The sequence below is a fragment of the Amycolatopsis sp. NPDC059657 genome, from assembly GCF_042734395.1.
In the GTDB taxonomy this organism is placed as follows: domain Bacteria; phylum Actinomycetota; class Actinomycetes; order Mycobacteriales; family Pseudonocardiaceae; genus Amycolatopsis.
The window spans coordinates 51,027-94,432 of record NZ_JBHWEB010000027.1; the positions used below are offsets into that span (position 1 = coordinate 51,027).

Sequence of the window (43,406 nt, forward strand, 5' to 3'; positions counted from 1 at the left end):
GAGGTGGTTCTCCAGGGCGTGGGGGGGCGGGATCTTCCTTTTCTGCCGGACCGGCGCGCGGGGGTTGTGGTTGATGGCGCGTTTAACCACCGGCCATACCACTCACGACCTAGGCACACAGCGGCCTCACAGGTAGCGCACATCCGGTCCATACCCGCCGGTCGCAGCATGGAGGGATGAAGAGCAGGCCGCTGCGCGCGAAACTCATCGCGTCGACCGTGGGCCTGCTCGCGCTCGTCTGCCTGATCATCGGGGTGGTCAGCGAACTCGCGCTGCGCGGTTTCCTGCTCGACCAGATCGACCATCAGCTCGACGCCGCCGCGCACCGGGCGCGGGATTTCACGCTTCACGGGCCGCCGGACAAGCTGCCGCTCGACGCGCCGGGGCAGGCGGCGGGGACGCTGAATCTCACCATCCTCGGCGGGCATGTGCTGAACGCCGGGCGGATTTCCGCTTCGGGGCAACAGGAACTGCTCGACCAGGGCGAGCAGGCCGAGCTGGCCGGGCTGCCGGTCGACGGCCGCGCGTACACCCGCACGCTCGGCGACCTCGGCGACTACCGGCTGATCGCGCTGCCGACCGGCGATGGCGTGATGATCACCGGGCTGCCGCTGAAGAACGCTCAGGACACGCTGTGGACGGTCGGGCTCATCCTGTTCGGCGTCGCATTGGCTGGCGTCACCGCCGCCGGGTTCGCGGGCGCCTACGCGATCCGCCGGACGCTGCGGCCGCTAGACCGGGTCGCGGCGACCGCGAGCCGGGTCGCCGAGCTGCCGCTCGAGCGCGGCGACGTCGTGCTGTCCATCCGGGTGCCCGCGATCGACACCGACCCGCGCACCGAGGTCGGGCAGGTCGGCTCCGCGCTGAACCTCATGCTCGGGCACATCGGTCACGCGCTCGCGGCGCGGCAGGCGAGCGAGCAGCGGGTCCGGCAGTTCGTCGCGGACGCCAGCCATGAGCTGCGCACGCCACTCGCCGCGATCCGCGGGTACGCCGAGCTGACGCGCCGCGGCACAGAGCAGGTGCCGCCGTCGGTCGCGCACGCCATGTCCCGTATCGAGTCCGAGGCCGCGAGGATGACCACGCTCGTCGAAGATCTGCTCCTGCTCGCCAGGCTCGACGCGGGCAAGCCGTTGGAGGTCGGCGAGGTCGACCTTTCGCGCTTGGTGGTCGACGCGGTCAGCGACGCGCACGTCGCCGGACCCGAGCACAACTGGCGGCTGCGGCTCACCGACGAGCCGGTGATCGTCTACGGCGATCCGCTGCGGCTGCACCAGATCTTGGCGAACCTGTTGTCCAACGGCCGCGTGCACACCCCACCCGGCACGACCGTCACCACGTCGCTGACCAGGTCCGCCGACGGCAGCGCCGTGCTGACGGTCACCGACGACGGTCCCGGAATCGACCGCGACCTGCTGCCCACGGTGTTCGAACGGTTCGCGCGCGGCGACTCGTCGCGGTCACGGGTGGCCGGCAGCACGGGGCTGGGCATGGCGATCGTGTCGGCCGTGGTGATCGCGCATCACGGCACGGTCGGCGTGACGAGCAGGCCTGGCCGCACGGAATTCGAAGTCCGGCTGCCCACACAGGTTTCACACAGCGTCGCCACAAGGTTGCCCCAGGCGCGTTCGTGACGCTGGGCGCATGACCGCTCTCGCTGAACCCGAAACCGAAATCGCGAGCAAGGCACCCACTCCCCCACGCGACTGGCACCGCCCCGCGTTCTTCGCGCTACTGGCGCTGACCGCCGTGTTGTATCTCTGGGACCTCAGCGCGTCCGGCTGGGCCAACGCGTTCTACTCGGCCGCCTCGCAGGCGGGCGCCGAGAGCTGGAAGGCCTGGTTCTTCGGCTCCAGCGACGCGGCGAACGCGATCACGGTCGACAAGACGCCGGCCGCACTATGGGTGACCGGGCTTTCGGCCCGGCTTTTCGGCGTCAATTCCTTGAGCATGCTCGTTCCGCAGGCGCTCATGGGCGTCGGCTCGGTCGCACTGCTTTACGCGACGGTGAAACGGGTTTCGGGTCCGACAGCGGCGTTGCTCGCGGGTGTGGTGCTCGCGCTGACACCCGCCGCGGCGTTGATGTTCCGCTTCAACAATCCCGACGCGCTGCTGGTTCTGCTGCTCGTCGCGGGCGCATACTGCGTCACGCGTGCACTGGAAAAGGCGAGCCCGCGCTGGCTCGCGCTCGCCGGTGTCGCGGTCGGTTTCGGGTTCCTGGCGAAGATGTTGCAGGCGTTCCTGGTGCTGCCCGCGTTCGGTCTCGCCTACCTGATCGCCGCGCCCGCCACACTCGGCAAGCGGGTACTGCACCTGACCGGCGCGCTGGCCGCGCTGATCGTCTCGGCAGGCTGGTATCTGCTCGTCGTCGCGCTGTGGCCGGTGAACGACCGGCCGTACATCGGCGGCTCTCAGGACAACAGCCTCACCGAACTCGTGCTGGGCTACAACGGTTTGGGCCGGATCACCGGTGACGAGACCGGCAGTGTCGGCCCGAGCAGCTGGGGCACCACCGGCTGGAGCAGGCTCTTCGGTGACGAGATGGCAGGCGGGATCGCGTGGCTGCTGCCCGCCGCGCTGGTCGCGCTCGGCGCCGGGCTGTGGTTCACCCGCCGGGCGCGCCGCACCGATCCCGGCCGGGCCTCGCTCGTGCTCTGGGGTGGTTGGCTGCTGGTCACCGCCGCGACGTTCAGCTACATGAGCGGCATCATCCATCCGTATTACACGATCGCGCTGGCACCGGCGATCGCCGCGCTCGTCGGCATCGGCGCGGCGCAGCTGTGGCGCCGCCGTGACGACGTGCTGTCCTCGGCACTGCTCGCGAGCGGGGTCGCGCTGACCGTGTTGATGACGTATCTCTTGCTTGCAAGGCAGCCGGACTGGCTGCCGTGGCTGGGTCCGGTCGTGCTCTTCGGCGGGCTCGCCGCGGCCGCGCTCATCCTCTTCAGCGGACAGCTTCCCCTTGTGACGCAACGAGGTGTGGCCGTTCTCGCGCTGGTGGTCACGCTGGCCGGAACCGGTGCGTACACCGTCGCGACGGCCGCGTCGACGCACACCGGCGCGATCCCGTCGGCAGGACCGTCCACCGGCCGCGGCCTGCGCGGCGGCCCCGGCGGCCTGCTCGGCACGTCGCTGCCCGGCGAGAGTCTCACCGCGCTGCTCAAAAAGGACGGTGACGGCTACACCTGGGTCGCCGCGACCGTCGGGTCCAACAACGCGGCCGGGTTCCAGCTCGGCTCCGGGCTGCCGGTGATGGCGGTCGGCGGGTTCAACGGCACGGACGCCTATCCCACGCTCGCACAGTTCCAGGAGTACGTCCGAAATGGACAGATCCACTTCTTTCTCGGCGAGGGCATGAGCATGCCGGCGAACAGCGGAAGCGATGTGGCGCAACAGATTTCCGACTGGGTCGCGGCGAGCTTCAGTGCGACGACCGTCGACGGCGTGACCGTCTACGACCTGTCATGAAGCACAGCGAGCACACAGGTCAGGCACACGGTGACCAAAGCGGGACATCCGAAGCTGAAGCCATGACAGCCCTCCCGCAGACCAGCCGCGGCCCCGCACCGGTGCACACTGTCGACACCGTTCTCGACGTCGTGATCCCCGTGCACAACGAGGAAACCGACCTGGAGCCCTGCATCCGCCGCCTGCACGCCCACCTCGACGGCCACTTCCCCTATCCGTTCCGGATCACGATCGCCGACAACGCGAGCACCGACGCGACACTGCGCGTCGCCGAACGCCTCGCCCGCGAGTTCGACGAGGTGGAAGTCCAGCACCTGGACGAGAAAGGCCGCGGCCGCGCGCTGCGTGCCGTCTGGTCCACTTCGGACGCGGCGGTGCTCGCGTACATGGATGTCGACCTGTCGACAGATCTCGCGGCGTTCGGCCCGCTGGTCGCCCCGCTCATCTCCGGGCACTCGGATCTCGCGATCGGCAGCAGGCTCGCACGGGGTGCGCGAGTCGTGCGCGGACCGAAGCGTGAGTTCATTTCCCGGTGCTACAACTTGATTCTGCGTGGCACGCTCGCCGCCAGGTTCAGCGACGCGCAGTGCGGGTTCAAGGCGATCCGCGCCGACGTCGCCGAGCGGCTGCTCCCCCATGTGCAGGACACCGGGTGGTTCTTCGACACCGAACTGCTCGTGCTCGCGCAGCGGTCCGGGCTGCGGATCCACGAGATCCCGGTCGACTGGGTCGACGATCCCGAGTCCTCTGTGGACATCGTGGCGACCGCCAAGGCCGACCTCAAGGGCATCGCCAGGCTCACCAAGGCGACCATGACCGGCCAGGTGCCGATCAGCAGGCTGCGCGAACAGCTCGGAAGGGACCCGATCGACGTGCGCACCCCCGGTGTCGCCCCCAGTCTCGCGAACCAGCTGGTCCGGTTCGCGGCCGTCGGCGTGCTCAGCACGTTGGCCTACCTCGCGCTTTTCCTGCTGCTGCGTACTTTCACCGGCGCGCAGGCCTCGAACTTGGTGGCGCTGCTGGTGACCGCGGTCGGCAACACCGCGCTCAACCGCCGTCTCACCTTCGGAATCCGGGGCAAGCGGGGCGCCGGCAAGCACCAGTTCGAAGGGCTGATCGTGTTCGGCCTCGGGCTCGGCTTGACCAGCGGCTCGCTCGCCCTGCTCCACGCGCTCGCCCAGCCGGGGCTGGCGCTCGAACTCGCCGCGCTGGTGGCGGCGAACCTCGCCGCGACCGTGCTGCGCTTCCTGCTGCTGCGCGGCTGGGTGTTCAACCCCCGCCGCCAAACCGTTTCCGCTGAGGAGAACTGAGATGACCGCCGTACTCGACGTACCGAAGGTCGAACCCGTGCGCCCGACCCCCGCTCCACCCCGCTGGTTACGCCCGGCGGTCTTCGGCCTGCTGGCCGCGACGGCCGCGCTGTATCTGTGGAACCTGACCGCTTCCGGCTACGGCAACAGTTTCTACGCCGCCGCCGTGCAAGCGGGCACGCAAAGCTGGAAGGCATGGCTGTTCGGCTCGCTCGACGCGGGCAACGTGGTCACCGTCGACAAGCCACCCGCCGCGATGTGGGTGACCGTCGCCTTCGCGCGGGTCTTCGGCTTCTCCAGTTTCACCGTGCTGGCACCACAGGCGCTGATGGGCGTCGCGTCGGTCGGCATGCTGTACGCGACCGTGAAACGGACGTCCGGCCCGGTCGCCGGGCTCTTCGCGGGCGCCGGGCTGGCGTTGACTCCGGTGGCGGCGTTGATGTTCCGCTTCAACAACCCGGACGCGTTGCTCACCCTGCTGCTGATCGTCGGCGCGTACTGCGTGGTGCGGTCGCTGGACAAGGCGAGCGCGCGCTGGCTGGCCTTCGCGGGCGTCGCGATCGGGTTCGCCTTCCTGACCAAGATGATGCAGGCGTTCCTGGTGCTACCCGCGTTCGGGCTCGTCTACCTGATCACCGCGCCGACGACACTGCGCAAACGGATACTGCACCTGCTGGGTGCGCTCGGCGCCATGATCGTCTCGGCAGGCTGGTACATCGCGCTGGTCGACCTGTGGCCGGCGTCGAGCCGTCCGTACATCGGCGGGTCGACGAACAACAGCCTGCTCGAACTCGCCTTGGGGTACAACGGACTCAGCCGCATCCTCGGCAACGAGGGCGGCGGGCCGAGTGTGGGCGGCGGGCCTGGTGGCAACGGGAACGTCGGGTTCGGCGGGGCTTCCGGGCTGGGCCGGATGTTCGGCGCCAGCTTCGGCACCGAGGTCTCCTGGCTGCTGCCCGCCGCGGTGATCGGCCTGATCGCGGGCCTGTGGTTCACGCGCCGCGCGCCACGCACCGACCGGACCCGCGCCGCGCTCATCCTGTGGGGCGGCTGGATGCTGGTCACCGGCCTGACGTTCAGCCTGATGAGCGGCATCGTGCACCCGTACTACGCGGTCGCGCTGGCGCCGTCGATCGTCGCCGTGGTCGCGATCTCGGGCCGCGCGCTGTGGCAGGGCCGCAAGAACATGTCGGCCCGCGTGGTGCTGGCCGGCATGGTCGCGGTGACCGCGGTCTGGGACTTCATCCTGCTCGACCGGACCTCGGACTGGCTGCCCGCGCTGCGCTGGGGTCTGCTGGTGCTGGGCCTGCTGGTGTCGACGTTCATCGCGGTCGGCCTGCCGCCCGTGCGCAGGCTCGTGGCGATCATGGCCGCGGCGACCGTGGTGACGCTCAGCTTGGGCACCGCCGCCTACGCCGTGGAAACCGCTTCGCTGGCGCATAGTGGCTCGATTCCGACCGCGGGACCGAGTACCAACACGATGGGCGGCGGTCCTGGCGGCGAACGCGAACAGGCGTCGAGCGAAGTCGCGGCTCTGCTGGCGTCCACGACCACCAAATGGGCCGCGGCGACGAGTGGCGCGCAGTCGGCGGCTTCACTGGAACTGGCCAGCGGCAAGGCCGTGATCGGCATCGGCGGCTGGAGCGGCGGTGACCCGGCGCCCACCCTCGACGAATTCAAGCAGTATGTCGCGAACGGGCAGATCAAGTACTTCGTCATCGACCAGGGCCGGATGGGCGGCGGCCGCGGTTCGACCGAGATCGCGGACTGGGTGGCGGACACCTTCAGCGCCACCACCGTGGGCAACGCCACGGTCTACACCCTGATCGATAACTGATCCACAGCGTGATCTCAGTTTTCGAGCGCATCCTGTAAATAAGCAACCGCGAAGGAGGCTCCCATGAACACTCCGATCTGGCACACCGCGAGCGCACGGGGCCCCCGCACGGTCAACGCCGACGCCGTCGGCGCCTTCGCCAGGCATGGCCACAGCGCCACCTTCGCGTTGGCCGACGGCGTCGGCGACTCACCAGCCGCCGCGCAGGCAGCCCGCGTCGCCGCTTCGGCGGCGGCGCGGAGCCTGGAGGAGAACGGCCCGGTGGCCGCCATCCTCGCCGCCCAGGCCGCGGTCCACGAGCTGGGCGGCAAGGGCGACGCGGTGCTCGTCGTCGCCATCCCGTTCGAAGGCGGCTACCAGGTGGCCTGGGTCGGCGATGTGCGCGCGTACGCGTGGGACGGCGTGCTGCTGCACCAGGCCACCCACGACCACACGCTCGCCCAGTACTTCCGCGACCACGGCCAGGAGCCGGCGCCGCACATGGAGCACGTGGTCACGACCAGTGTCCGCACCACGCGGCCCGACGAGATCGGCACTGCCGTGGTCGGCACCGGCGGCCTGGTGCTGACCAGCGACGGTGTCCACAAGCAACTCAGCCTCACCACCATGCGCGACGTGCTCGCCCAGCCGGAGGCGGGCGCCGCCGGGCTCGTCGAGACCGCGATCGGCGCCGGTGGCCGTGACAACGCGACCGCGCTCGTGGTCGAGCCGACCCGGCTGGCCGACTTACGGACGATTCCCATCGTGACCGCCGCTTAGCACCGGTTCCCGTACCCGCATCGCGGGCGCCAGGAAGAAGACGCACGCGGTGAGCACGACCGCGGACGAAAGCGCCCAGTGGAGCCCGATCCCGTTGGCGAGCGCGCCGACGATCACGGGTTCCACGAGGAAACCCAGGTAGCCACAAGCGGCCACGGCGGCGACGGCCTGTCCAGGCGAGTCGGGCTGCTTGCGGCTCGCGACGCTCCACGCGATCGGCACGATCCCGGCGACTCCGAGCCCGACCACGGCGAACCCGATGATCGTCACGATCGGCGAGGCCGCCATGAGCACCAGCGCGAAACCCAGCACCGCGATCACCGTGACCGCCTGGATGAACCGCACGGTGCCGACGCGCAGCACGATCCGGTCGGCGACCAGCCGGACCGCGATCATCGTGATGGAGAAGGAAAAGTAGCCCAGCGACGCGAGCGCGGGCACGGCGCCGGTGACGTCGGTGAGGTACACGGCGCTCCAGCTGTTGACCGCCCCCTCGGCGACGAACCCGCAGAAGGCGATCACCCCGAGCGGGATCAGCGCCCGGCTCGGCAACGCGAACGCGGCTTCGCCCTGGCCGCGGTCGGCGCCGGTGAGGAACCGGGTCAGCGCGGCCCACAGCACGACCGCCGGCAGCACCGCGCCCGCGACGGAGAAATGCACGGTCACCGGTACATGCCAGGCTTCCATCAGCGCGTCGATGCCCGAACCGGCGAGCCCGCCGATGTTCCAGAAGGCATGGAACCCGGCGAAGATCGGGCGGCCGTAGCCTTCCTCGACCCTGGCGGCGTGCGCGTTCATCGACACGTCGAGCACGCTGTTGCCGACCCCGAGCACCACCAGCGCGGCGACGAAGACGGGCATGTTCGGTGCGAACGCGACCAGCGGCAGCCCGGCGCACAGCACGGCCGCGCCGAGCAGCACCCCGCCCCGGCTGCCGACCTTGGTGATCAGCGCGCCCGCGCCGAGCAGCGCGACCACCGACCCCATCGCGAGCCCGAACAGCCCGACGGCCAGTTGCCCCGTGCTCAGCCCGAGCTGCGCCTGCACGGCGGGCACCCGGGCCAGCCATGTCGCGAACGCGGCCCCGCACACCGCGAAGACGGTCGAAACGGCCCACCGGGCCTGTCGTAGTTCCCCAGTCATGCCGCCAACCTACGGAAAGGGTCGTGCGCGTTCCGGGCGGTTCTAACCGCCCGCAACGCGCACGAGGTCCGTTAAGGCTTGCGGGCGACGCCGGCGAAGCCGCAGGAGGCGTTCGGGGTGAGCACCAGTTCCTCGGTCATCGGGGACTTGTCGTCGAGGCGCCACTCCGGGATCCAGACGACGCCGGGGTCGACGAGGTCGAAGCCGTCGAAGAGCGCCGTGAACTCGGCGCGATCGCGGAAGGCGACCGGCGAGGCCGTGTTCTTGTACTGCTCCATCAGGATCGCCTGCTGCTTCTGGACGTCTTCGGGGACGCCGTCGTTGGTGCCGTGGCTGGCGATGAGGTACGAGCCACTCGGCAGCAGCGTCTTGTAGTACTCGAGCGAGACTTCGGCGCCCATGCCCTGCGGCATGAAGTGCAGCAGGGCGACGGTCAGCAGCGCGATCGGCTGGCGCGGGTCGAGCACGCCGGTGTCCATCGCCTGGTCCCACAGGTTGGCGTGGTCGAGGAAGTCGGCGTTGATGGCCGCGTGCCTGGTCAGGTCGCCGTGCTGCTCGAGCAGGATCTTCGAGTGCGCGACGGCGACCGGCTCGTTGTCGACGTAGACGACCCGGCTCAGCGGGTCGAGCTCCTGGGCGACCTCGTGCACGTTGCCGACCGTGGGAACACCGGAGCCGATGTCGAGGAACTGGTGGATGCCCTGCTCGGAGCAGTACCGCACGGCCCTGCGCAGGAACTCGCGGTTGGTCCTGGCCAGCATGCGGGCCTGCGGGAACACTTTGAGCGCCATCGCGCCGAACTCACGGTCGACCGCCCAGTTCGTGGTGCCGCCGATGAACCAGTCGTAGATCCGCGCGACACTCGGGTGTTCGAGGTCGACGCCCTTAGGAGCGAAGGGCGGATCCGCAATGTCACTCAAGTCGCACTCCCCAACACCGCGCACGTGGATGGCATCCACAGTACCGCTCCGGAAAGTCATTCACTCACCGGAGTGGTCCCGTTTCAGCGTGCCGCCACCAGCGGTGGCGGGGCCGAAGCCGTGCCCCAGCCATTGGGCTCCGGTGTCAGCGTAAACCGGATGGTGCCCGATTGGAGTAGTTCACGGTGATTCATCCACGAGTCTTTCACCTCGGTGCCGCCGGTCCGCACCGAGGCAATGTACTGGAACTTCGACGCGTCCGCGCCCGGCGCCTGGATCGCGAAGCGGCGGCCGCCCTCCGGGGTGATCTCGACCTTGGGGAACATCGGCGCGCTCAGCAGGTACTGCCCGGAACCCGGTGTCGCCTCGAAGAACCCGGCCATCGAGAACACCAGCCACGCGGAGATCGTGCCGAGATCGTCATTGCCCGGCATGCCGTACGGCGTGTCGGTGAACAGCGTCCGCGCCGCGCGCAGCACCGCCGAGGTCTTCCACGGCGCGCCGGTCCAGCCGTACATCCAGGGCGCGTGCAGGTCGGGCTCGTTGTTGGGGTTGAACGCGAAGTTGTTGTGATAGTCGTACGCCCCATGAACCCATGAATCCTTGGCCGCCTTCGCGGGATCGGCCAGCAGCAGCTTCATGTCGAAGAACGTGTCGAGCCGCTTCTCCGCCTCGGCCGGGCCGCCCATCAGGCCGAACAGCTTCGGCGTGTCCTGCTGCGCGAGCCACTGGTACTGCCACGGCGTGCCCTCGTGGAAGCCGGTCGACTTAGCCGGGTCCGCCTCGCCGACCCACGTGCCGTCCACCGCGCGCGAGCGCGGGAAGCCGGTGAAGCCCTTGGACTGGGTGCCGGTGTCCCACAGCTTCGTGAAGTTCGAGCATCGCGAGGCCAGCGTCGCGGCCTTGTCACGTTCGCCGAGTCCTTGTGCCATCAGCGAAAGCGAGCAGTCGGCCAGCGCGTACTCGAGCGTCGCCGAACCCGCCTGCCTGGTGTCGCCGAAGGTGTAGCCCGGCACGTCGCGGTAGCCGATCCAGCCATTCTGGACATAGCTCGGGTTGCCGTCGCGGCCGCGGAACTTCGACTGGTCGGCGGGCACCTCGTTCGCGTTGCGCCACAACGCGTCGAACAAGGCGCGCGCTGTCTTGTCGTCGAGCAGGCCACGCCGGTAGTTGTCGACCACCCACGGTGTCACCGGGTCGCCGCTCATCACGTTCGTCTCGCCGCCGGCCAGCGCCCATCGAGGCACCCAGCCGCCATCCTGGTAAATCTTGAGCACCGATCGCGTCATGTCCGCGGCGCGTTCCGGATGCAGCAGCGCGACGAGCTGGTTCTGCGAGCGATACGTGTCCCACAACGAAAACATCTGATAGTACGGCCGGTCACCGGCATGGACCTTGTCGTCGAAACCGCGGTACTTGCCGTCCACATCGGACCCGACGGACGGGTGCAGCAGTGAGCGGTACAACGCGCTGTAGTACGTCCGCTGGTCGGCGGTGCTGCCACCGGCGACACGCATGCGGTTCAGCTCGTCACGCCACGTCTTCGAAGCCTGCGACTTGGCCTTGTCAAAGGAACCAGCCTCGGCGCCGCGGTTCAGCCGCGCACCGTCCACAGAGGTGTAGGAAAGCCCGACCGAAGCGCCGACCTGCTTGCCCTGTGACTGATCGAAGGTCAGCCAGGCGCCGGTACGGCCACCGCTCAGCGACGAGTCGCGCACACCCGGCTTGAGCACGCCGCCGCTCCACGTGCCGAACGACGCGAACGGCCGGTCGAACTTGGCGCTGAAGAAGACCCGGTACCGCTCCTTTTCGGTCTCCCAGCAGAAGTTCCCGCCCTGCAGCCAGCCTTCGACGGTGTCACCGCCGACGACCTTCACCTCGCCCGCGTAGCTGTAGCCGTTGCTCTCGCCGACCTCGATCAGCACGTTCTCGCTCTGGCCTGCCGGGTAGGTGTAGCGGTGCTTCCCGGTGCGCTCGGTCGCGGTGAGCTCGGCGCGCACGTCGTACTTGTCGAGCTTGACCGCGTACTCGCCGGGCGCCTTGGTCTCGTTGGCGTGGCTGAACTTCGACCCGTACTGCGCCGGGTTCGACGAGGTCACCGGGCCGGTGGTCGGCATGAACCGGATGTTGCCCATGGTCTGGCAGCCGACACCGGACAGATGCGTGTGACTGAAGCCGAGGATGGTGTCCTGCGCGTAGTCGTACGACGCGTACTTCTTGAGCTGCGTGTCCGGGCTCAGCTGCACCATCCCGAACGGCACGGTCGCGCCGGGGAACGTGGTCCCGTCGCCGTTGTTGCCGATCGAGGTGTCGACCAGCTCCGTCGGATCGGCAGGGAACCCGGGCCCCGCCTCGGCGGCGGGCGCCGTGGCGACCCCGAGCGTGACGGCCATCAACCCGGCCAACCAGCGCATGCGAACTCCTCTGACAACGTTGTCACAACCCCTGCCGAAGATCCTCTCCGACCGCCCCGATCGCCGTCAACCGACGATCGTCGCGCTCAGGAGCGGTAGGTGACCCTGCCACCCATGATCGTCGCGCGGATCGGCATCGCGCGCAGATCCGTGCTCTCGGCCGGATCCTCCGCGGTGATCACCAGGTCGGCGACATCGCCGACACGGATCCCTGAGCGCCCACGCGCGGCGGCGCTCAGCGCGTCCGCGAGCTGGATCGCCTGCTCGGGATGCCACGCCGGGCGGTCGTCGTCGGTGCGGCTGACCGCGGACGCGATGCCGTCCCACGGGTCGAGCGGCGCGACCGGCGCGTCGGAGCCGATCTCCAGCCGCGCGCCCGCCGCGAGCAGCGCGCCGTACGGAAACGCCCGCGCGGTACGGGAAGCCCAGTACCGGTCTGCCACGTCACGGTCGTCCGGCTGCTGCGCCGGCTGGACGCTCGCGATCACGCCCAGCTCGGCGAACCTCGCGATGTCCTCGGCACGCAGCAGCTGCGCGTGCTCGATCCGGCCGGGACAGCCGACTTCTGCGAAGGCGTCGAGCGCGATCGTGTTGGCGTGATCCCCGATCGCGTGCACCGCCGGGGAAATCCCGTTCTCCCAAGCCTTTCGCAGCAATGGGACGAGTTCGGAAGGCGGCGTTTCGAGCAGCCCGAACGACGGCGAGCCGGGATACGGGTCGTGGCAGTACGCCGTGCGCGTGTTGAGCGAACCGTCCACGAACACCTTGAGCGGGCCGACGGTGAGCAGCCCGCCCGAGTCCGGTACCACGTCACCGGTGCGCAGGCCCCGCGAGATCGCGAGCTCCAGCGCGAACCGGGCGATCACGCAGTCCACCCGGATGGGCAGTGGCGCGGCCGCGAGCCTGCGCGTCCAGTCGGCGACGGTGTCGGTGTATTCGTAGTCGGCGATCCCGGTGACCCCGCGCGCGGCCGCGGCTTCGAGCGCCTCGGCAACCCAGCGGTCCTGGGTCTCACGGGACGCGACCGGGAGTTCGGCGGTGGCGCTCATGCAGTCGTTCTCCAGCAGCACACCGGTCGGATGCTGTTCGCGGCCGACCAGTTTCAGCGCGGCCGGGCTCAGCCACAGCGTGTGGAGGTCGCCGCTGAACAACGCGACCGGCTGCCCCGGCAGCGCCCGCTCGAGCAGGTCCTTGTGCGGAACGTCGGGCCAGAGCCCGTCGCGGAACCCGGCGCCGGTGACCAGCTCCCCCGGCCCCGCCGGGTGCGCGGCGACGAGGTCGACGGCCTCGGCCGCCGATTTCGCGCTGCCGAGCGGGATCCGCCGCCGGGCGGCCGCCCACTGCACGGTGTGGACGTGCGCGTCGACGAGTCCCGGCAGCAGCGTGCCGCCGTCCGCCTCGAGCACTTCCGCGGCGCCCGCAGGCTCACCCGGCGGGGTGACGGCGACGACCCGATCGCCGGACAGCCGGACGTCGGCCAAGGCGCCACCGATACCCGAACGGACGCCTCGCACTAGCAACTCGCTCATGGGAATACCCTGCCAGACCGCCGACGCTTCGAGTGCATTCGAAGTGCTTGGTTCCGGGCCCCGCCCCGGCGAGACTGGGAGGACGACCTTGGTGACACCTGGGGGCTCCGTGACCATTCGCATCACCGTCGCGTCCCCGCCCGGCCATGATCCGGGCACAACACGGACGGCGGCGGAACGGGGGCCCGCCGCGATCGGCACCAGGGTCGCCGATCAGCGCGGATTCACCCGCAAGCTGCGGCAGGCCATCAGGCGACGCGCCGAGTCGTGAGTGTTGCCAACGGTCAGAACCGTCGGGCGCCGCGCCTTGTCGTTTTTTTTCCAACTGAAAACACCCCACCCCAACCCACACGACTCTATAATTTCGAATGCGTATTCAAAGTCGCATATATCGATTTGATTAACGTTACCTAATAACGGTAACGGACCTTCTCCGGCAATTCCGCAACCCGTTACTCCATTCAGCTCACGCCGAATGGACGAATTGCATCGATCGTTGATACCGGCTTATTGCGGTCTGCCGATTCCGGATATCTACTGCTCGGGCATGTCCATGAACGAGAGGCCGGAACAGTGAATTCACGCTGGAGAAGGCGAGCAGGCATCACCGTGCTCGCCACCGCGTTGAGCGCTTCCACCCTTGGCGCCGCGCCGAGTGCGTTCGCTCAGGAGGCGCCACCGAGCAGCCCGACGGCCGGTGCGTCGAACGGGAGCGAGCTCGACACGCACGACAAGGAACTGGTCGCCGAAGCCGAAAAGGCAGGCAAGCCGGATGTCACGCTGCTGATCGCGGCGGAGCGAGGCAAGTCCGAGGTCGCGGCGAACGAGTTGCGCGCGCTGGGCGGTGTCGTGCAGTCCAACGACACGAAGCTCGACTACCTCAAGGTGACCGTGCCGGTGAAGCAGGCCGAGAAGGCCGCCAAGCTCGGCAGCATCAACGCGGTCGACGTCGACGGCCTGATCAAGCTCGACGACCCGCGCCCGGACGGGACGTCCGACCCGCTCCCGCAGCCGGCGCCGGACAAGAACACCCCCCGCGTGAACCCGTACATGCCGACCGGTGACACCTACGCCGCACAGTTCGGCCAGGTGCTCCCCGCCTGGGACGGCAAGGGCACCACGGTCGCCGTCCTCGACTCCGGCGTCGACCTGGAGAACCCGGCACTGCAGACCACCAGCCACGGCGAGAAGAAGATCGTCGACTGGTACAACGCCAACTCCCCCACTTCCGGCGACGGCACCTGGGTCAAGCAGTCCACCCAGACCTACACCGGCACCTTCACCGCGAACGGCCGCACCTGGACCGCGCCCGCAGGCGGCCCGTACACCCTCGGCTCGCTCGCCGAGACCGCGGGCGACCTGGGTGGCGCCGGCAGCGAGACCGGCGGTGACCTCAACCGCGACGGCGACCGCACCGACTCGTGGGGCATCCTGCTCGACACCGTGACCAAGCAGGTCCGCGTCGACCTGAACCAGAACGGTGACTTCACCGACGACAAGGCGATGGCCGACTACAAGGTCGCGGGCGACTTCGGCTTCTTCGGCACCGACAACCCGGCCACCGGCGTCGTCGAGAAGATGGCGTTCGTCGTGCAGACCGACCACGACGGCTACGTCAACATCGGCATCGCCGGTGCGGCGCACGGCTCGCACGTCGCGGGCATCGCGACCGGGCACGACCTGTTCGGCGGCAAGATGCAGGGCGCGGCGCCCGGTGCGAAGGTGCTGGCCGTCAAGGTCTGCCTGACCACCTCGTCGTGCACCTCGTCCGGCCTGATCGACGGTGTCATCTACGCCGCCAAGAACGGCGCGGACGTCGTCAACATCTCCATCGGCGGCCTGCCCGCGCTCAACGACGGCAACAACGCGCGTGCGGAGCTCTACAACCGCACGATCGCCGAGTACAACATGCAGCTGTTCATCTCGGCGGGCAACAGCGGCCCCGGTGGCAACTCGGTCGGCGACCCGTCCGTGGCCACCGACGCGGTCAGCGTTGGCTCCTACATCACCAAGGAGACCTGGCTGTCGAACTACGGCTCGAAGACCGCGCAGGCCGAGTCGCTGCACCCGTTCTCCTCGCGCGGACCGGCCGAGGACGGTGGCTTCAAGCCCGACATCATCGCGCCGGGTTCGGCCATCTCGACCATCCCGCGCTGGCAGGCGCCCGGCCCGCTGCCCGGCACGTACGCACTGCCCGCCGGCTACGCGATGTTCAACGGCACGTCGATGGCCGCCCCGCAGGCGACCGGCGCCGCCGCACTGCTGGTGAGCGCGTACAAGGCGACGCACAACGGCAAGCGTCCCCCGGTCGCGCAGCTGCGCTCGGCGATCAAGTCGACCGCTCGCTACGTCAACGGGATCGGCGCGTACGCGCAGGGCGCGGGCCTGTTCAACGTGCCTGCGGCGTTCATCGCGCTGCAGCTGAACCCGAAGCCGGACACCGTCGCCACCTCGGTCGAGGTGCACACCGTCCTCAGTGGACTCCTGAAGACGCCGAACACCGGTGTCGGCATCCACGACCGTGAGGCCGTCGTGGCTGGCAAGCCGTTCACGCGCACCTACACGCTGAAGCGGACCACCGGTTCGGCGAACCCGGTGCCGTACTTCGTCAGCTGGGTCGGCAACGACGGCACCTTCTCCTCCGGCAACCACGTTCAGCTGCCGCTGAACACCGAGGTGAAGTTCGACGTCAAGGTCAACCCGAAGACCGCGGGCGTGCACTCGGCGCTGCTGCGCCTGGACAACCCGTTCACCATCGGCATCGACGTGCAGACGATGAACGCGGTGTTCGCGGCACAGGACTTCGAGGCCGCCAAGGGCTACAAGATCGACAACTCCGGCACGGCGGCGCGCAACCAGTCGCAGAGCTTCTTCGTGCGGGTGCCCAAGGGCGCCAGCGCGCTGAAGGTCGACCTCGCCGGTGGCGGTGCCGAGAAGGGCAAGGGCCAGGTCCGCTTCCTGCGCTACGACCCGACCGGTGTGCCGCTCGACGTGACCTCGTCGACGAACTGCTACAACCCCGACGCGGGCGCGGGCTGTGCCGGTGGCACGCCGACCAGCCGCACGGTGGCGAACCCGCTGCCGGGTGTCTGGGAGATCACCGTCGAGGCCAGGCGCACGTCCGATGTGGACAACGCGCCGTTCACCGTCAGCGCTTCGGTGCTGGGCACGGCGATCTCGCCGAACCCTGATGACATCGCGGCGGCCACCATCGGCACGCCGCTGAACCGCAGCTACACGGTGACGAACACGCTCGGCGGGTTCACCGGCAAGCTGACCGGCGGCGCGCTGGGCAGCACCACGATCCAGAAGCCGACCATCGGCAACCTGGAGCAGAAGCAGTTCCCGATCACGGTGACCCCGGGGTCGACGTCGCTCACCGCGACGATCGGCAACACCTCGGACGTCGGCGCCGACCTGGACCTGATCGTGTTCAACTGCACCACGGGCTCGTGCGTGCAGGCCGGTTCCAGCGCCGACGGCGACTCCGAGGAGTCCGTGACCATCGCGAACCCGGCCGCAGGCCAGTGGGTCGTGCTGATCGACGGCTTCGCGGTGCCTTCTGGCTCGACGACGTACGACTACCTCGACACGTTCGTCAACCCGGCGTTCGGTTCCGTCGTGGTGACGGACGCGGACGCGGCGCGTGCCTCCGGCAGCGCCTGGACCGTGCCCGGCGTGGTGACCGTCAACGCGGCCCCGGCCGCCGGTCGCATCCTGCGCGGCGTGCTCTCCGTCCGGACGTCCGAGAACGTCCAGGTCGGAACCGGCACGGTCCTCGTGAGGAGCGTCAGCTAGTCCATTAAGGCAAGGGCTCGTCGCGCTGGATGTCTTCGTCGACCTGAACGTGGGTCACGGACTCCAGCGCGGCGAGCTCTTTTACTTTGGCCGCAGGGATTTCCGCTCGTATCGCGCCGAGCTCAGGCGCTTGGGAAAGCACCTGGCCGCCCATCGCGACGACCACTTCGCTGACGTCTGCCGTCGCCATGATCAGCACTGTCGTCATCGTTCGCTCCTGAGGTAGGCGCCGGGCTCGGCGAGTACCCGGTGGATCACGCGACCGGCGGCGCCGAGCGTCGCGGCCCGCGCGCCGAGCCCGGACGCGGTCAGTGTCGGCACACCGCCCCTGAGCGTGCTGAGCCGGTCTCGCAGAACCCGCTCGATCGGGCCGCCCAGCTGGGGGAACAGCGGCGCGAAGATCCCGCCGAGCACGATCCGGTCGACGTCGAAGAGGTTCACCGCCGACGCCAGCGCTACCCCGAGCGCTTCCCCGGCTCGTTGCTCCTTGCCGAGAAGAACCTCTTGTCCCGCATAGGTTTCCAAGCAACCCCTGCCACCACAGCGGCACTCCGGGCCGTCCGGCGACACGACGACGTGCCCGAGTTCGCCGGCCAGGCCGTTCGGCCCGCGGAACAGCTCACCGTTGACCACCAGCCCGGCGCCGATGCCGATTTCACCTGAGACGTAAAGGAAATCGCGCTCACCGGCGCCGAACCAGAGTTCACCGAGCGCGGCGAGATTGGCCTCGTTGTCGAGTTCGACGGCGACCGGGAGGTCGAGCAGTTCGGCGGCGCGGACGTCTCGCCAGCCGAGGTTGGGCGCGCTGACCAGCAGTCCGTCGCCGACCGGGCCGGACAAGGCGAGCCCGGCGCCCGCGACGGTCAGCCCGAGTTCCTTGGCTTCTCCGAGCACTTCGAGCGCCATGGTCCTGAGTTCGGCGAGCACGGCTTCGGGGCGCTCGCGATTGTCGCGTTCGCGGCGGATGTCCCGGCGAACCTCGCGTGTCAGGTCGACCAGGCACACGGCGAGGTAGTCGACGTTGATCTCCAGCCCGAGCGCGGCGACCCGCGCGCCGCTGAGCACCACGTCCACGCCGGGCCTGCCGCGCTCGCCGGCACGCGCGAGGCCGGACTCGGCGAGTATCCCGGCGTCGATCAGGTCACCGACCAGTTTGGACACCGTGCTCTTGGTCAGGCCGGTCAGCTCGGCGAGCGCGGCGCGGGTCAGCGGACCGCGCCTGCTGACCTCGCCGAGCACGACTTCGAGGTTGCTGGCACGCATCGAGTCGTGTCGGACAGCCTGGGACATGGCACGCACCTTATTGACTCCGACGGGTCTGCGTATTTAGTCTACAACGTGAACTAAATGGAAGGACATCTGATGAACGCCTACGCTCCGACCCCGTCGGACAAGTTCACCTTCGGCCTGTGGACGGTCGGCTGGCAGGCGAGCGACCCCTTCGGCACGGCGACCCGCGCCCCGCTCGACCCGGTCGAGAGCGTCCACCGGCTCGCGGAACTGGGCGCCTACGGCGTGACCTTCCACGACGACGACCTACTCGCCACCGAGCCCGACCGCGACAAAGCCGTCCAGAAGTTCAAGGACGCGCTCGCCGCGACCGGCCTCCAGGTCCCGATGGCGACCACCAACCTGTTCACCCACCCCGTCTTCAAAGACGGCGGCCTCACCAGCAACGACCGCGACATCCGCCGCTTCGCCCTCCGCAAGGTCCGCCGCAACCTCGACCTCGCCGCCGAGCTCGGCGCCCGCACCTACGTCGTCTGGGGCGGCCGCGAAGGCGCGGAATCCGACGCGGCGAAAGACGTCCGCACGGCCTTGGACCGCTACAAGGAAGGCCTCGACCTGCTCGCCGAGTACGTCGTCGAGAAGAACTACGACATCCGCTTCGCCTTGGAGCCCAAGCCGAACGAGCCCCGCGGCGACATCCTCCTGCCGACGATCGGCCACGCGCTGGCGTTCATCTCCCAGCTGGCGCGCCCCTCGATGTTCGGCCTGAACCCTGAGGTCGGCCACGAGCAGATGGCCGGGCTCAACATGGTGCACGGCGTCGCGCAGGCACTGTGGCAGGGCAAGCTGTTCCACATCGACCTCAACGGCCAGCACGGTCCCAAGTACGACCAGGACCTCATCTTCGGCCACGGCGACCTCACCAGCGCGTTCTTCCTGGTCGACCTGCTCGAAAACGGCGGCTACGACGGCCCACGCCACTTCGACTACAAACCCCTGCGCACCGAAGACTCCTCGGACGTCTGGGAATCCGCGGCCGCGAACATGCGCACCTACCTGATCCTCCGAGCGAAAGCCCAAGCCTTCCGCGAAGACCCCGAAGTCGCGGACGCACTGGCCGCCTCTCGGGTCCCGGACCTGTCTACGCCCACCCTCGCACCTGGCGAAACCCTGGACTCCCTGCTGACCGACGACTTCGACGAGGACGCTGCGGCGGCGCGGGGCTATCACTTCACTCGGCTGAACCAGCTCGCGCTGGAGCATCTGCTGGGCACTCGCTGACCCTGCGGAAAAAATCCCAATGCGGCTTTCGTCAGGTTTGAGCTGACGAAAGCCGCATTGGGATTTTTTGGGCCGCCCCGGGTTTGGGTCTGTTGAGGCTGGATCCAGGGCGGTCCCGCATGAACATTTCCGCTGCTTGGGCCGGGTGTCGTGGTGGGTCGCTGCGGAAATATCCATACGGACCGAGGGCAGGCTGTCCACAATCCTTTGTGGCTCACCGAAAACCCCACCCAAGACTTGACGTCCGCCTTGGTGATGGGTCGGCCTGCCCCGAAGTCCGCGTGCCCAAAAACGAGAAACCCGGAATGTCTAGTGGCATATGACTCCGGGCGCAGGTAAGATGGAGTCATGATCAGCACCGACAGTCCTCCCGTCGCAGCACCGCCTGAGTGGTGGCGCTGCGAGAAGGACGCGCTGCTCATGAACTACCTCGCCCACGAACGAGAAAAACGCCGCCTCGACGCCGAGCAAGGCCAGATCCTCGCCGAGATCGAATCCCGTGGCGTGAAAGACGTGACCGGGTATGCGGTGTTGTCGCAGGCGTTGGTCGACTGGGTGCAGATCAAACCCGGCGAAGCCAAAGCCCGGGTCGATCGTGCCCGGGCACTCAACCCACGCCAGGACGGCGGTGCGAGGATTCCGGCGCTGGCCCCGTATGCTGCGGCGGCCGCGCTGGAGGGGGATTTGGGTGCGGCGCAGCTGGATCCGATCATCGCCGGACTCGCCGCCCTGCCCGCCTGGGTATCGGCCGAGGAACGGGAAACCGGGGAGCAGATCCTCGTCGATCTCGCCCGTACTGCCGGGCCCCGCCAGATCTCCGCTGCCGCGACGAGCCTGCGGGACCGGCTCGACCCCGACGGACGTGAACCCAAAGACCCCGACCCCACCGCACCCCGCCATGAACTCGGGTTCGTGACCCACCGCGACGGCACCCACGGCATCAAAATCACAACCGACGCCGAAACCATCGCCCGCCTCAAAGCCGCACTCGACCCCCTCGCCAAACCCCGCCCCGCCACCGAAGAAGAAGGCCGGGACACCCGGTCACAGTGGGAACGGCTCGGGGATGCATTCGCCGAGTTCGTTCAGATCGGCATGGGCAACCCGAAGATTCCGACCCAGGCCGGGGACAGTGTGCACCTGGTGGTCACCGTCGGCCTGGAGGAACTCAAGACGGGGATCGGGAGGGCCTGTCTCGATCTTGTCGGGGATATCAGCGCGACCGAGGCTAGGATCTTGGCGTGTGACTGCAAGATCATCCCCGTCACCTTGAACGCTAAAGGTGCACCGCTGGATGTCGGCCGCACTCAGCGCCTGGCGACCCCAGCACAACGGCTCGCCCTGGCCATCCGAGATGGCGGCTGCGCCTTCCCCGGATGCGATGCGCCACCCCAGCGATGCACCGCTCACCACATCGTTTTCTGGGCACACCACGGGGAAACCCAGATCGACAACCTCGTGCTGCTCTGCGGCCGACACCACCGCCTCATCCACAGCAGCGACTGGGAAGTCCGCATCGCCACCGACGGCTACCCCGAATTCATCCCACCAGCCTTCATCGACCCCGCACGCACACCCCGCCGCAACACCCTCCACACCAGCCGAACCTGACACCGCCGCCACCACGCTGCCTCGGCCGAGGCAGCCCGACCCACCACCCAGGCAACCACCAGAACCCCGGCTGGGGCCCTAGCGACCCGAAACCTGGTCGCGACAACGTGCCCTCGGTCCGTATGGATATTTCCGCAGCGATCCACCACCCAACCCGACCCAGGCAGCGGAAATGTTCATACGGGACCGCCCTGGAGCCAACCCAAACAGACCCCAGACCCGGAGCAAGCACCACAGCCGAGAGCGACCCCACCGGGAGAAATCCCAGCCAAGCCTCGAACCCGAGGCCGCCACTTCGCAGAAAACCAGTCCTAGCAGGAGCTTTCGCCTACCTCATCGCGGTCACTGGAACGTTCTGGTTGGTCTCGAACGATCCAGCCTCGGCCATCCGACGCATCCGGTTCTGACTGGACAACCCAGCCTGCTGGCATCAGCTGCACAGCTTCTACATCAGCAACGGTAGTGCCGGTAAATGACGCGCCAGATTCGAAAGTCGCCCTGTCGAAGTCGACGATCCCGGTGAACGTGGCATTGTCGAATTCAGCATCCTCCGCGAACGACGTCCCATCGAACCTGGCTTCCTTGGCAAACGACGCTCTGGTGAACTTGGGCCCGTCGCCGAACGACGCCTCACCGAACAAGGCGACCCCGGCGAACGATGCCTCAGCGAACCAAGCCATCCCCGTGAACGATGCCTTGTGGAACGCGGCGTCCCCGGCGAACGACGCGTTGCCGAACCAGGAAGTCCCGGCGAACGACGCTCCGCCGAAATCCGTGTCCCGCGCAATCGACATAAACCAAAAGAGCTGCCGCCGTGAAATTTCGCCTTTCGGAAGTCCGCGGAGGTGACGCGGCCGCTTGCCAGATCGCACTCGACCAGCACTGCGTCGCGCAGGTCCAGGCTGATGTTTTCCCAGCAGGTTTCGGGGACGTGTTCGTCCCAGCACAAGTGGCGCTGAAGGATCTGTTGCGCGGTGCGGCGCACGTCGAGTTCCAGGCGGCGGGCCGCGACTTTCTCATTGGTAGCTCCCCGGTCGTTCGGGACCTGGTCGGGTGGCGGCTGACAGAGAGCCCGCAGATAGGCGCAAATGCGATCCACCAGGGTTGCCGCAGATCCGAATGGGCCTGTGCGAGACGCTCCAAGTCCGTGAGACCACCGATCCGCACGGCTGCTTTCTCACTGCCGAACTGCTCGCTGGCCTTCGCGGACAAGTCGGTGGTTGCGCCGCTCGATCAGTGGCCAACTGCCGGTGGTGTTCGCGCTGGCCCAGACGCAGCCGTTCCTCAGTGACCACGGCAACGAGGACTGCGGCGGCGCTTTTCCAGCCGGTGTCAAAGGCATCTCGATGTCCGGCCCGGGTGCCGCCCCACAGCAGGACGGTGCCCCCCGCCCCCACCGCGACACTGAGCACCAGCGTGAGCCACAGCCACGCGAATTCCCGATGCACCGATCGGCAGTCGCCTATTCCAGCACGGCTGAGCCCGTTGCGGTCCGCGTGCCCGCGGCCGCTCAGAAGGTCAGGGTGCCCAAAGCCGAGACCAGCGGGGCCAGCTCGGGCAGGGATTCCGCCTCGGTCAAGGCTTCCGCGAGCGCGGAGTCGTGAGTCGGCCGCGCCGCCTCCAGCAGAACGCGACCCGAAGGCGTGACCTCGGTGTAGATGCCCCGACGGTCCGTCGGGCAGAGATACCGCTGCAGCAGTCCCCGGTCCTCGAGGCGGTTCACCAGCCGGGTCGTCGCGGACTGGCTGAGCACGACCGCGTTCGACAGCTGGTTCATGCGCAGGTGGAAGCCGTCTTGGCGGGCCAGTGCGTCGAGCACGCTGTACTCGCTGACCGACAGCTCGTGTGAGCGTTCCAACGCGCGGCCCAGTTTGTCCTCGATCCGCGCGTGCAACGCGGCGAGCGTGCGCCAGCCCTGTGCTCGGGCTTCGACGGCGTCGTCATCCAGTGACACGGTTCACCACTCTCTTGGTTGCCAAGGCACCCTTGCGTGCGCCACTATCGAGCTTACGCAATAACCGGCGTTTGCAACTATCTCGGGCGCGGGTTATTGCCAACGCTCATACTACCGGGAAGAAGGAACCCTCCATGCCTGCCGCTCTGCTCGCACTGGCGATCAGCGCCTTCGGGATCGGGACGACCGAGTTCGTGATCATGGGCCTGCTGCCCGAGGTCGCGAACGACTTCGGCGTCTCGATCCCGTCCGCCGGCCTGCTCATCTCCGGCTACGCGCTGGGCGTGGTGGTCGGCGCTCCCCTGCTGACCGCGGTCGCGTCGCGGGTACCTCGCAAGACCGTGCTGGTCGGTCTGATGGTGCTGTTCATCGCGGGCAACGTGATCTCGGCGATCGCGCCCGCCTACGGCCTGCTGATGACCGGCCGGATCGTTGCGGCGCTGTCGCATGGCGCGTTCTTCGGGGTCGGCTCGGTGGTCGCGGCCTCGCTGGTCGCGCCCGCGAAACAGGCCAGCGCCATCGCGATGATGTTCACCGGCCTGACCGTGGCCAACGTCCTCGGCGTGCCCGCAGGCACCGCGCTCGGCCAGGCACTGGGCTGGCGCTCGACCTTCTGGGCCGTGAGCGTGCTCGGTGTGATCGGTCTCATCGGCATCCTGACGCTCGTCCCCGCTCAGGCCACGACCGAGAGCAAGGGCCTGCGCAGTGAACTCGCCGTCTTCCGGAACCCGCAGGTCTGGCTGGCACTCGCGATGACCGCGCTCGGTTTCGCGGGCGTGTTCGCCTCGTTCACCTACATCGCGCCGATGATGACCGAGGTCGCGGGCTTCTCGTCCGGCGCGGTCACCTGGCTGCTCGTACTGTTCGGCGGCGGCTTGTTCGTCGGCAACATCCTCGGCGGCAAGGCGGCCGACCGGAAGCTCATGCCGAGCCTGTACGTGATCCTCGCCGCGCTCTCCGCGGTGCTGATCATCTTCGTCTTCACCGCACATGCCCAGCTCCCGGCCGCGATCACCATCGCGATCTTCGGAGCGGCGGGCTTCGCGACCGTCGCGCCGCTGCAGGCGCGCGTCATGCAGAAAGCCGAGGGCGCGCCCGCGCTCGCCTCGGCCGCGAACATCGCCGCCTTCAACCTGGGCAACGCCGCTGGCGCGTGGCTCGGCGGCGCCGCGATCGAGCACGGCCTCGGGTACACCGCACCGAACTGGATCGGCGCGGCACTCGCCGCGGCAGGCCTGTCCGTCGCGGTGATCTCAGGCCTGCTGGACCGCAAGCAATCGGTTACCGTCAATCAGGAAGCACTCACCCGATGAAGGACAGTCACTTGAGCGTTCCGAACATCAAGCTCAACAACGGCGTCGAGATGCCCCAGCTCGGCTTCGGCGTATTCCAGGTACCGGACGAGGAGACGACCGCGGCCGTCAAGTCCGCTTTGGACGCCGGCTACCGCAGCATCGACACCGCGGCCATCTACGGCAACGAAGCGGGTGTCGGCAAGGCGCTGGCCGAAGCAGGCATCGCCCGCGACGAGCTGTTCATCACCACCAAGCTGTGGAACGGCAGGCAGGGTTACGACGAGACGCTGCGCGCGTTCGACGAGAGCCTCGCCAAGCTGGGCCTGGAGCAGCTGGACCTGTACCTCATCCACTGGCCCACCCCGGAGCGCGACCTCTACCTCGACACCTGGAAGGCGTTCGAGAAGCTGTACGCCGACGGCCGCGTCCGCGCGATCGGTGTCTCGAACTTCCACCAGGCGCACCTCGAGCGGGTCTTCGAGGCCAGCGGCATCGTCCCGGCGGTCAACCAGGTCGAGGCGCACCCGTACCTGCAGCAGAAGGACCTTCGCGCGTTCGACGCGAAGCACAACATCGCGACCGAGGCGTGGAGCCCGCTCGCGAAGGGCGGCGGCCTGCTCGCCGAGCCCGCGATCGCCGCGCTGGCCGAGAAGTACGGCAAGACCCCTGCCCAGATCATCATCCGCTGGCACCTCGACCTCGGCAACGTGGTCATCCCGAAGTCGGTCACCCCGTCGCGCATCCGCGAGAACCTCGACGTGTTCGGGTTCTCGCTCACCGAGACGGACATCGAGAGCCTGTCCGGTCTCGACCGCGGCGAGCGCACCGGGCCGGACCCGGACACGTTCAACGTGGCGTGATCATCTGACGAAAACCCCATTTCGCCCCGGCAGGCTGGATTACCATCCCTTCGAGCGAAATGGGGTTTTCTCATGCATGCCTGGGGCGGGCTTTCTTTTCGGTGCTGTTGCTGGTGGCTTTCCCGTTCGTGGTGATCGCCGTCGGCGCGGGCGGTGTCTACGCGGGCGTGCAGGTCGGGCACCGCGCGGGCGGCTACATCATGCTGGCCGGGATCGGCGTGATGCTGGCACTCGGGTTCGGTCTGGTCAGCGCGCTGCGCGCGAAGTTCCCGACCGCCGAAGGCCCTCGGCTGACCCGTGAGGAGCAGCCAGGACTCTGGCGCGTCGTCGACGACCTCGCCGCGCAGGTCAGCACCCGGCCACCGGACGAGATCGTGCTGGTCGGCGAGATCAACGCGGCGGTCTACGAGGAAAGCCGCCTGCTCGGCCTGCGCGCCGGCAGGCGCACGCTGCTCATCGGCTTGCCGCTGCTCGCCGCGATGAACGTCACCGAGCTGCGCGCGATCCTCGCCCACGAACTCGGGCACTACAGCGGCGGGCACACCCGGATGCTCGCGGTGACCTACCGCGGCACCCGCACGCTGGAGCACACCGTCGGCAGACTGGACTCGGGGCTCGCGAAGACACTGCTCGACGGCTATTCGCGGCTGTACCTGCTGGTCGCGCAGTCCGCGAACCGAAGACAGGAACTGCAGGCGGACGAATACATGGTCACCGCCGCTGGCAAACGAGTCGCGGCGAACGCCTTGCGCAAGGTCGCGACGCTCAGTCCACTGTGGAATGCCTACCTCGACCGCTACGTCTCGCTCGGCGCGGTCACGAAGCGCACCCCCGATGTCCTGCTCGGCTTCCGCGCGTTCCTGAAAGATCCCGCCCAACGGGAATGGGTCGCCAAATCCGCCGACGCGATACTCGCGACCGAACCGAGTTCCCGGTTCAACAGCCACCCGTCGACCCGGCACCGCATCGCCGCCATCGCCGGACTCCCCGACGTACGGCCGGAACTCGACGGCCGCCCGGCCTGGACTCTGCTCGACTCGCCGCGCGAGGACATCCCGCACGCGGAGCTCGACGTCCTCATCCGCGACCTCGGGCCACGCGCGTCCTGGGACGAGATCGTCCGCCTCGCCGGCCTCCGCTCCGTCCACAAGGGAGCCGCGATGCTCGCCGAGGCAGGCAAGGAAAGCGGCCTGGCACCAGGCGGCACGATCGGTGAGGTCATCCAAGTGCTGCGGCACGGCGACATCGAGCGTCTCGCAGAGCCGATGCGCAACGAGTCGCTGGCGCCGGACGTCATCGCCGAAGCCAGCGAGCAGATCGTCACCGAGCTGCTGGGCGACGCCATCGTCGCCGCGCTCGCTGACGCCGGGCACGCTCGCCACGAGCTGAACTGGGGCGGCGGCTGGGATCTCAAGGTGTACGGACAGCCATTCGACATCGAAGCGCTGGTCAAGCCCGCGGTCGAGGACCCGCGAGCGGTCGGCGAACTCGTCCATCACCTGCAACGGCTGCGCGTGCCGGCCGCGTTCGTCCGGCCGCCGAGCGCGGAACCCGAGGAAGAGCCGGAACCCGTGGAAACGCGCCTGCTCGCGATCATGAGCGCGCTGCAGGACGGCCGCAAACTGGTCGATCTACTGGTGTGCACCACCGAACTCGTGCTCGTGCGCATGTCGCGCTGGGTTTTGGTGCGCCGTGGTTTCGCCGGGCTGATCGGCGCGGCCGGCATGGTCGACCGCAAGCGGCTGAAAAAGCTCGATCCCAAGACCGTCGACGCCTACCGCAGGATTCCGTTGAGCACGGTCAGCGGTGGTGGTTTCACCCAGCGCAGGCTCACCGAGTATCTCGTGCTTTCGTTGCCGGACGGCGAACTCCGCCTGGCGCTGAGCAATCACGTCTCGGACTTCGGTGACGCCCGCGAACGGCTGGAAGACTTCCTGGCACGCCGGTCAGGCGACTAGCAACCCGCGGGCTCTGGCAAGCGACCATCGAGGAACGCGCCGGGCGGCACGCCCATCGTTTCGCGGAACTCGGCCGTCATATGTGACTGGTCGAAGTAGCCGGCATCGGTGGCGAGCTGGGACCAGGATCGTTCCCGCGCATGGGTGAGCACGGTGCGCACCCGGTTGATGCGCACCAGCCTTTTCGGTGCCACGCCGACGTTTTCGGTGAACAGGTCGCGAAGATGACGCTCGCTGACCTGGAATCGCCGCGCGATCGTGTGCACGGGTGCCGGCAGGTCCTTGATCGCGGCGCGCACGAGGTCGCTCCGCGTCACGTCGCGGGCGGTGCGCACAGCCAGCCGGGCCAGTAGTTCTGCCTCGATCCCGGCGAGCAGCGAAGACGGATCAGGCCCGGAATCCGGTTCAGTGCCCCAAAGTTCACTCAACGGGACAACCTGGTCGACGAGTTCACTCGCGGAAGCACCCAGCAGCAGCTGAGCACGGCCGGGCCGGATGCGGATCCGGAGGCCGAACGGGATCCGCTTGCCCTGGTTGTACCGGGCGTGCGTCCGCGGCCCGGCGACCAGCCACCGCCCCGGCTCGCCGGGTGTCGCGCGGAAGACGAGCGCGGTCGCCGGGTCCGGCGGATGGGTCAGTATCCGCTGATCGGCGTGCATCGCCTGCCGGATGTCCGAGATCCACGGCCGCAGCGCCGCGGGCACCGGTATCCCGTTTCCCCAGATCCCCTTCACCTTTCCCACCCTATGCCGAAACTTCCTATCGACGGCAACACCCTGACTGGCAGTTTCCCGGTCATGATCCTTGTCACCGGCGCGACCGGCACCATCGGCAGTGAAGTAGTCCGTCGTCTCGCGGCGCGCGGCGAAGCGGTACGCGCGCTGACCCGCGATCCGTCCCGTGCCCCCGCAGGCGTCGAAGCCGTCGCGGGTGATCTCGACCGTCCCGAGTCACTCGCACCGGCTGTGGCAGGTGCCGAGACGATCTTCCTGCTGACCCGAGGCGGGCCATCGGCGGCCCGCCATGACCTGGCGATGGTCGAGGCCGCGCGCTCGGCAGGCGTACGCAAGATCGTGAAGCTCTCCTCCATCGGGCTTGATGTCCTAGACGAGTCCGAGGTCGACTGGCATCGCGAAGGTGAGCGGGCGGTGCGGGACAGTGGCTTGGTGTGGACCATGCTGCGCCCGTCCGCGTTCGCTTCGAACACACTGCGCTGGGCGGCGCCGATCCGCGACGGCAAGCCCATCCCGAACCTGACCGCGGACGCGGCGCAAGGCGTCGTCGATCCCCGCGACGTCGCCGAGGTCGCGGCCGACGCACTGGTCTCGCCGAGGCACGAGGGCAAGGTCTACAGCTTGACCGGCCCGGAATTGCTGACCACCGCGGACCAGGCCGCTCAGCTGGGCGCGGCGATCGGGACCGCCCTCACGACCATCGACGTGCCGATCGGCTCGGTACGCGCTCAGCTGCTCGCGTCCGGAATGGACACCGCGTTCGCCGACGCCACGATCACCGGCCTGGAAATCATCCGCTCGGGCCGCAACGCGGTGCTGGCCGACGGGGTGGAACGCGCTTTGGGGCGTCCGCCTGGCAGTTTCAAGACTTGGGCGATCGACCACGCGACCGCATTCTCGGCGCCCGCCGAATAAGCGCGATAACGGCGTTTTCCCTCGTTCGTGATCACTTCTCAGCTTTCAGCGGAGCGACACTCGCGAGTCGTAGATGAATCGCGGATGAACTGGGAGCGAATCGGTTTGGCGGATGCTGTCTGCCTTGCTGCGGTCAAGGAGGTCGCCTGAGTAGCGGGCGACGGACGGGTGCCCGCACGAACGACGAGCGAAAGGGGAGTCCGCGGATGAGCAATGTGTTCAAATACGCGGTGTCCGGCGGTTTTCTGGCGGTGGCGTTCGGGGTGCTCGGCGCGATGCCCGCACAGGCCAAACCGGTGGCGGTCGACGCCGGCGGCAAAGCGCGACCCGCGCCAGTGCAAGCCACGCCCGCGGCGGCCCCGAAGCCGGTGAAACCAACGCAGCCGGCGCCCACCGATGGCAAGGGAAAGGCTCAGCCCACCAAAAGCAGTGCCGTGCAAAATGTGAGTGGGAAAAAGTCTGGCGAGGAAAAGTCGTCTTCGAGCGGACTGGAGAAACTTGGGAAGTCACTGAAGCCGGGCAATAATGACGGGAAGACCAAAAAGGACAAGGACTCGTCCTCGAAGCAGTTCGAGAAGCTCGGGAAGTCACTGAATTCGAGTAACGGCGACGGGAAAGCGAAACAGGGTAAGGACAATACGAAGCTGACCATGGGTGGTGGCGGTACCAATGGGGACAAGTCGGCCTCGAAGGAGTTTGAGAAGCTCGGGAAGTCACTTAAGCTGGGTAACAGTAGCGGAAAAACACAACCGAGCAGGGACGCCGCGAAACTTGCCATAGATGGCAACAGACCCTTCGAGAGCAAGCCGACCTCGAAGGAACTTGAGAAGCTCGGCAAGTCACTGAAGGCGGGTAACGCCGACGGTCGGGGAAAAACGCAGCCGGGCACCCCCAGCAGGCTGTCTTCGAATGAGCTGGAGAAGCTCAAGCTGATGCCTGGAGGCAAGCTCCTCAACTCAGTGGAAGCGGCGAGGAACCTCGCGCAGTCCGCGAAGCCGGGAACGGCACAGCAGGCCAACAAATTCATGGGGCCGAGTCGTGTCGGTTCCGCCGGGGGCAAGCAGCCCGCGGCCGCGCAGCTGGACAACGCCGCGAACGCAGTCCGGGTCATCCCCGGTATCGGCCCCATCACCGGTGAGACGCTCAAGGTCGTGGACCGGGCGGTACGGGTGGGAGCTGGTGCGGAGGCGCAACGGAACCCCGGCGCGGCCAGGCAGCTTCAGAAAGAGAAAGATCTCGCCACACCGCCGGGTGAGCAGAGGGCAGGTAGGGTCACGGCAGGCAACGCGGCCGCCGCGGCCAACGCGAGCCGGGCTGCCTCCCGGATTCTTCCGGTCGCGCCGATCAGTGCGCTCTCCGTTCCAGGGCAGGGCATCAACTGGAACTGGCCGTGGTGCCATGGACATGAATGTGACGGGTTCAATTGGCTTTTCAACCGGAGCTTGAGGTATGCCCCGGATCCCGCAGAACCCAACGGGAAGGTCATCAAGCCGAAAGATGATGATGACTGGACTTTCGGCGCCGAAGGAGAACTGCCGATCCGGAAAGGAAGGATCCTTACCGCTGACGGCCAGGAGCTCGGAAAGGTCAGTTTCGGCGCCGACGGAAAATTCGATGCCGGGCTCATCGACCTCAAGGAAGGCGGCGGGTTCAAGATGGGAGGCGAAGGCTTCTTCGGTGTCCGCACGTCCGGGCCGGAGGCGCCGAACACGGGTGGGCCACTGGTCGTTTCCGGAGTGCCTGAAGCGTCCCTTGGCTTCAAAGCCGGGGGAAACTTGGAGGTCGGCCCGAAGGGTGCCGAGGCCAAGGCTGAAGTCGGAGCCGCCGCGAAGGCCGCGTTGCCTGAGTTCGAGTACACCATCGGGCCGTTCAAGATCAAGGCTCAGCCGGAGGGCATGGTCGGTACCGCAGGCACCGCGGAAGGCAGTTGGAAGCGGGAGGACGACAAGAAAATGCACTTGAAGGGAAAGCTTGGCGTAGCGGCAGGCACAGGCGGATCGCTGGGCCTCGACATCTCCATGGCGGACTGATCCATCCACGACTCGTGAGTGCGGTCCGTAGCAGATGTAGTAGGCGATCTCGGTCGGGTCAGAGATCGAACAGCGAGCGAGAAGCCAGTGCCCCCTCCCCCGAGCTGCTCGCCAGCAATTGCGGATCTCGCCCCTGGCCCAGTCGAACTCGCGGGGGCCGTGCGCGCCGGCACCGACTGATAGCCGCCGCCACGCCTTGGCCGGCATGTCGGCGTGTCGTCCACCCATGCACGCGCGTCGTCCATCCGCGTACGTCACCCCACCCGCCAAGGCGGGTGGGGCCTGGCGGAGGTGGGGTGACGCAAGGAGGATTCAGGCACTTGAAGACGGGATGAACGGGGCGTATGCAACGCTCAACGTTGCATGAGTGGCGTTTGTGCGGTCAGTCGGTCCGGCCACGCCATATTTGGTTTCCTGGCAATAGAACCGCCGGGAATGCTCACGACCCCGGCATGCTTCAGCGAGTGTCCATAGAGGACTCCAGAAATTGATCTTCATGAATGGAAGACTCTGCACGTTGGACGGCCAGGCGTCTCCGTTCACGCCGATCCGAGTCCCGTAATGAAGTGAGGGGCAGTTCTGCCCACCACATCCACGGCCGGACGACTACCCGATCGGACGGCCGAACAGCGCCAGCAAGTCGTGGTACAGCACGGAACCGAAGGTCAGGAACGCGGTCGGCGAGAGCAGCGAAGACAGCACGGTCTTGGTGCTGCATCCGGACGGAGCGGGCTTGCCCGAGAGCCGATCCTTGAGCCAGTTCAACGCGTCCGCGGCCCCGGTCGCGACCAGGATGATGTGCTCGCTCAGGAGGTCACGCTGGTACTTCACGCGAGCGCCGTCCGCGCAGTAGTCCCGCACGATCTGGTCGGTGTCCGCGCTGGGCACCAGCTCGTCGTTCACCGAGTGATAGATGAACAGCGGCGCGGTCGGTGCGGCCTTGCCCATGGTCACGTCGGCGAGCACTTGCTGCGGAACCGGCTGGCTCAGCGGGTCCTGGATCGTGAAGTACTTGTACAGATCCTTGAACGCGAACGTCGTCGCGTTCCCCGAGTTGCACTGCGTCTTGGCCGTGGCCAGCGCGGCCTTGCCCTCGGCAGTCAGGTTCGCGTCCAGGAACTCGGCCAGCTGCGGGTAGGCCTCGCTGAGCCCGGCGATGCCGCTCATCGCGATCCCGGCGAACGGTCCGCCGTTCGCTCCTTTGAGGACATTCGCCGGGTTGACCGGAAGGCCGCCCTCGGCGACACCCTTGATGTTCAGCTCGGGCGCGTAGGACGGCTGCATTTCCGCCGCCCAGCCGGAGGCGAGCGCACCACCCGAGTAACCCCAGAGGCCGACCGAAGTCTGCGCGTTCAGTCCGAGCGGGGTGAAGTTCTGCGCGGCACGAATACCGTCCAAAGTGGCGTGACCGGCCTGATTTCCTGCCACGTAAGCACTCTTGGGCCCCTCGTAGTCCGGCACGCTCACCGCCCAGCCCTGCTGGACCGCGGCGTCGATGAGCAGGATCTCCGCTTGCGCGACGATGTTGTCGTTACCGGCGCCCTGCCGCAGCTGATACGAGATCGCGCACTGCGGCGCGGCGCTGTCCTCGGCGACCTGGTAGCTGAGCAGTGGGCGTGATGAACTCGGCTTCGCGCCCCACGGCAGCAGCACTGTGGTGACCGTCGCTTGTGGATGATCGAGTGCGTCATTCGTGCGATAGAGCAGCTGCCAGGCCTGGACCTTCTGGGGTAGTGTGGCGAACGCCGACACCCCGACTTCACGCGATCGCAGCACGGTGCCGGGCGCGAGAGACTCGTAGCCCTCTGGCGGACTGTAGAACGGATCACTCTGGGGCGGAGGCGGCGCGGCCGCCATCGCCGGGGCGGCCATTGTGGACACTAAGAGCACAGCACACAGCACAGCGAGGAGCCTCTTCATTGAGGAACACCTTCCTGGTAGTCGCGGAGCTTCTGGCGGAGCACTTTCCCGGTCGCGTTGCGCGGCAGTTCGCCGAGGAACACGACGTCACGCGGAACCTTGTAGCGAGCGAGATTTCCCTTGACGTAAGCCTTGACCGTGTCGGCGTCGATCTCCGACGACGGCACCACGAACGCACGCAGCCGCTGGCCGAACTCGCGGTCTGGCACCCCGATGACGGCCGCTTCCAGCAACGCCGGGTGTGACGCGAGCAAGTCCTCGATCTCGGCGGGGAACACGTTCTCGCCGCCGGAGACGATCATGTCGTCGTCGCGGCCGTCGACGAACAGCCTGCCGCCGTCGTCGAAATGGCCGACGTCGCCGCTGGACATGAGCCCGTCGATGATCTCCTTGTTCCCGCCACCCGAGTAGCCGTCGAACGCGAGCCCGCTGCCGACGAAGATCCGGCCACGCGTTCCCGTCTCGGTCACTTCACTGCCTTGGTCGTCGTAGAGCCGGACGAGACAGCCTCGCGGCGGCTTGCCGACCGTGCCGGGCGCGGCGCGCCAGTCCTCGGGCGTGGCGATGGTGGCGACGGCGACTTCCGTTGAGCCGTAAAGGTTGTGGATCACGTCGCCGAACAGCGCGGTCGCGCGGTTGCCCAGATCGGCGCCCAGCGCGGAGCCCGCGCTGAACAGGATTCGCAGGCTGGACGTGTCGTAGTCGCCCAAGCCGCCGAAGTCGACGATCCGCTGCAACATCGTCGGCACCACCACGAGCACGTCGCACCGGTGCTTCGCGATGCCTTCGAGCGTGGCGCGCACGTCGAACCGCCTGCGGAACACCACGGTCATCCCGAGCGCGAAAGCCAGGATGAACTGCGAGAGCCCGGTGCCGTGGAAGGTCGGCGCCGCGACGTACATGGTCTGGCCGCGGCGCAGCGGGATGCGTTCGAGGAACTGCGCGGCGGCCAGCGGCGAGCGGACCCGGCGTGGCGCGCCCTTCGGCGTTCCGGTGGTCCCGCTGGTGAGCAGTACCAGCGCGCCGCACTCACGCGGCAGCTTGAGATCCCGCTCGTCGCCGTGGACGAGTTCCTCCACGATCGACTCGGGATAGCGGCGCACCTCGGCGTCGACGTCAGCGAGCAGGTCCGCGAACTCCTCGTCGTGCACCAGCGCGGAGACCCCCTCGCGCCGTGCGACGCCGGCGAGTTGCGGGCGGGAGAAGCCGGTGTTCATCAGCAGCAGGCGAGCGCCGAGCTTGGCGCACGCGAGCATCGCGTCGACGACGCCGCGATGGTCGCGGCTGAGCACCGCGATGACCGAATCCGCGCCGAACCCGTGCGCGAGCCAGGCCCTGGCGAGCGCGTTGGACCGGCGATCCAGCTCGCCGTAGGTCACCGGACCGAGCTCGTCGATGATCGCGACGGCGTCCGGATCGCGGCGGGCCGACACCTTCGCGGCGCCCGCGATGGGCCCGAGCCCGCGCACCGCCCGCAGCGACGCCAGCGCGAGGTCCGGACGGCTGACCTCCACCATCCCGGCCTTGACCAGCACGGACAGCGAGTGGCACGTGGCGCCGATCCGATCGAGCATCGTCGAGGCTCCCTCCGGTCAGCGCACCGCCGCAGTGACCTACCGCACAGTAGCTTCGAAAATCCTCATCTGACAAGAGCTCTGACCAGTTTTCTAACGAACAGAGATCTCCCACTTCGCACACACTCGTGATAGAAATCGGGAGTGCCGGTAGCCGATCGACTCGACGTCACCCTCCGCCTCGTCCAGGCCGCCGGCCGGATCTCCGTGACCGACCTCGCGGACCGGCTCGGCGTGTCCGAGATGACCGTCCGCCGCGATCTCGACGCGCTCCAAGCCCAAGGCCTGCTCCAGCGGATCCGCGGCGCCGCGACCGCGACCCGCGAGCCCGAATCCGGCTTCGCCGCCCGCGCGAAGTGGCAGGAAGCGACGAAAGCCCGCATCGGCGCGTTCGCCGCCGGACTGATCCGGCCAGGCGAGACCGTGTTGCTCGACGCGGGCACGACGACCGTCCACGTCGCCGCGGCGCTCGCCGAACGCGCGCCGGTCACCGTCGGCGTGCTGAGCCTGCAGGCGGCCACCAGACTGACCGACGTTCCCGGGGTCCGGCTCCTTCTGCTGGGCGGAGAACCGCGGCCCGCGGAAGGTTCTTTGGTCGGACCGATAACGCTGCGCGCGCTGAGCGAACTCAGTTTCGACTGTTTCGTGCTTTCACTGGGCGGAGTTCACGCCGAGGACGGCTATTCCGAATTCTCACTCGAGGATTCGGCCGTGAAACAACTCGCGCTCCAGCGAGCCTCGCGCACGATCGCGGTCGCCGACGCGACGAAACTCGGCACGCGCGCGTTCAGCCGGATCGCCGGGCTCGACGCGGCCGCCGAGTTCGTCACCGACCGTGCCGCCGAAGACCCCGAAACCCACCCGGTCGGCGCGCGCACGCTCGACGCGCTGCGTGACGCGGGCACGACCGTCCACTTGGCATAGGAGACCCTCATGATGATCTTGGTAGCAGGCCCGTACCGCTCCGGCACCGGCGACGACCCGGCCAAGCTCGCGGCCAACGTCGCCGCGATGCACGAGGCCGCGCTGCCCCTGTTCCGCGCCGGACATGTGCCGGTCACCGGGGAGGATCTGGCCTTGCCGCTCGTCGCACTCGCCGGCTCCACCCGTGTGGGGGACGAGGTTTTCGACGAGATCTTCCATCCCATCGCCGAACGGCTGCTCGGGTATTGCGACGCCGTTGTGCGGATCGGCGGACCCTCCGCCGGAGCGGACGAAATGGTCGCCCAAGCACGTGCCGCCGGGAAGATCATTTATCACTCGGTCGTGGAAGTACCACCCGTTCAGCCGTTCAGCGCAGCGTAAGAACCCTTCACCGCAACCCGCGTGTGTCCGCGAGGGGAATGCCGCAAGATTCATCCAGCACCCGCGCACACTTCAGGGGTGCCCCAGCAAGTCCCCGTCAGCGCGAGAGTTAAGCTGTCCGCCTTTCCGCCGACCGGCCCGGAAATGATCAGGTCCCTCCTTACTTGATCGTCATCCCCGCCGATCCCCGGTAACGGTCGTAACGAACGCCTGTCCTTGAGCGAGTGATATCTCAACCCCCGCGGACGGGAGCACGGAAACGGACAAAGGAGTCCACCCTTGCCAGCAGTTCTCATCCTCACCGCGCTGGCTGTTTTTGGTTCGCTGGTCTACATCCAGGCCAAAGCGCATCAACAGCTCGACGTGGAAACACCCGCCGGAACACGGCAGGCGAGCACCATCGTCCAACAGCAGTTCCGCGACTGGAAACCCGTTTCCGGCCCCGGCACGTTCAACTTCCAGCCACGCCAGCGTGATCACGCCCCGACCCTGTCGATCACGGTCAGCGGCACCGACGTCAGCAGCACGGTGACCATCTGGGCCTCGCGGTACGACTCGTCCTATCGCGGGATGTACCACGCCACGCTGCTGTGGTGGCGTCAGCGGGGGCTGGTCAAGCAGCTCACCCGCGACGACCTGCCGGTGCCCGGCTTCCTCTCGGCCAGCTCTCACATGGTGAGCACCCTGCGCGTGTCCTAGGCAACCCCGCGCACGCGTGTAACCATCTTCGCCATGGGTTCTCAGCGGGCGCTGCGCGATGGTCCACAAAGGACACATCGGCGCAGCGCCAGCGCGAGTTCCGTGCTTCGCACCGTGCTCGACCACGGACCCATCGCCCGCAGCACCATCGCCCGCCGGACCGGCCTGTCTCCCGCCGCCGTCACCGGGCACACCGCCGAACTCACCGAGCTGGGCCTGCTGCGTGAACTGCCCGAGGTCGGCGGCGCCATCGGCCGCCCGCACGTCCCGGTCGACCTCGACACCGCACACCACGTCATCGGCGGTATCCACCTCGCCGTCCACTTCGCGACGGTCGCGCTGCTCGACGTGCGCGGGCGCGTGCTCGTCCAGCGCGAGATCCCGCATCCGAGCCTCGACCCGGCGGCCGTGCTGCGCGGCGCCGCCGACGCGCTGCTCGGCCTCGGGAAACCGAACGGCATCGGCGTCGCCACCGGCGGCTGGGTGGACGAACAGACCGGCTCGATCATCGACCATCCACTGCTCGGCTGGCAGGACGTGCCCGCGCGCGACCTGCTGACCGAGCACACGGGACTCACCGTCGCGGTGGACAGTCACTCCCGCGCGCTCGTCCACGCCGAACGACTGCTCGGCCAGACCCGCACTCGGGCGAGCGTGGTGCAGCTCTTCGCGGGCAACGTCGTCGACGCCGCCTTCGCCACCGGTGACACCGTGCACCACGGGCCCCGGTCGGCGGCGGGCGCCGTCGCGCACCTCCCGGTCGACGACAGCACCGAGCCATGTGGCTGCGGGCGGACCGGGTGTCTGCAGGCGACGGTCTCGGAGCAGACCATCGCCCGTCAAGCCGGACTTCCCTTTCCGGAATTGCTCGACCTCGCGAAAAAAGGCGACGCGAATTCCATCGCGCTATTCCATGAACGCGCCCGGCTACTCGGCCAGGCCGCGGCATTGCTCTTGGACGTGCTGAATCCGGAGATTCTGATCGTCGTCGATCAGAGTGTCCACCACGTTCCCGGTTGCCTTTCCGCGCTGCGTGACGAGGTCGACGTCCGCTCGTGGATCTGCGACGACGCGGCGAAAACCGTTGTGCCATCAAGCTTTTCCGGCCGTGAACTGGCGACGGCGGGCGGTGCCGTGTTGCTGAACGCACTGTACCGAGATCCATTGAGCGCGGGACCACGTCGCACATCCTGAGATTTCTTTTGTTCAAATCCGCGCAATGTTGCCTCACCATCGGCGGCTGTCGAATAGTGACGGCGTGAACAAAACCCAGCCATTGCTCGCCACAGTCCTCGTGGCCGCGGTGGCGCTGACCGGCTGCGGTACCTCCGCGACGGCCAGCGCACCCGGTCAGCCCGAGAAGCTCGAACTGCGCTACCAAGGCTCCGCGAACAACGTCTCGCTACCCGAGCTCGCCGAAGACCTCGGCTACTTCGGGCAGGTGAAACTCAAGTGGGTCGGCAACACGATCAGCGGCCCGCAGGACATCCAGTCGGCCGCGACCGACCAGACCGACTTCGGCGGCGCCTTCACCGGCGCGGTCGTCAAGCTCATCGAAGCGGGCGCCCCGGTCAAGGCGGTCGTCAACTACTACGGCTCCGACGAGAAGACCTTCCTCGGCTTCTACGTCAAGGAAGACAGCCCGATCCGCTCGCCGCGTGACCTGATCGGCAAGAAGGTCGCGGTCAACACCGTCGGCGCGAACCTCGAAGCCGCGCTCGACACCTGGCTGCTCCGCAGCGGGCTCACCCAGGCCGAAACGGACCAGGTCCAGCTGGTGGTGCTGCCGCCGGTCAACACCGAGCAGGCGCTGCGCAACGGGCAGGTCGACGTCGGCGCGCTCAACGGCATCCTGCAGGACCACGCCGCGGAGAGCGGCGGCCTGCGCAGGCTGGTCAGCGACGTCGAGGCGTTCGGGCCGTACAACGGCGGGCCGTACGTGCTGCGCACCGACTTCATCAAGAAGTACCCGGAGACGTCGAAGATCTTCGTCTCGGCCGTGGCCAGTGCGATCGAGTGGGAGCGCACGACGCCGCGCGAAGAGGTCATCGCCCGGTTCACGAAGATCATCCAGAACCGGCACCGCAACGAGAGCACGGACACGCTCAAGTACTGGAAGAGCGTCGGCATCACCCGCGGTGGCCTGATCAGTGACCAGGACTACACGCTCTGGGAAGGCTGGCTCAAGCAGTCCGGGTTCACCAAGAGCGACAAGATCGACGCCAAGAAGCTCTACACCAACGAGTTCAACCCCTATGCGGGGTCCAAATGATCAACATCCGAAGTGTCACCAAGACTTTCGGCGCGCTGACCGCGTTGGACGATGTCTCGCTGGACATCGCCGACGGCAGTTTCCTCTCGCTGGTCGGGCCGAGTGGCTCGGGTAAATCGACACTGCTCGACCTGCTCGGCGGGCTCAGCAAGCCGACGTCCGGCGAGGTGCTCATCGACGGCTCGCCGGTGACCGGGCCCGGACTGGACCGCGGCGTGGTCTTCCAGCAGTACGCGCTCTTCCCCTGGCGTACGGCACGCGCCAACGTCGAGTTCGGTTTGGAAGGCGGGTCGCTCACCAAACGGCAGCGCGCCGACCGGGCCCGCGAATTCCTTGACCTGGTGGGGCTTTCCGGGTTCGAGGACAAGCTGCCGCACGAGCTGTCCGGTGGCATGAAGCAACGCGTCGCGATCGCCAGGAGCCTCGCCTATGACCCTGGCGTGCTGCTGATGGACGAGCCGTTCGCCGCGCTGGACGCGCAGACGCGGGATCAGCTGCAGGACGAGCTGCTCCGGATTTGGCGGCGGACCGGCAAGACGATCGTGTTCATCACGCATGGCATCGAAGAGGCCGTCTACTTAGGACAGAAGGTCGCCGTGCTGACGTCGCGGCCAGGGCGGCTCAAGGAGGTCGTCGACATCGAACTCGGCGAGCGGACCGGGGACGTGCGGTCGTCGCCGGGCTTCGTGCGCCATCGGCATCAGCTTTGGGAACTACTGCACGACGAGATACGGAAGGCGGCCTGATGACCGCGACACTGGAAAAGCCGCTCACGCTTCCGGCGCTGCGCAAACCGGCCGGGCTTTCCTCGCTGGGCAAGGTGGCACGCAGCTCGGCGGCCATCATCCTGTTCCTGGCCGCCTGGGAATTCGTCCCGCGCTATGTGCTCGACGACAGCACCCGGACGTTCCTGCCACCGGTTTCCGAAGACCTGGCGGCACTGTGGGAGCTGGTGCTCAACGGCCAGCTCGCCGATCATCTGACCGCGAGCCTCGGGCGCTCGGCGGCGGGCTTCGTCATCGCGGTGGCCATCGGTGTCCCGTTAGGACTGCTGATCGGCTGGTACCGCCCGGTGGCGGCTTTCCTGAACCCGTTGCTGGAACTGATGCGCAACACCGCCGCACTGGCGTTGCTGCCGGTGTTCACCCTGCTGCTCGGCATCGGCGAGCTGTCCAAGATCACATTGGTGGTCTACGCCTGTGTGTGGCCGGTGCTGCTCAACACGATCGCCGGGGTCAACTCAGTCGATCCATTGCTGGTCAGGGCCGCGCGCTCGCTCGGGCTGTCGAGTCCTCGCCTGTTCCGGAAGGTGATTCTGCCGTTCGCGGTGCCGACGATCTTCACCGGCATCCGGCTGGCCGCGTCGTACTCGGTACTGGTGCTGATCGCCGCGGAGATGGTCGGCGCGAAGGCCGGGCTCGGCTATCTGATCAACAACACCCAGGTCAATTTCCAGATTCCCCAGATGTACGCCGGGATCATCGCGGTCTCGGTGCTCGGTCTCATCGTCAACCAGGGCTTCGTCGCACTCGAACGACGGTTCTCCGCTTGGCGCCCGAAGGAGAAGGCGTGACCAGACAACTGCACTTGAACGCGTTCCTGATGCAGAACGGCCATCACGAGGCCGCGTGGCGGCATCCGGACACCGACCCGAAGCACGCGACGACGCTGCGGCACTACGTCGAACTCGCGCGGACGGCCGAGCGCGGCAAGCTCGATTCGCTGTTCCTCGCCGACGGGGTCGCGTTGTGGGGCAACGTCCGCTACAACTCGCACAACCTGTTCGAGCCGCTGACGCTGCTGTCCGCGCTGGCGGGCGCGACCGAGCACATCGGGCTGATCGCGACGGCGTCGACGACGTACAACGAGCCGTATCACCTCGCCCGCAAGTTCGCGTCGCTCGATCATCTCAGCGGCGGCCGTGCCGGGTGGAACATCGTCACCTCGGCAGGCAAGGACGAGGCGCTCAACTTCAACCGCGACGCCCGCCCGGCGCACGAGCTGCGGTACGAGCGCGCGACCGAGTTCATCGAGGTCGCCAAGAAGCTTTGGGACAGCTGGGAAGACGACGCCGCGGTGATCGACAAAGCGACCGGCGTCTACGCGGACACCGACCTGATCCACCCGATCGACCATGTGGGCAAGCACTTCCAGGTACGCGGCCCGCTCAACGTCCCGCGCCCGGTGCAGGGTCATCCGCTGCTGGTGCAGGCGGGTTCGTCGGAGACCGGCAAGGAGTACGCGGCGCGCTACGCCGAGGCGGTGTTCACCGCGCAGCAGACCTTCGAAGAGGGCAAGGCGTTCTATGACGACGTCAAGGCCAGGCTCGGGCGGTACGGCCGGACTCCCGACGAGATCAAGATCCTGCCAGGGATCAGCCCGATCCTCGGCAAGACCGAAGCGGAGGCACGGGAACGCGAGGCCGAACTCAACGCGCTCATCACGCCCGAGTACGGCGTCCGGCAGCTGTCGAACCTGCTCGACCACGACCTGGCCGGATACCCGCTGGACGGCCCACTGCCCGACGTCGGCACCTTCACCGAGGGCCAGCAGAGCCGCTTCGACCTGGTCACCGGCCTGGCGCGCCGCGAGAACCTGACCATCCGGCAGCTCATCGAGCGGCTGGCGGGCGGACGCGGGCACCGCGTGTTCGCGGGCACCCCGGCGCAGGTCGCGGATCAGCTGGAGCACTGGTTCACGGCAGGCGCCGCGGACGGGTTCAACATCATGCCGCCGACGCTGCCGGGCGGACTCACCGATTTCGTCGACCTCGTCGTCCCCGAATTGCAGCGCCGAGGCCTGTTCCGCACCGAATACAGCGCTTCCACTCTGCGCGGGCACTACGGCCTCGCGCGGCCCACCACCCGAGTCAAGGAGCACGCGGCATGACACTCGTCGACATCAGGAAGATCACCGGGCGGATCGGGGCCGAGATCATCGGCATCGACCCCGCCGGCGACTTCGACGTCCAGTTCGTCAAGGACGCGCTGCACGAGCACAAAGCATTGGTGTTCAAGAACGTCTCGCTGGACGACGAGGGCCAGCTGCGCTTCGCCGCGCGGTTCGGCGAGCTGACCAAGGCGCACCCGACCGTGCCCTCGGTGGACGGCGCGCCCGCGATCCTGCCGGTGGACAGCGAAGAAGGCCGGGCGAACCAATGGCACACGGACGTGACGTTCGTCGTCGCGCCGCCCAAGGCCAGCACGCTGTGCAGTCTCGTCGTGCCGCCGTACGGGGGTGAAACGCTGATCGCCAACTCGGCGGCCGCCTACCGCGACCTGCCTTCGCCACTGCGGGCGTTCGCCGACACGCTGCGCGCGGTGCACACGAATGACTACGACTACGTTCAGCCTTCCTTGAGTGACAAGGAAAAGGCGCGTCGCGCGGTCTTCATCTCGCAGAAGTTCCGCACCGCACACCCGGTCGTGCGGGTGCATCCCGAGACCGGCGAGCGCGGCCTGTACATCGGCGGCTTCGCGCAGCGGATCGTCGGACTGTCCACAGCGGAGTCACGGGACATCCTGCGGCTGCTGCAGTCCTACGTGACCAGGCCGGAGAACATCGTGCGGGTGGCTTGGGAGCCGAATCAGCTGGTGCTGTTCGACAACCGGATCACCCAGCACTACGCCATCGACAACTACGACGACCTGCCGCGACGCCTGCACCGGGTCACCGTGGCAGGCGATGTCCCGGTGGGCGTCGACGGTGAGCGGTCCGAGTCGCTGGAAGGCGACGCTTCGCACTACACGACCATCTGAACCGCGAGGCAGGCGATCACCGCGCTCGACGTGAGCGCGGTGATCAGCCGTCCTTTGTGGCCGGTCAGCACTTTGCCCAGCACCGCTCCCCCGCAGGCGACGGTCAGTTGCCAGCTGGCCGAAGCCAGGAAAGCGGCGAGGACGAACACGGCCGCGTTGGCCGTCTGCGCCTTGTCGCCCATGACGAGCGCGGCGAAGTAGACGACCGTGGCCGGGTTGAGCACCGTGATCCCGAGCAGGCTGAAATACGCCTTCGGCACGGTCAACGGCTTGACAGTTCGAGTGTCCACTTCGGACCTGAAGTCCCGGATCGCCCGCGCCGCACCGGCACCGGCGAGCCCGACCAGTACGACCGCGGCGGCGATCCTGAGCATGCTGCCGATCGGCTGGATGATCGCGGCGATGCTCGCGCCACCCACCACCGCGACGAGCGCGTAGAGCCCGTCCGCGCTGGCCACACCGAGCGCGGCCGCCGCACCGACCTTGAGCGAGTTCCGCGCGGTCAGCGCCACCAGATACGCCGCGACCGCGCCGACCGGCAGCGCGATCCCGTACCCGGCGAGCAGCCCCGCGACGAACGAGGCGGTCACGACACGGGAAATGGTCGCTTCCGGCTCGGGGTCGCCTGCTGCTTCGCCGTCGCGGAGGCGACGACGGGCAACGACCTGGGTACGACGATGGTTGACATGCCGCCGATGCTCTCAAGCCGCGCTGCGGCGGCGCCACCGGTTTTCCCTGGTCGTGAGTGGTACGGCCGGTTCTAACCCAATGCCACGTAGCTTAAGTTGATCTTGCTTGTGGTGTTGGGTTCTCGGCGTGGCGGCGTGGCTTG

35 protein-coding genes and 1 pseudogene are annotated in these 43,406 nt (G+C 67.9%); 23 read left to right on the top strand and 13 right to left on the bottom strand.

Annotated features, from left to right (window positions below):
• Positions 1-176 precede the first annotated feature (176 nt).
• The 5 genes from ACFV15_RS17335 (at position 177) to ACFV15_RS17355 (ending at position 7,374) form a co-directional block, all read left to right on the top strand.
• Complete coding sequence (locus ACFV15_RS17335) at positions 177-1,634, top strand: sensor histidine kinase (RefSeq protein ID WP_378351459.1); 1,458 nt, start codon at positions 177-179, stop codon at positions 1,632-1,634.
• A gap of 10 nt (positions 1,635-1,644) precedes the next feature.
• Positions 1,645-3,468: an ArnT family glycosyltransferase gene (locus tag ACFV15_RS17340; RefSeq protein WP_378351460.1), complete on the top strand. Its 1,824-nt coding sequence runs from the start codon at positions 1,645-1,647 to the stop codon at positions 3,466-3,468.
• A gap of 62 nt (positions 3,469-3,530) precedes the next feature.
• On the top strand, positions 3,531-4,778 hold the full coding sequence (locus tag ACFV15_RS17345; RefSeq protein WP_378351461.1) for a glycosyltransferase: 1,248 nt from the start codon (positions 3,531-3,533) through the stop codon (positions 4,776-4,778).
• A 1-nt stretch (position 4,779) separates the two neighbouring features.
• Complete coding sequence (locus tag ACFV15_RS17350; RefSeq protein ID WP_378351462.1) at positions 4,780-6,615, top strand: ArnT family glycosyltransferase; 1,836 nt, start codon at positions 4,780-4,782, stop codon at positions 6,613-6,615.
• Between the two features lie 63 nt (positions 6,616-6,678).
• A complete protein-coding gene (locus ACFV15_RS17355; RefSeq protein ID WP_378351463.1) occupies positions 6,679-7,374 on the top strand; it encodes a PP2C family protein-serine/threonine phosphatase in 696 nt (231 codons plus the stop codon).
• Here the strand turns inward: ACFV15_RS17355 and ACFV15_RS17360 are convergent.
• The 4 genes from ACFV15_RS17360 to ACFV15_RS17375 all read right to left on the bottom strand — a co-directional run bounded on the left by ACFV15_RS17360 (position 7,342) and on the right by ACFV15_RS17375 (position 13,380).
• A complete protein-coding gene (locus ACFV15_RS17360; protein WP_378351464.1) occupies positions 7,342-8,517 on the bottom strand; it encodes an MFS transporter in 1,176 nt (391 codons plus the stop codon). The two genes, ACFV15_RS17355 and ACFV15_RS17360, sit on opposite strands and share 33 nt — an antisense overlap.
• 71 nt (positions 8,518-8,588) lie before the next feature.
• Positions 8,589-9,437: an SAM-dependent methyltransferase gene (locus ACFV15_RS17365; protein WP_378351465.1), complete on the bottom strand. Its 849-nt coding sequence runs from the start codon at positions 9,435-9,437 to the stop codon at positions 8,589-8,591.
• A gap of 83 nt (positions 9,438-9,520) precedes the next feature.
• On the bottom strand, positions 9,521-11,851 hold the full coding sequence (locus tag ACFV15_RS17370) for a GH92 family glycosyl hydrolase (protein WP_378351466.1): 2,331 nt from the start codon (positions 11,849-11,851) through the stop codon (positions 9,521-9,523).
• Positions 11,852-11,937: 86 nt separating this feature from the next.
• Complete coding sequence (locus ACFV15_RS17375; RefSeq protein WP_378351467.1) at positions 11,938-13,380, bottom strand: amidohydrolase; 1,443 nt, start codon at positions 13,378-13,380, stop codon at positions 11,938-11,940.
• Between the two features lie 109 nt (positions 13,381-13,489).
• Between ACFV15_RS17375 and ACFV15_RS17380 the strand changes: the two genes are divergently transcribed.
• Together ACFV15_RS17380 and ACFV15_RS17385 are read left to right on the top strand one after the other, a co-directional pair.
• Complete coding sequence (locus tag ACFV15_RS17380; RefSeq protein WP_378351468.1) at positions 13,490-13,651, top strand: hypothetical protein; 162 nt, start codon at positions 13,490-13,492, stop codon at positions 13,649-13,651.
• 302 nt (positions 13,652-13,953) lie between these two features.
• On the top strand, positions 13,954-17,178 hold the full coding sequence (locus ACFV15_RS17385; protein WP_378351469.1) for a S8 family serine peptidase: 3,225 nt from the start codon (positions 13,954-13,956) through the stop codon (positions 17,176-17,178).
• A gap of 4 nt (positions 17,179-17,182) precedes the next feature.
• Here ACFV15_RS17385 and ACFV15_RS17390 read toward each other — a convergent pair whose 3' ends face one another.
• Together ACFV15_RS17390 and ACFV15_RS17395 are read right to left on the bottom strand one after the other, a co-directional pair.
• Entirely contained in the window at positions 17,183-17,386 is a 204-nt protein-coding gene (locus ACFV15_RS17390) for a hypothetical protein (protein WP_378351470.1), read from the bottom strand.
• Complete coding sequence (locus tag ACFV15_RS17395; protein ID WP_378351471.1) at positions 17,383-18,468, bottom strand: ROK family protein; 1,086 nt, start codon at positions 18,466-18,468, stop codon at positions 17,383-17,385. The genes ACFV15_RS17390 and ACFV15_RS17395 overlap by 4 nt, the downstream gene beginning before the upstream one ends.
• Before the next feature lie 72 nt (positions 18,469-18,540).
• On the opposite strand from ACFV15_RS17395, the gene xylA reads away from it, so the two are divergent.
• Both xylA and ACFV15_RS17405 read left to right on the top strand, forming a co-directional pair.
• A complete protein-coding gene (gene xylA, locus ACFV15_RS17400) occupies positions 18,541-19,689 on the top strand; it encodes a xylose isomerase (RefSeq protein WP_378351472.1) in 1,149 nt (382 codons plus the stop codon).
• 348 nt (positions 19,690-20,037) lie between these two features.
• Positions 20,038-21,300, top strand: a complete 1,263-nt coding sequence (locus ACFV15_RS17405; protein WP_378351473.1) for a DUF222 domain-containing protein — start codon at positions 20,038-20,040, stop codon at positions 21,298-21,300.
• Between the two features lie 311 nt (positions 21,301-21,611).
• Here the strand turns inward: ACFV15_RS17405 and ACFV15_RS17410 are convergent, their stop codons facing one another.
• Both ACFV15_RS17410 and ACFV15_RS17415 read right to left on the bottom strand, forming a co-directional pair.
• Complete coding sequence (locus tag ACFV15_RS17410; RefSeq protein WP_378351474.1) at positions 21,612-22,094, bottom strand: pentapeptide repeat-containing protein; 483 nt, start codon at positions 22,092-22,094, stop codon at positions 21,612-21,614.
• 716 nt (positions 22,095-22,810) lie between these two features.
• Positions 22,811-23,254 carry a MarR family winged helix-turn-helix transcriptional regulator gene (locus ACFV15_RS17415; protein WP_378351475.1) on the bottom strand — a complete coding sequence of 148 codons (444 nt, stop codon included), beginning with the start codon at positions 23,252-23,254 and terminating at the stop codon, positions 22,811-22,813.
• A gap of 134 nt (positions 23,255-23,388) precedes the next feature.
• Here ACFV15_RS17415 and ACFV15_RS17420 point away from each other — a divergent pair, with 134 nt between their 5' ends.
• The 3 genes from ACFV15_RS17420 to ACFV15_RS17430 all read left to right on the top strand — a co-directional run bounded on the left by ACFV15_RS17420 (position 23,389) and on the right by ACFV15_RS17430 (position 27,367).
• Positions 23,389-24,567, top strand: a complete 1,179-nt coding sequence (locus ACFV15_RS17420; protein WP_378351476.1) for an MFS transporter — start codon at positions 23,389-23,391, stop codon at positions 24,565-24,567.
• A 50-nt stretch (positions 24,568-24,617) separates the two neighbouring features.
• The gene (locus tag ACFV15_RS17425) at positions 24,618-25,409 is read left to right on the top strand and encodes an aldo/keto reductase (protein ID WP_378351494.1); all 792 of its coding nucleotides are present in this window, start codon (positions 24,618-24,620) and stop codon (positions 25,407-25,409) included.
• A gap of 101 nt (positions 25,410-25,510) precedes the next feature.
• Entirely contained in the window at positions 25,511-27,367 is a 1,857-nt protein-coding gene (locus ACFV15_RS17430) for a M48 family metallopeptidase (protein WP_378351477.1), read from the top strand.
• On the opposite strand, the gene ACFV15_RS17435 is transcribed toward ACFV15_RS17430, so the two are convergent.
• A complete protein-coding gene (locus ACFV15_RS17435; RefSeq protein ID WP_378351478.1) occupies positions 27,364-28,101 on the bottom strand; it encodes a helix-turn-helix domain-containing protein in 738 nt (245 codons plus the stop codon). The genes ACFV15_RS17430 and ACFV15_RS17435 overlap by 4 nt on opposite strands.
• Positions 28,102-28,164: 63 nt before the next feature.
• On the opposite strand from ACFV15_RS17435, the gene ACFV15_RS17440 reads away from it, so the two are divergent.
• Positions 28,165-29,016, top strand: a complete 852-nt coding sequence (locus ACFV15_RS17440) for an NAD(P)H-binding protein (RefSeq protein WP_378351479.1) — start codon at positions 28,165-28,167, stop codon at positions 29,014-29,016.
• Between the two features lie 206 nt (positions 29,017-29,222).
• On the top strand, positions 29,223-31,046 hold the full coding sequence (locus ACFV15_RS17445) for a hypothetical protein (protein WP_378351495.1): 1,824 nt from the start codon (positions 29,223-29,225) through the stop codon (positions 31,044-31,046).
• Between the two features lie 21 nt (positions 31,047-31,067).
• Here ACFV15_RS17445 and ACFV15_RS17450 read toward each other — a convergent pair.
• The 3 genes and pseudogenes from ACFV15_RS17450 to ACFV15_RS17460 form a co-directional block, all read right to left on the bottom strand.
• Positions 31,068-31,259 (bottom strand): annotated as a pseudogene (locus ACFV15_RS17450) (IS701 family transposase); the annotation flags it as partial.
• A 393-nt stretch (positions 31,260-31,652) separates the two neighbouring features.
• Positions 31,653-32,966: a lipase family protein gene (locus ACFV15_RS17455; protein ID WP_378351480.1), complete on the bottom strand. Its 1,314-nt coding sequence runs from the start codon at positions 32,964-32,966 to the stop codon at positions 31,653-31,655.
• The gene (locus ACFV15_RS17460; RefSeq protein WP_378351481.1) at positions 32,963-34,540 is read right to left on the bottom strand and encodes an acyl-CoA synthetase; all 1,578 of its coding nucleotides are present in this window, start codon (positions 34,538-34,540) and stop codon (positions 32,963-32,965) included. The genes ACFV15_RS17455 and ACFV15_RS17460 overlap by 4 nt, the downstream gene beginning before the upstream one ends.
• A 144-nt stretch (positions 34,541-34,684) precedes the next feature.
• Here ACFV15_RS17460 and ACFV15_RS17465 point away from each other — a divergent pair, with 144 nt between their 5' ends.
• The 9 genes from ACFV15_RS17465 (at position 34,685) to ACFV15_RS17505 (ending at position 42,574) form a co-directional block, all read left to right on the top strand.
• Positions 34,685-35,464: a DeoR/GlpR family DNA-binding transcription regulator gene (locus ACFV15_RS17465; RefSeq protein WP_378351482.1), complete on the top strand. Its 780-nt coding sequence runs from the start codon at positions 34,685-34,687 to the stop codon at positions 35,462-35,464.
• Positions 35,465-35,473: 9 nt separating this feature from the next.
• Complete coding sequence (locus tag ACFV15_RS17470; protein ID WP_378351483.1) at positions 35,474-35,845, top strand: DUF4406 domain-containing protein; 372 nt, start codon at positions 35,474-35,476, stop codon at positions 35,843-35,845.
• A 279-nt stretch (positions 35,846-36,124) separates the two neighbouring features.
• Positions 36,125-36,544 (top strand): hypothetical protein, encoded by a 420-nt coding sequence (locus tag ACFV15_RS17475; protein WP_378351484.1) that lies wholly within the window; start codon positions 36,125-36,127, stop codon positions 36,542-36,544.
• 33 nt (positions 36,545-36,577) lie between these two features.
• A complete protein-coding gene (locus ACFV15_RS17480) occupies positions 36,578-37,738 on the top strand; it encodes an ROK family protein (RefSeq protein WP_378351485.1) in 1,161 nt (386 codons plus the stop codon).
• 64 nt (positions 37,739-37,802) lie between these two features.
• On the top strand, positions 37,803-38,816 hold the full coding sequence (locus ACFV15_RS17485; RefSeq protein ID WP_378351486.1) for an ABC transporter substrate-binding protein: 1,014 nt from the start codon (positions 37,803-37,805) through the stop codon (positions 38,814-38,816).
• Positions 38,813-39,562, top strand: a complete 750-nt coding sequence (locus ACFV15_RS17490; RefSeq protein WP_378351487.1) for an ABC transporter ATP-binding protein — start codon at positions 38,813-38,815, stop codon at positions 39,560-39,562. The genes ACFV15_RS17485 and ACFV15_RS17490 overlap by 4 nt, the downstream gene beginning before the upstream one ends.
• Complete coding sequence (locus ACFV15_RS17495; protein ID WP_378351488.1) at positions 39,562-40,389, top strand: ABC transporter permease; 828 nt, start codon at positions 39,562-39,564, stop codon at positions 40,387-40,389. Before ACFV15_RS17490 ends, ACFV15_RS17495 begins: the two co-directional genes overlap by 1 nt.
• On the top strand, positions 40,386-41,705 hold the full coding sequence (locus ACFV15_RS17500; RefSeq protein ID WP_378351489.1) for an LLM class flavin-dependent oxidoreductase: 1,320 nt from the start codon (positions 40,386-40,388) through the stop codon (positions 41,703-41,705). Before ACFV15_RS17495 ends, ACFV15_RS17500 begins: the two co-directional genes overlap by 4 nt.
• Positions 41,702-42,574 carry a TauD/TfdA dioxygenase family protein gene (locus ACFV15_RS17505; protein WP_378351490.1) on the top strand — a complete coding sequence of 291 codons (873 nt, stop codon included), beginning with the start codon at positions 41,702-41,704 and terminating at the stop codon, positions 42,572-42,574. Before ACFV15_RS17500 ends, ACFV15_RS17505 begins: the two co-directional genes overlap by 4 nt.
• On the opposite strand, the gene ACFV15_RS17510 is transcribed toward ACFV15_RS17505, so the two are convergent.
• Positions 42,559-43,164, bottom strand: a complete 606-nt coding sequence (locus tag ACFV15_RS17510; RefSeq protein ID WP_378351491.1) for a LysE family transporter — start codon at positions 43,162-43,164, stop codon at positions 42,559-42,561. The two genes, ACFV15_RS17505 and ACFV15_RS17510, sit on opposite strands and share 16 nt — an antisense overlap.
• Between the last annotated feature and the right edge of the window lie 242 nt (positions 43,165-43,406).

Bases quoted from the DNA above. Each gene is read 5' to 3' on its own strand.
- ACFV15_RS17390 (WP_378351470.1), bottom strand. From the start codon at position 17,386: ATGACGACAGTGCTGATCATGGCGACGGCAGACGTCAGCGAAGTGGTC.
- ACFV15_RS17505 (WP_378351490.1), top strand. From the start codon at position 41,702: ATGACACTCGTCGACATCAGGAAGATCACCGGGCGGATCGGGGCCGAG.
- ACFV15_RS17445 (WP_378351495.1), top strand. From the start codon at position 29,223: ATGAGCAATGTGTTCAAATACGCGGTGTCCGGCGGTTTTCTGGCGGTG.
- ACFV15_RS17355 (WP_378351463.1), top strand. From the start codon at position 6,679: ATGAACACTCCGATCTGGCACACCGCGAGCGCACGGGGCCCCCGCACG.
- ACFV15_RS17395 (WP_378351471.1), bottom strand. From the start codon at position 18,468: ATGTCCCAGGCTGTCCGACACGACTCGATGCGTGCCAGCAACCTCGAA.
- ACFV15_RS17410 (WP_378351474.1), bottom strand. From the start codon at position 22,094: ATGTCGATTGCGCGGGACACGGATTTCGGCGGAGCGTCGTTCGCCGGG.
- ACFV15_RS17470 (WP_378351483.1), top strand. From the start codon at position 35,474: ATGATGATCTTGGTAGCAGGCCCGTACCGCTCCGGCACCGGCGACGAC.
- xylA (WP_378351472.1), top strand. From the start codon at position 18,541: ATGAACGCCTACGCTCCGACCCCGTCGGACAAGTTCACCTTCGGCCTG.
- ACFV15_RS17350 (WP_378351462.1), top strand. From the start codon at position 4,780: ATGACCGCCGTACTCGACGTACCGAAGGTCGAACCCGTGCGCCCGACC.
- ACFV15_RS17490 (WP_378351487.1), top strand. From the start codon at position 38,813: ATGATCAACATCCGAAGTGTCACCAAGACTTTCGGCGCGCTGACCGCG.
- ACFV15_RS17375 (WP_378351467.1), bottom strand. From the start codon at position 13,380: ATGAGCGAGTTGCTAGTGCGAGGCGTCCGTTCGGGTATCGGTGGCGCC.
- ACFV15_RS17455 (WP_378351480.1), bottom strand. From the start codon at position 32,966: ATGAAGAGGCTCCTCGCTGTGCTGTGTGCTGTGCTCTTAGTGTCCACA.
- ACFV15_RS17480 (WP_378351485.1), top strand. From the start codon at position 36,578: ATGGGTTCTCAGCGGGCGCTGCGCGATGGTCCACAAAGGACACATCGG.
- ACFV15_RS17420 (WP_378351476.1), top strand. From the start codon at position 23,389: ATGCCTGCCGCTCTGCTCGCACTGGCGATCAGCGCCTTCGGGATCGGG.
- ACFV15_RS17340 (WP_378351460.1), top strand. From the start codon at position 1,645: ATGACCGCTCTCGCTGAACCCGAAACCGAAATCGCGAGCAAGGCACCC.
- ACFV15_RS17335 (WP_378351459.1), top strand. From the start codon at position 177: ATGAAGAGCAGGCCGCTGCGCGCGAAACTCATCGCGTCGACCGTGGGC.
- ACFV15_RS17425 (WP_378351494.1), top strand. From the start codon at position 24,618: ATGCCCCAGCTCGGCTTCGGCGTATTCCAGGTACCGGACGAGGAGACG.
- ACFV15_RS17460 (WP_378351481.1), bottom strand. From the start codon at position 34,540: ATGCTCGATCGGATCGGCGCCACGTGCCACTCGCTGTCCGTGCTGGTC.
- ACFV15_RS17360 (WP_378351464.1), bottom strand. From the start codon at position 8,517: ATGACTGGGGAACTACGACAGGCCCGGTGGGCCGTTTCGACCGTCTTC.
- ACFV15_RS17345 (WP_378351461.1), top strand. From the start codon at position 3,531: ATGACAGCCCTCCCGCAGACCAGCCGCGGCCCCGCACCGGTGCACACT.
- ACFV15_RS17405 (WP_378351473.1), top strand. From the start codon at position 20,038: ATGATCAGCACCGACAGTCCTCCCGTCGCAGCACCGCCTGAGTGGTGG.
- ACFV15_RS17440 (WP_378351479.1), top strand. From the start codon at position 28,165: ATGATCCTTGTCACCGGCGCGACCGGCACCATCGGCAGTGAAGTAGTC.
- ACFV15_RS17370 (WP_378351466.1), bottom strand. From the start codon at position 11,851: ATGCGCTGGTTGGCCGGGTTGATGGCCGTCACGCTCGGGGTCGCCACG.
- ACFV15_RS17495 (WP_378351488.1), top strand. From the start codon at position 39,562: ATGACCGCGACACTGGAAAAGCCGCTCACGCTTCCGGCGCTGCGCAAA.